Genomic DNA, 57,018 nt, shown 5'->3' with positions numbered 1-57,018 from the left:
GACGACGGCATTAGTGACGCCGGGTACGGCCTTGAGCGCCTTTTCGACGCGTCCCACGCAGGATGCGCAGGTCATGCCCTCGATCGCCACTTCAAGCGAGGCTGCCGTCGGCGCGGAGAAGCTTGCCGCAACCTCATAGCCTACATCCTCCACGGCCTTGACGAGAGTGGCAGGATCGACCGCAGCGTTCGTGGTGATGCTCGCCTTTTCGGTCGCCAGATTGACGACCGCATCGGCGACGCCAGGCACGGCCTTGAGGGCTCTTTCGACACGACCTACGCAGGATGCACAGGTCATCCCCTCAATGGGGAGTGATATCGTTCCAGACAGGTCTGTTGCTCGAACGGGGGCATTCATAGCCGCCTCCTTTTTTGTCCCGAAATTCCAGTTCGGACAGAAGATGGGGTTTCCAACCATGGGAAGGTCAAGAGGACAAACAGAGAAAAATCGCCATTGACCTTCCCATGGTTGGAAGCCCCACATTTGGCAACGTGAGACCAAACAAGGAGAATTCTCATGGAACTCAGAATCGAGAACATGACCTGCGGTGGCTGCGCAAAATCCGTCACCAAGGCGATCCAGTCAGTCGACCCCACCGCCAGGGTGGAGACGAATCCGGAGGCGCGGGCGGTCAAGGTTGAGACGACTGCTAGTGCGGGGGCTATTCAGCAGGTTCTCGAAGAAGCCGGCTATCCTGCAACTGTAAACTGACCAGGAGCTGTGTCATGAACAAGCTCACCCCGATCTTCATTGCCGGCGCGTTCGTCATTGCTGGCGGACTCGCCTACGCACAGTCTCAGATGGACGAGCAAGGCCAAGGAGCGACCATGAATCACGGCGAACATGCCGGACACGGCGCCACCGCGCCTTCGGATAACCCTGTCATTCGCGCCTACCAGCAAGTCAACGACAAGATGCATGCCGATATGGCGATCGAGTTTACGGGCGATGCGGATGAGGATTTCATGCGCGGCATGATCCCCCATCACCAGGGCGCCATCGACATGGCTCGTGTCGTTCTCGAACACGGATCAGACCCCGAGGTGCGAGCACTTGCTGAGGAGGTCATCTCCGCCCAGGAGGCGGAAATCGCGCAGATGCAGGAATGGCTGGCCAAGCGCAGCCAATGAGACGGTGAAGGGCGGATCAATTCCGCCCTTTTCCTTTGCCGGTCATCAGCACGAGGACGGTTGCCACCGCGAAGGCGACAAGCGCCCCATCGGTGCGCCTTCGGTCAAGGCAAACGGCTCGCGTGGACGCTGAACCACGTCTGGAACCCTGTTTCGAAAATGGTGATGCGTCCGCGGGCCTCGACCAGGGATAACAGCGTATCGGCCAGATCCCTGACCGCAAGCAACCCGACCCGAAGCTCTCCAACTGCGGCGATCAGATTCTCGGCTCTGATCTTCATGTCCATCTCCTTCGTTTGGCCCTCCAAGATGAGGGTTCCAACCATTGGAAGGTCAACCCCACTGATGATCGCGACAATGGTGCAAAGCAGACAGAAAGCGCCGGCGAGATTTTTTGATCGGAGGGAACCAAGATGGCTCTCGAACCTTAAATATACCCATACGGGGTATTTTACGGCCATGTGCCAGAAGGACAACAAAGCCCTCCGCGCGAGGCTCAAGCGAATCGAAGGACAGGTGCGAGGGGTCAGCCAGATGGTGGCCGATGACCGTTACTGCATCGATATCCTGCATCAGATCCACGCCATCAAGGCGGCGCTGGCCAAGGTCGAGACCGAAATCCTCAAGACCCACGCCGCTTGCTGTGTCGAGGAAGCGATAGCGGCAGGTGATGCGGACGCGCAACGCCGCAAATTCAGCGAGTTGGTCGAGGTGTTCGCAAAAGCAAAACTCTGAAATCGAAGGACTGACGACATGGCCACTTCCACCGCAAAACGCGCCGACCTGCACAGGATGGTGACCCACGAACATACCTGTCCCTACGGTCTCAAATCGCTCGACCTCCTGAAACGGCAGGGCTACGAGGTCAACGATCATGAGCTGACGTCGCGCGCCGAGATCGATGCTTTCAAGAAAACGCACGGCGTCGACACCACACCGCAGACCTTTATCGGCGGCAATCGCATCGGCGGCTACGACGATCTTCTCGCCTTCTTCGGCAAGGAGGTAAAGGACAAGGACGCCACCACCTATACGCCGGTGATCGCGTTGTTCGCGATGGCTGCGTTGATGGCGCTAGCGACGAGTTGGGCCGCGTTCGGTACCCTTGCGACCGTTGCGGCGGCAGAATGGTTCATTGCCATCGCCATGTGTCTGCTCGCCCTGCAGAAGCTCAAGGACGTGGAAAGCTTCGCTACCATGTTCCTCAACTACGATCTGTTCGCCCAGCGCTGGGTGCGCTACTCCTACGTCTATCCGTTCGCCGAAGCGCTGGCGGGCATCCTGATGATGGCCGGCGCGCTGATGTGGCTGTCGATCCCCGTTGCCCTCTTCATCGGCACTGTCGGAGCCGTATCGGTCTTCAAGGCGGTCTATATCGACAAGCGCGAACTCAAATGCGCCTGCGTTGGCGGTGACAGCAACGTTCCGCTCGGCTTCGTCTCGCTGACGGAGAACCTGATGATGGTCGGAATGGCGATCTGGATGCTACTCAAGCCCATGGGCATCGGTCTCGGACATTAAGCGAAAACCAAGGAGCCACGAGATGACCCAATCGTCCCATAATGGCAAGCACGAACACGCCGATCACGGCGAAGGACGTCCCTACCTGATGTTCTGGATCAACATGGCGCTCGGCCTGATCGTCATGTACGTCGTCATGTTCTCGATGATCGACGGATTTCAAGATTTCCGAAACAATCTCAACATGTTCTACATGGCCGTGACCATGTGGGCGCCGATGGGCATCTTCATGCTGGCAACGATGCCCGGCATGTTTCCGCGAAAAGGGCTCAATATCACCCTCTACGCCGTCTTCCTCGTCTTGACGATCGCCTCATTCGCAGCCACACGAAGCCAAACCCTGATCGGTGACGGGCAGTTCATCGATTCGATGATCCCGCACCACTCGGGCGCGATCCTCATGTGCCGGGAAGCAGACCTGCGCGATGCTGAATTGCTGACGCTTTGCGAAGAAATCATCGCAGCCCAGCGCAGCGAGATCGAGCAGATGGAGACAATTAAGGCTCGTCTCGATCAAAGGCCCTAAGACCTGTTGCCTTGCCCAATAGCGTCCGAGAATGGCAGGCTCAATGAGGATTGCATGACAAAACATCATGAGGATGGTCGCAGCTTCGTCACGGTCGTCAGCAAAAGCCAGCCGTGCCGGACCTGCGGCGGCTATTCGAGACCTTGAATGCCGCTCACGAGGGCTTCTCTTGAGATCTCGCCCATGTGTACCGATTGCAGCGTCCCGTCGCTCTTGAGGAACAACGTAGCCGGCAGGCCCGGTACCTCGTAATGACGACCGAACTCACCGAGTCCGTCGAGCACCACATGCTCAAGCTCAAGATTCTCGGCTGTGAGGTAGCGCTGAATGATCTCCTGGCCTTCACCTTGGTTGACGAAGACAAGTTCGGCAGCGTCCGTATTTGCGGCAACGTCCGCCATCATCGGCATTTCACGGCGGCAGGGCGGGCACCACGTCGCCCACAGGTTGATGACCACAGGTTGACCTTCGAGTTCACTTGGATTGAACCGTTCTCCGGCCAGCGTGCGGTAGATGTCTCCGGTCGGCAGCGGTGTCGCCGGCACGCCGGCGCTGAGCTGCAGTACGAAGAACGCGACATAGGCCGCAGCGGCGCTCGGCAGGGCCGTCCACAATGTGAGCCGCAATTCGCGCCGGAAGCGAAAGAACGTGTAGGCGAACGCCAGCGCAATGCCGGCTTCGATCATGAAGCCGCCCTGCCACATGTAGAATACGCGCAGCGGCTCGGCGAGGAAACTGCTCGCGTGCTGGATGACGTGCCCGACGCGCGCGCCGACCACGAAAGCGACGGTCGCGCCCCAGGCCCAGGACGAAAAGCGCTGATCGACCTTGCGGGCGAGGATCTCGCTCAGCAGGAGAAAGGCGGCGATGGCGAGGATCGCGGCGAAGCGGTCGGGTGCGAAGACGAAAGGCCCGATGGCGACTGCGTTCATCTCACTGCCTCGCCTGAGAGACCGATGTCAGCAACGTATCGGTTGTCACATCGCCGATGAGGCGGGAGCCGTTTGCCTCCGAGGCATTTCGGTTGAAGAAGATCATGGTCGGTGGGCCGACCACAGCAAGATCGCGCATCAGACCCTGACTGGCCTCATCCAGTCCGGTCAGATCCACCTTGACACGCTGGAAGTCGTTCAGTGCGGCAACGATTTCCGTGCTCGAAAAGACGTCGCGTTCGATCGTCTTGCAGATGACGCACCAGTCGGCCGTGAAATAGACCAATGTCGGACGTCCGTTGGCAGAGGCAATCGCTTGCTCGACCTGCGGCGTCGAGTTTGCCTCGATGAATGTCATCTCGGACTGGGCGATCTGCTGGCCCGAACCGGTCATGACGAAGTGGGCGAGCGGACGTAGCGGGTCGGTCCCGCCCGACGCCGCCCCGATCGCCAGGATGACGCCGCCGAGGGAAACCCCAAGTCCGGCGGCTTTGCGGAAACGTGGCCAGGCACCCGCATCGGCCAGGAGCCGATCAGCGACGCCGATGAAGACCGCAACAATCAAGAGGAGGCCCGCCCAAAGCGCCAGCGTCACTTGCGGCGGCAGGATTCGGGAGACCATCCAGATCGCCGCGCCGAGAAAGACGAAGCCGAACGCGTATTTGACCTGCACCATCCACGCCCCCGCACGCGGCAGAGCGCGGCTCCCCATCGTGCCAAAGGCGATCAGCGGAATGCCTTGGCCGAGCCCGAGGGCAAACAGCGCACTCGCGCCGATCCAGGCATCGCCCGTATGTGCGATATAGAGAAGTGCCGCGGCGAGCGGCGCGGTGACGCAGGGACCGACGATCAGCGCGGAAAGGAAGCCCATTCCGGCGGCTCCGCCCACCGAGCCGCGCGTGCCGGCCTGTACCCCTGCCATCCGGCTGACCCAGGTGGTCGGCAGTTGCAGTTCGAACAGGCCGAACATCGCCGTCGCCAGCACGACGAACAGCGCTGCGACGGCGCCAATGGCGTAGGGCGATTGCAGCACCATCTGGAGGTTTTGGCCGGACCACGCGGCAACCACGCCAAGCAGGCCAAACGCTGCGGCCATTGCCAGCACATAGGCCAAAGACAGGATGAAGCCGCGCCGGGCCGTCAATGCCTCGCCCTCGCGCGCCAGGGTCGCGCTCAGGATCGGATACATGGGCAGCACGCAGGGCGTGAAGGCGAGCAACAGCCCGAAGGCGAGGAAACTCACGATCACCCAGATCGCACCGCCGCTGGCGAGAAGCGAGCCGACCATGCCGCCGTCCTGCGTGTCCTCAGCCAGGCTGAAGCCGCCGTTTCCCGTCCCTCCGGCAGGGGCGGCCGGAGTTGGACCTATGCCAAAGCCGACAACGGGTTCGGAAACCTGAAGGTTTGCCGTGTTGACCGTCAGGGTCAGCGGCGGATAGCAGATCGAATCCTTCTTGCAGCCCTGATAGGTGACTGCGACCTGCCCGGGCGCTTCAGTGCCGAGACGTGCCACCGCTTCAAGATAATAGACCTCCGAAGGACCGAAGTTGGCATCCTCTGTCTCCACGACGCCCGGTCCAGTCGACAGCGGGATCGGCTCGCCGGTCGCGGCATCCTTCGCTTCCAGATGATCGCGATAGAGGTAATAGCCTTCCTCGATTTCCCACCGGAGTTGGATCTGCTGATCCGCATTCCGCTCAACCGAGAAACGGAAGGCTTCCTCGGCTTGCAGGAGATCCTCCTGTTGCGCCGCGGCGGGCAGCGACAGGAAGACGAAGAACAGGCCAGCAAGGAGGCGGAGTATGGGCATTGAGGACATGAAATTACTCGGATGATCGCGATCGGGATGCATCAAGACGCTTCGCGAGCGTCTGCGACAACCTGGCGGAAGCCGTCCTCGTCGAGGGCGGAGGCGACGAGAAACCGACCGATCAGAAACACGGGCGTGCCACGCAGACCGAGCCCCTCGGCCTGCGCGTTATTGCGCTGAAGCAAGGCGGTGATCTCGGCGTCGCGGCGGTTGGCTTCGGTCTCGAGACCCGCCGTGTCGAAGCCGGCACCTTCCAATGCCTGTCGCATCTGCTCTTCTGGCACCCGCGACCCTTCGATACCCATCAACGCCAGATAGGCTTCCTCGTAGCGGTTCTGATACCCGGCCGCCAACGCCAGCTTTGCGCCATAGACCGAAGACTGCGCGAGGATCGGCCAGTCCTTGTAGACGTGACGCACATTGCCGTCCGATTCCAGCACCGTATTCAGCGGCTCGACGGTGCGCTTGCAGAAAGGACAGTTATAGTCAAAGAACGAGACGATCGTCAGGTCGCCGTTCGGGTTGCCGCCGACCGGCGCCTCCGGGTCGTTCAGGATCATCTCGGCTGACATGTCGTCGGCACGCACGGGCATGGCAAAGCCGGCGGCAGCGAGCGCCGCCAGGCCCGAGAGCAAGGTCCGCCGACTCAATGCACCGCGGAACGGCGGCCTACCCATAGCGAAAGGATGAGGTCTACGTGTGCAGAGGCGCCGATCGTGCATGGTCTCAAAGCTCCAGATCATGGATATTGAAGCGAGCGCACTCTCCCGAGCTTAAGACAGTCTTAAGGACCGCATTGAGCCGAAGATGCGACGGCAGTTTATCCTGACTCCGGACTATCGGGTGAACGGCCGCAACCGCCGCATGAGATCGCGCCTGCTGAACGGTCCGACCGAACGGGTGCCGTTGTATTCCTGTCCGGTGGCTGCATCCACGACGAAGAATGTCGGCGGGCCGCTCGCTCGAAGGTGGGAGAGGAGCTGGCGGTTTCCCTCGTCCATCGCCGTGACGTCCACCTTGACGAGAGGGACAGCCTCAAGGTGTTGCAGCACAGCAGGGTGGGCGAGGATTTCCCGCTCAATGCGGTGGCACACCGCGCACCAATCCGCACGGATGTCGATGAGCGCGAAGCTATGTGTTCGTGCGATCTGCTCCAGTCTCTCCCGGTAGGAAGCGACGTCCGTGACCATTGCAGCCGGATTGGCGGCGGCCATCCCGCTGGGAGTCGCCAACAATCCTACCGGCACCACCAGGCCCCCGAGCAGAAGCTCGCGGCGGGTCCATTGGTCATTCTTGCGTCGAGCATCAGCATCGATGCCGCATCCAACACCTTCCGCGGACGCTACGGCGTTGTTTCTTAAAAGTCGCGTCCGCATCCTCGTCTCCTTCACAGGACCGGCGGCAAAGCGGGCGTTCCTTAAGGCCCGCTTAAGGGCGGAAAAGTGCTCCTCGCCTGCGACGCAAGCCCGCGTTTCCAACAAAGTGCCCCCACCCAATCGAAAACCTGTTCGGCCGGATCACTTGAGCCGCAGGCCGGCGCCTGAAGTCCCCGCCGCTTCGCTATCTTCGGCCGCGCTTACCTTAAGCTGCTCTTAAGATGGGCATCGTGCTGTGCGGCCTGATTGATCGCAAAGCAGAGAGCGTACGAAACGTGAGCAAGCTACCGACACCCGCAATCGCGCGACGCGCTTTCCTCATTGGCGCCAGCGCAATGACTCTCGCCGGATGCGTTTCCACGAGGCAAACACCGCAAGTCGCGCAGCCGGTCTCGATGCCTCCTCCGCCGCCGACGCCCCCGATGTACTACGCACTGCCGAACGAGCGCTTCCCGATCCCGGAAGTCGACGTTTCCAAGGTCGATCCGAAATGGTGGCGGACGGAAGTCGACTATCCAACCGATGAACGAGCCGGAATCGTCATCGTCGATACGCCAAACCGTTACCTCTACCACGTTCAGCCTCACGGCCGCGCAACCCGATACGGTGTGGGTGTCGGCAGGGACGGTTTTTCGTGGGCTGGTCGAGGGCGTCATATCGCATACAAGCGGGAATGGCCGCGCTGGACACCTCCCGATGAAATGGTTGCGCGCCAACCCGAGTTAGAGCCCTACTCAATCGCCAATGGCGGCATGGACCCGGGGCTGAAAAATCCACTTGGAGCACGCGCCCTCTACATTCATGAAGGAAACCGGGACACGATCTATCGCATCCACGGAAACCCGGAATTCTGGACCATCGGCCAGGCCGTTTCATCAGGATGCATCCGGATGATCAATCAGGATGTCATCCACCTCGCCGACAACGTTCGCGACGGGAGCCCGCTGGTTGTGATAGCAGATCCGGCTATGGGGCATCTTTTGGTGGGATAGCTTCGTCGCGCGGCGAGAAGATCACTCCCTGCGTTGGCGCATCCTGCTGGCACTCCATCTTCTTGAAGATGAGTTGGCTGCGCCCCGCACCATGTATGTGCAACGGGTCACGCGGCGTTCGCCATCACCGCTTGCAGCCCTCCGCAATCGCGATTCTGAAGTCGTAGGTGCCAACCACTCCGCCCGAGCGCCAGTTCGACGATCGCGAGACCGAGACCGCTGCCGACCGGTACTTTGTTGCGGCCGCGAAAGAAGCGTTCGGTGACGCGGGCCAACTCCTCCTCGGGGATACCGGGACCATCATCCTCGATGATCATCTGGCCCTCTTCGGCGGGGCCGGCCACACGACACCTGACGACGCCTCCGGGCGGCGAATGGTTCACAGCGTTCTCCATCAGATTCCGGGCAGCAAGAGCGAACAGATCCGGCTCGATGTCCAGCTCGATGCGGTCAAGATCAGGGGAAACCTCGACCGCAACGCCCCTGGTCGGATCTGCTAATTCGTCCGCGAGCGCTCTCAGTATACTCCCGGGCCATACCTTCCCACTACGCTCGCCCTGGTCGAGCGCCTCAACCGCCGACATATCCAGCAATTGCCGAACGAGCCGGCCGGTGCGGTCTACGCCAACCATGATCTGACGCAATGCCTGCTCGCGGATCGTGCCATCGCCGCTTGCAAGCGCGACCTGCGCCTGCGTCTTGAGGCCGGCCAACGGCGTGCGCAGTTCGTGGGCGGCAAAGGCGGTGAAGTTGCGCTCGCGTTCCCGAAGCCCGGCCACGCGTGCAAACAATCCGTTGAGCGACTGCAAGACCGGCGCAATCTCCTTCGCGGTCTGCACGTCCTCGATCGGGCTGAGGTCGGAGGCGGGTCGTGCTTCCAGGTCGCCTGCGATCTTCCTTAGCGGCTCAAGGCCGCGCCTGACGCTGAGCCAGATCAGGACAGCAAGAACCGGCAACATCAGCAGGACCGGCAGGAGAAGACCGCGGATGACGTCGTTCACCAACCCGTTACGGATACTCAGATTGTCGCCGACCAGAACGCGAACACCGCGCTCGGTATTGGTGATTGCATAAACCCGCCACCGCTCACCATTTATCACGGTTTCGGAGATCCCGTCGGTGTGCTCCGACATTGCTTGATCGGGCGCCGCATCCGATCGCCCGATCAATGTCCCCTGCAGCGACCAGATCTGGCACGAAAGCTGGCGGTCATAGGCGCTGTGGCCGCGCACCGGCAGATCGGACGTGATCGTTTGCGTCGGATCGATGGCGATCTCCTGGCTGACGATCAATGAGGAAACCATCCGGCCGGCTTCCATCAGCCGCGCGTCGAGAACCCGTTCCACCTCCGCGCGCGTGGAAAGGAAAATCCAGACGACCGCCGACAGCCAGACGAGACCGGTGGTCAGGGCGAGGATCAGGAACAGCCGTTTGGAGATCGACGGCATCACGGTTCGTCTCCGAGGCGATAGCCGATCCCACGGACGGTCTGGATCATGCCCGGTCCCAGCTTGCCGCGAAGATGATGGATGTGGACCTCGACAGCATTGCTCTCGACCTCCTCCTGCCAGCCGTAAAGCTTCTCCTCGATCTGGCTCCGCGACAGGATCCGGCCGGGATGGATCATGAGGGCATGCAAAATCGAGTATTCGCGCCGCGACAGGCGGATGGGTTCGCCTTGGTGTTCGACATTCTGGTTTGCAGGATCGAGCCGCAGGCCGCGCCATTCGATAAGCGCCTGCGGCCGGCCAGCGGCACGGCGGACGAGCGCGCGCAGCCGCGCCGCGACCTCGTCGAGGTCGAACGGCTTGCCGAGATAGTCGTCGGCCCCCGCATCCAGTCCGTGAATCCGGTCGGCGACCTGATCACGCGCAGTCAGGAGGAGGACGGGCGTGGCGTCCTGCCGTTCCCGCAGGGATTTCAGCACGTCGAGGCCGGAACCGTCGGGAAGCATCAGGTCAAGCACCAGCGCATCGAACTCATGGTTCGTGAGAGCTGCGCCGGCTTCTTCGCAGGTTTTGACCGCATCGGCGGTGAAGCCGCCAATCGAAAGGCCCACCGTCAATCCGTCTCTGAGGACGGCATCATCTTCGACTATCAGCACGCGCATGGTTATCACCCGAGGTTCCAGGTCGCATTTCTATACGAGGCTTAAGGCAGCCTTAAGGATCGAACTTGAGCGCGCTCGATATCGTTCGGGGATTGGGCGCCTGTGATGTACCTCATCTTACCTGAGCCAAGAGTCGGACGTCTTCGAGACTTGGAATCGCGCCGGCAAAAACGCCGTTCTCGCCCTGATCCTTATGGGCATCTCCAGCCCAGCGCCGAAACAAAACGCTGGCATGGCGGCAGTGTACCCGTCATTCCGGCCCTCCTGTCCATCGGGCTGTTGCTGGTCGCGGTGAAGGAACTCGCCCGGCCTGAAACGATACGCGGGTCCACTTGTCTGCCCGAGCCAGTTGGGCAATGCGCATTGGAGACGGACTCGAATCAGTTCGGCTCGCCGAGGCATCGTCCGGCTGGTGTTCAGGCGATCATCCCGTCCTGCCTGCTCAGGCGTCATTCGTGTTGACCAGGTGTTGGCCAAGCCCAAAAAGGGAAGGGCCACCCGAAGATGGCCCTTACTCAATCCTTTGATTTCCTTTAGAAATCTGAAGAGAGCGAAGGGATTCGAACCCTTGACTCCAACCTTGGCAAGGTTGCTATGCGGCGGCCCGAAACAGCAAGTTATGATGGGTGCGCCCTCCCGCAACCATCTTTACCGGCGTCGATCGCAAGTTATGATCGACGCCGGTCCCCGCAACCATCTTTACTTGCTCGGGGCGCAAGTGAAGATTAGATCCTGCCCCCGCAACCAAATTCCCACGAAAATACATAAATCTCTCGATCATATCCGATGTTCGTATCTTTGCGAGCTGGCTCCTTCTTCTCGCAGAAGACCGTTCGACCTAAAATCGATGCGCGGAAGCGAGTTCTATACGCACGCACCGCAGCGCGCTCATAACCCCAAGGGTGGGCAGCAAAAGGTACTGATCCAGCGAAACAATCCCCCGACAACGCAACCAGGCACCAGCCAAAAACCAAATCAAAACCCGCCGCAACGCGGGCTTTGGTGTTCCTGGCCGCGTGGTGTCTTGAACAGCTCAGATTTTCTGCTGCTTCTCGAACTCGACGAGTGACATGACAGAACCGGCGTAATTCTCAATCCACCGGAGTAACATGGTGTACCCCGGTGGATGTGTTGGCGCGGGTTAGGCTGATGAGTGTGGCTTCAAGATATTCCGGATACCGAGCGGTTCAAATCAAGGTTGCCTGACGTCCAGCGGAAAGCGGTATCGGGAAATTCCAGATCGAAATGTGCCCGTTTTAGAAGCGCATTCGTGATGACAGCGCTTCTCCAGGCCATCAGGCTCAATTGTGGTTCTGCGATGCCATGGCAAAGCCTGCCTGCGTTGAGTACAAAGATCCGGCGGTCGACTGGCCCATTCCAGTCGAGAGCAAAATCTGCACCGACACGCAAAGACCTGCCTTCGACAATTGACAGCCGATCCTGGATTGCAGAGAGGCATTCAGGTAGTGAAAATTTGTAGCCTGTGGCAAAGATCAGATGATCGGCGCTGAGCATCTCGATCGTGCCATCGAAACCGTTGCGCATCACGATCGACAGGCTCGCGCCATCCTGCTTAAGGTCAAGAACTTCGCGGTATGGAAGCAATGTGGCCTGCAGGGTATCGTGGTCCAGATGGCGCTGTTCATAAAGGCGTCGATATATGGCTCTGATCGTCGAAGCGGAAATGCCATCGCTTGCGAGCTTTTGATGCTCAACGATCGCGTGCCGTCGCGGTTCGGCAAGCTGATGGAACTCGGCCACGTATTGCGGGGTGAAATGCTCGTCGGTGAATGGTGAGTCGTCGAGTGGCTGGAAGTTCGGCCGTCTGCTGATCCAGCTGATCTCGTTATCGGAATCTCTGCGTTCCAGCAGATGCTGGAATATCTCCGCACCGCTTTGCCCTCCGCCGATAACCACAATCCTCTTGCCTTTCAGCGTGTCCAGTTTCTGTACGGCTTCGCTTGAATGGAATGCACGATCGCCAATCACCGATCTGGCCCATTCAGGTACATAAGGTTTCAACCCCACACCGAGGGACAAATTGCGGGCCGTTCGGACCTCATTATCGAAGGCCAGCTGGAAATGATTGCCGCTAAAAGTGATCTCGCGGATATTCTGACCAAAGTTCAGGCTCGGAATATTCCCCGCAGCCCAAGACAGATACCGCGCAAATTCCTTGCGGGGGATGGCGTCGTAGTCAGCGTTGAGAAACTCATAGAACCGTTTATGGGCGACCAGATAGGCTGCAAATGTCCACGGGCTCGTCGGATTAGTGGCTGTAACCAGATCCTTCATGAAGGAGGTCTGGAGTTCGGCACCGGGCAGCATCATGCCCGGGTGCCAGTCGAATTTGGGTTTGCTATCAAAAAATTGGATATTTACGCCGTTGATTGAATCCAGCTGCGCCGCCAGGCTGAGATTGAATGGACCAACGCCAATTCCGCACAGATCAAGAATGGAATGTGTCATACTGAAACTCCTTCATTGATATTGGTTTGCGTCTTCCGGGAGGAGAGGGACGCCATTTCCGCGAGGTAAAGAGGATTGTTCAGTTCGGTGCCAAGAGCGGGAACAGGTCGTTCATTGGCGTCGCCATAGCCGATCGCCAGACGAACACGATTAATGGCTATGCGCGGTATTTTCGGAAGAAATAGATCAAAAATTGTATATCGTTCGGTCAGTCCCGGGTGGCGTTGCTGATAAAGCCTCAACCGAGCCGAGAGGTGCATGTAGAACGATAATTCGGGATAGCTATCATGAGCGACCAGTGCTTCGGAAAGAAACCGCAGCACGCTCGCAAAATGTCCGGTCTGGAGATGTTGCTGCAGATGGGCCGCCGGTCGGCGCTTCAACGTCGACTTTACATCTGCGGGGAGTGTTGCCAGCTCCGGAAATTCTTGGTCAATCAGATCGGTGTCACCTTGGAAATCCTTGATCGCCACACCGGCAGGAATGTCGCCGTCCAGAAGAAGCGTGATATTCTGGCCATGCGCAATGAACCCAACCCCATAACAACACAAGAAATGGTAGAGCGGGACTGCGACTGCATCGAAGAGACGTTCGAGCCATTGATCATGGGACAGGCCGGATCGTTCGATCAGGGCGCTTATAATGGGACGCCCCGCATTATCAGACTGCGCCAATGCTCCCATCATCATGGGGCGCCAACCGTGCGGCAAGTGCTTTTCCGGACTCTCCCGCCAGATGGCCCCCAGCATCTCGCAAAACTGATAGGGTGCGCCTTTCAGTGCTGCGAAGTGCGGATGAGGGTAAAACGCACCGGCGACTTCCTGCAGAATCCGGACATTTTTCAGCGCCGGATCCCTCTTGGCTGTTTCCGCGAGCCAGTGAGACAGCTTTGGTCCGATCCGCATATATTTTCCGGGGACGCCGCGCCAGGCAGACGTATTCAGGATGGTAAGCGGCAGTTTGACATGAAGGGCTCGTCCGCGAACCTGATTGGCGAGTGTCCGTAGGGACTGTTGCGCAATATAGGCATCGCCGAAATAACCAAGCGGTACCAGTCGTCCGGCAGCGATCTCACTGGCATATAGGCTGACAATCATCGATTGCCATTGCCAGGGATGGACGGGCAGCAGCATATGCGTGTCGAGGCTGACACCCGCGTCACTCATCGCAGCAAGCAGATTGTCTCGTTCTCCTGTGCCGAGGCATTCGGCTAGCAACTCAGACTCTGCAAGGTCTTGTGCAAGTGCGAACTGGCAATGACTGCGTGCGGCGGCGAGCCAGAAAAGCTGGATCGGCGCGTCGAATTCCGGCGCATAGGCTTCGGTATCCTGCAATCCCCAGCCCAGCCGTCCCTTGTTTGCCGGTGCCTTGGGATGGCCGTCAAGAAGCGTCTGCAACTCCATATCGGACAGGCTTGCCAGCTTTTCAGAATTAAAGGTGGAACGGCGTGCCACGATACGGGCGTCCGCCATAAGCGTGTTGTAGAGCTCCTTTGCATATGTGCAGAACGTGGCAGGCGAAATCTCCAGAACATCACGCGCATCGGCCAGAAAGCCGACTACGTCATTTGCCGGGGCTTCTTCTGCCGATGTCGCCCGCACGAGGCTTTTCGGATTGATATGCAGCTGTCCCCAGATGCGACGGCGTGCTTCAAAACGATAGGAAACAGCATCGCCAAGCGTCAGCGTCCACATCGTTTCAGCCTTGTTCAAGGCGACAGGCGCAAAGCCTTCCTCATACGACAGTTCCGAGATGGCTTTGGCAATGGCTGTTCGGTTCACTATTCCCCATATCTCGTCATCAACCGCTTTGCGGCCCGGAAGCGGGCCAAGAAGAGCCCCGGAGACTGGTTGACGATTCATAACGGCACCTCCTTGAAAAAGCGGTCCCGTTCACAACACACCAGGGCGGCGCGCTTGTGAGGAAAATCAAATTCCTTCACCTTGTCATAGGCCACGTCTGCGCAATAGCTGAGCATCTTCTGGTGGGATGCCCGTGGCTCACCAACGATGCGTTGGGTTCGAGGCTCGTCAAGGAACAGATAGTGGGTAACCGAGCGGAAAAGTGCGAGCGTCTTGGGGCGGCCAAGGTGCCGGGGATTGCCGATCAGGCCATGCCAGCCGCGATCGAAATCCTCGCTCTCATAATGCGGACCGAGACGATCCTCACGCGCCCAGTAGAATTCGAAATAGCCAGTCGGCTCGTTATCAAAATTCGCGATAACACCAAAGATATGCGGGTCACGCTCCTGGTCCAGAAGATAGGTCTCGAGCGCCTCCGGGCTTTGTGCAAGCTCCCAGAAAAAGGAGACGCGTCCTTGGTTCATCCAGCCATAGAACAGGTCCATATCCGTACGGCGATCGATGGGACGGAAGGAAACGGTCTTGTTCAATTCCGGTATCCAGCGTTCGTAAAACACACCGGATGGACGAGGAGGACGAAGTAATGGCAGCCGGTCAGCGGGACCGAGTGCCGATCGGATGCTGGGATAAGGCATATGGGCAGCCTGTTTGCGCCACAGCAACGGCAACTGGCGTAACACACAGCGATCCACTACGGTCAAACCTTCGACTTCCCGCAGAGCCAAGGCGCTGACTGGAGCAAGTTCGCTGGCTGGTGGTAGTGTCAAAGCCGCAATGTCGGGAAAGCGCAGAAACACCGCATCCAACAGGGCAGCAAGTAGCACGGTCGCATCGCTATGCAAAGGGTCGAGTCTGACATCTCGCAGCATGATTGTCTGCCGGTCGAAGATGAGGCTTGCTTCGGCGCGAAACGCTCCGGCTTCTCCGAACAGGAATATACGTCCACTCTTGTCCAGCCTTGCCGCAAGCCGCTCGGAATTCGTCGCGCAATAATGCCAGGATAATTCACCACCTATTTCCGCGTGTGGCGGAAGGCGTTGATAGTCACTACTCTTCGTTTGAACGTTCATGGCTTCACCGTGTCGAAAGGGGGTTGGGAAACTGGATGTAAGAGGCGAGGGGATCGGTCACGTCGGTGTTTTCATTGACGTTTCCAGCCGAGATCATGAAATTTCCCTTGGCTACCAGCGTGGGGCTGTGAAGGAGATAATCCAGCGCGGTCTTGTCCCGCACAGGCTGCTTGTGTAGCTGTTCCAGAAAGCGTTGCAGGGCCGCAAAAAGTTCATTTTCATCAATGAAACGCGCCGAGCCCAGCGCGGCGATAAGTGCGAAAACGCCGTTGATAAACAGATAATATCCAATCAGTTGAGCAGCTTCGTCACTGCCGAAGACATGGTCGGTAGCAGCACCTGCTTCAGGCAGATGTTCGCGCAGAAACGGCAAGAACGAGCGGACGTAACCTGTACCCTGGCAATCACGGAAATAGAGCGCATTCGGCCAACCGTACTGGAGGCCAAGAACGAGATTCTGCTGATGAGCGCCAAAAAGCAGGCCGTAATCGCCTTGGGCAATCATGAAAGGCGCAATGGCAACATCCAGAAAGCGTTCGAACCAGCGCTTCGCTACATCGGTCTCTGGAGTTCCGTCCGACGCGGCGATCCGGTGTATGAGGTCTGCGACATGGCTGCCATTTCCATCCGGGTGACGTTCGCAAAGCGCTGCAAGAACGGCCGCGTGCGGTTGCTGCTCACCGCGAAACGGGTTTTCCCGGAAAACTGTAATCGTTTCATTGTTGATGGAGCCGTCCTGCAAACGCAGGGATATCCAGCCGGGTTCACCCATAATGTGAAAATCCGGAAAACGTTCTTTCAGGGCCTTGCCGATTGTTCCCGTTACGAGCCGATGGACGTTAATGCCCCGCAGGCATTCGCTTGGTTCTACGATGCGGCGCGAATTGGTAAGCCGGAGGCTGAGCGAAAATTTGAGCATCCAGTCGCTCTCGCGAGAATATATCGCGCGCAACGAGCTTGTCGCGCGCCAGTCAGGGCCGCTGCTGCCAAGATCGATTAACTTGCCCTGACGTTCCAGTTGCTGGATATCCGGGCGTAGCGACAGGCGAGATGCCTGCCATGGGTGCAACGGAATGAGCGGTCGCCCGGCCGCTTTTTCAATCAGTCGAGAATCCGACGCAATGGATACGATAGCTTCGGCAACGTCGAAGCCATCAGCCGCTCCCTGTGCCAGCAGTTCCGGTTCGACAGCCCACCACCGCAAAGCAAAGGCATTGCCATATTCCGGGCCGAACCGGCGGTTGTCTTCATCGGTGAATTCATCCCGGCTGCGTGGAAACGGATGTACCGCATGACCGAACCGCAACGCTTTTTCGGCCGTGATGAAATCAGGGTCTGCTTCAACAAAAGGTCGTTCATCGGCGGTTTCCCGGAGGAGGTCGGTAATTGAGCGCGTGCTGTCCAGCACTCTTTGCTGGAAGAGTAGTTTCGCATTGGGTGAAACGCTGCCGCCGATCTCATTTTCTTTGAGAAGCAGGAGCGCGAGTTCTGGCAAACTTATAGGTTCCAACCGGTCGCCATTGGATTTCCACATAGGCGCGCCGAAGCAATGATATCCGGCGAGCGACCAGAAAGTCACAGGCACCCTGACCTCAATATCTGATGCCGCAAGCTTCAGAAGTAAGTATTTTTTTGTTGTTCCTCCTGCAGGTGATGGGGGTCCATCCACTATTTCCCAATTTTTCCATTCTCGTTTCAGGGAATTTATGAATATATTTTCCGATACAGCGAAGTAATTTATATTAATTACTCTGTTCATTTCGCTTCTCCGAAATAGTTATGATTTTTTATTTACATACTATGCAGACATTGCTACCGATATCGAAAATTAAACATGCGGTGATTTCCATGGGTTTCGATGATACGGCGCTTAAAATGTCTTCTCGTCTTTCGGTTGCCGTTTCGACTATCGGTTTTAATCAGACAGCATTCATTGCGCTTGTCCCTCTCATCGCGACTGCGACGGGTCTGCAAACAGGTGAGATCGGTCTTACAGCGGGGCTTGGTGCCGTGGCCTTCGTTGCCAGCGCTCCCTTGTGTGGAATGCTCGGCGCTCGAATTGGAGCGCGTCGCGCTCTGTATTGGCTGGGGGTCGTACTTCTGCTGGCGCAACTCATCTTTCTGGCGCTGATGGTGGCGGGTCCACTGCCCTATGTGCCGGCTCTCGGTTTGCTCGTAGTATCGCGCCTCGTCTATGGGGCGGCATCCGCTGGAATTATGCCGATTGCTCAAGCCTGGATTTCCGGATTGTTGCCGCAAAAGGAGCGCACCGTTGCCTTGGCACGGCTCAGCGCCGGGCTCAGCATTGGCCGCATTCTGGGTTCGGCTGCGGCGGTGACCGCCAGTGTCATGCCGCTTCTGCCACTTATGCTGCTCGTTGCAAGTCCGCTCAGTCTCCTGCTGGTGCCTGCTGCAAACGACACTGTCGGCAAAGCTGGTCCGCGTTCCGATAGTCGGGCATATCTTTCTCCATTCGACGGACGCCTGCTGCCGTTTCTCGGACTTGGATTTCTGGTCACGATGTCTTTCGGACACGTTCAGATGATCCTCGGGCCGTTGCTGCAACTGCGTCTTGCCGTCGGTCCGGCCGAGGCGACCGCTGCTGCGGGGATCACGCTGATCGTCGTGGCGCTTGCGATGATCGCAACGCAGATACTGGTCATTCCCCGGTTGCGGCTCGACAATAGAACCTGCGTTATCCTCGGTACAGTTCTGCTGGCTGCTGGTGTCCTGCTCGTGGCGATACCCCTCGCATATGTGAATCTCTGCGGACTGGTGATGGCCGGAGTAGGAATGGCGATTGCCACGCCCAACTATCTTGGATGGCTCACCGGACGGATGGAACAGGGAGCACAGGGGGCTGCGGCTGGTTGGCTTGCAAGTGCTCACGTACTTGGCCAGGGAGCGGGCGCGATCTCCGGCGGCTATCTTTTCACAGTCTCTGCGCAGGCACCGCTTTTTGTCAGCGCGATCCTTGCTGGCATGGCAGCGCTTCTCGCCTTCTCGATGAAGGTCCGAAATACATGAAGAACAAGAGCGATGCTGGATCATGACGACCGCCTGCCAATGGCATCAACGTCTGCCCTCGGTAGTGTCTTGAGCATCCTAATCGTGGCGAGAACGGCCAGCCCCGAAAGCGCTGCTGCCAGAGCGAAGAGAGGGCCGTAGCCCAGACGATCTGCAAGGATGCCTGAAACCATAGAACCAGCCAGATAGACAACAATCTGTGCGCAGGCGAGGATCGTAAAATCAGTTCCAGGCTGATCAGGTGAGGTGACGCTCATGAAAAGGCTGTAGAGCGCAACGATCTCCATGTACCGGATGATCGTCTGAAATGCCGATGCCCCGTAAAGCGGCCAGATTCCACCCAGTACGCCGAACGCATGCAGGGTGAACAGTAGGAAGCAGATTGTTCTCAAGCTCCCCAGAAGCCCAAGCACTGCGGCGACACCATTGCGACGAAGAAGAACGGCGGCGATTGCAGAACCGGCAATGCCTGCGGTTGCGGCGGCGGCACCTGACAGATAGCCGATCACGTCGAGCGGAACGCCCGCATCCACCAGATAGGGTCCCTCCATGGCTTTCATCAGCCCTTCGCTTGCCCGATAGATCAGTGCAATCCACAGAATCTGCCGCGCTTCGGCGCGGCGTAGGAAATGCATGATCGAGGGACGTGAAAGAGCCCGCCCGTCGAGCAAAGGTGCGGGGTCGTTTTCCCGCATCGATAAGGCGGCGATCAAAGGAATGAGCGAAAGAAATGCAATCGTGCCAAGCATGATCGCCCAGCCTGCGTGGTGATAAAGAACCAGTCCCAGCGTTCCGCCGATCAGAACGCCGAATGCGACTGCACCACCCTGGATGGCGTTGCCGAGAGGTCTGTCTGCCTCGTCGAGATATTTTGCAGCATAGCCATCGGTCGCTATGTCCTGAGTGGCAAGCAAAAGCGATGCAATGAAGCCGACAACGAAAATCCCGGTGACGTTATCTGGTCCCAGCGGGATGAGGCACAATATGGCCGCGATGATCCCGCTTTGCGTAAGCACGACCCAGCCAGCCCGGTGAGAACGTGCCCATGGCCTGAAGCGGTCGACTAAAGGCGCCCATGCAAACTTCAGGACCATGGGCAGAAGCAGAATGGAAAACATGCCGATAGCGGTGCGTGACACATCCTGTTCCCGCAAGATGGGAGGCAGGGCGGCAGCAAACAGATAGGTCGGAATGCCCTGAGCCAGATAGAGCCCTGCAAGGACACAGAACAACCGTGTCCGTGATGAGGGGCGGGCGATGGAAGAGGGGGCAATCGTCATCATCGATTGCCCTTGTGAGAGTGTTGGCCTGCCAGGCAGGCCGTGGTGCTGAAAAGCATCTTCATCGCCCGGCTCTGCCTTAGAACGTCACTTTATAGGAAAGGAAAACGCTGCGCCCCAGCCCTGCGACAGGTGCGTTACGCGTGGCTGTTGCCGTGGGGTTGATATAATAGGTGTCGAAGACGTTGCGGACGGCGAGGCTTGCTTCGCTGCCGTTCTCGAAGGTTTTCGAGAACGCCATATTCACCAATGTAGCGTCGTCTATCTGCTGACCCTTGATACGGTCGCGACCCGAGAAATATTCAACTTCCCCCCGGACCTTGTACCCGCCTTCGAACGACACTGTGGTATAGGCAAGCCCCTTCCATGTGGTTGGAATACGGTTATTGGGAAGATATTCGTCCGAACCGATGCTGCCATCCCGGTTGGCGTCATATTTGCCTTCCTGATAGGCAACCAGACCGCCGATGGTGAACATCGAATTGATGTCGTAGTCGGCTCGTGCCTCCACGCCCCAGATACGTTCCTTCTGCTGGCTTACGCGGTTTGCCGCGATATCATAGTTCACACCATCCTTGGAGGTGGAAATATAGCTGCTCACAGTGCTGCGAAGATCGCCCCAATCGCCGCGCAGACCCACTTCATAAGTGTTGACCAGCTGAGGCTTTGGCGCGATGTCGGCATAGCTGATCGTGTAGTCAGGCGTGCCGCGGCAGCCATAGATGGCCGCTATCGAGCCGTAGGCATCACAGATTTCGGCAAGTGAATTGACACCCGCGCGGCGTGTAAATGCGCCAATATCCGTTAGGCTGTAGCCTTGCGAGAAATTACCGAAGGCCTGCACCTCTTCCGTGACGTCGTACACGGCTCCAGCGTTGAAGGTCCATGCGTTGTAGTCGAACGAGCCACCGAGCACACTGATCGCCGGATAGATATTCGCCAGTGACCGCGCGGGCCACGCAACCGCTGTTGGGCGTGTGAAATCATTCACATCGAGGTAGAACTGGTCGAAACGTGCGCCGCCCTGCAGCCGGAACCGCTCTGTAACAGGAACTTCGGCCTGCGCAAAAGCCGCGATGGAATTCTGCGTCATCGGGGCAATTGCATCTTCGTCGTTCAGGAGGGTCTGCGCCACCTTGTCGTAAGCGTAGTCGACGCCCCAGGTCAGCTTGCTGCCATTGGTGATGAAATCCATCGGTGTCGTGATGGTCATGTTCACGCCTGTCCGGTCGAAGTCATACTTCGACTGGTTGAACCATGCGGTCGGCTGTCGGGGATTTCCCGAATAATAGACCTGAGTGTTCACAGCCGAAAGTTCGGTGAACGGGGACTGTTTGAAGATCTTGTTATAGAAAGCCTTCACTTCGAGATTGCCGAGCGCAAAATCCTGATCGGTATATTTTGCAGTCAGATACTTGGAATCCTCGCGAAGCGGTTCGCCGGTGTAGGCTGAACCGAATCGCGGTGAAACCGGGTTCGTCGTGTAGTTGGTGAACCATTCCGGCTTCTGCTTGGCGTAGGTCCAGTCAAAGCTGACTTCAAACCGGCGCGGACCGCTTTCATAGCCTACGACACCGAAGAAATTGCTGTTGACCGTCCTGTCGCCGCCACCTTGTCCAAGCATAGCGTCGGATGGCATTTCATTGCCATGTCCGTCATAGGTGCGGCGGGTCCAATCGCCGGTTCCGGAGAAGTAATAGTCGAGCTTGTCTTTTCGACCCTCAATGGAGATGCTCGTTTCCGGCGCGGTCGATTTGCCAAGGTTTTCCGTATAGCCGGAAAGGCCAGTACGTACCGTGACGGTCGGCTTGTCGCTGGTGCCCCGCTTGGTGATGAAATTGATCGTTCCGCCTGTCCCACCGGCACCGTAGAGGCTTGAAGCTCCGTTCACGACCTCAATGCGTTCAACAGAATTGAGATCGATCATCGACAGGATGCGTGACAGGTCGCGCAGTGGCGTGTTGCGGGGCACGCCGTCCACCATGATCAGAACGCTGCGACCACGAAATGTTTCCGACGCGCCGGATATGGTCTGGTTGCTTGGTGCGAAACCGGGAACCAGGCGCGAAATCAAGTCGCTGGCATTAGGCGAGATTCGCATCGCTTCTTCGACTTGTTCCCGATCAATCACCTGAACGGATTGAGCAACAGCGGCAATTGAGCTCTCGTTGCGTCCGGCGGTGATGATAATCTGGTCCAGCCGCGTAACCCCTGCGTCGTTGCCTGCAGTTTCCTGTGCAAACGCTGCCGTCGTAAATCCGCAGCCTGAGAGCAGCAGAACTATGAATTGCCTGTTCATGTTTTTCCCCGAGTGAGAATAGTCAATGGAATCCGATGGATGGCCAATGGAATCCGATGGATGGCCAATCCGTGGCGTCGGTTTTCCATCAATCTGTTACAGTCGCCCCTGGACGCAAAGGACATGGTGCCCGGTCATGAGGGTGATCCATGAAGGTCTCCTTTTGTCGTCCCGCCTTCATTCGACGGAGACAGGACTGGCCGTCTCCGCGAAAGTCGTTTAAACTAGATTATTATTGTCAACTTTATAGGGTGGCCTGTGCGTTCGGCTTGGTTCCTGGCGAAAATTGATAGGACCAGGACGAACTGACCGTTGGTCATTTACCCGTGTTGCAAGGATGCATCATGATTCCGTCTAAGCAGATCGAAACGATAGTTCCGCAGCACTTTCATATTGCCGATATCGGGAATGAAACCGACTGCAAACTCTGTGCTTCGGCACTCACTGAGATTGTGGGAGATGTCTCGCTGGTCATGGGCGCAACTGCACAGGGTGCTGTCCGGGGTATTTACTGCTCGGTAGATCCGCTCCGGATCATGACCTGCTATTTTCCGAGTTGCGAGATATTGATCCGGGGTAAAGGCGGATGCTCGGCCGATCAATTGCTTATGGTGCGAAGCATGGAAGGACCGCTTCGCATCCGACAATCCGGTGAGACATTGAACCTGTTGTCGGGTGACGTAGTTTTTCTGTCGCCGGACAAGGCGTATGAATGGTGGCTCCCTGAAGGCGGACGTGTCGATTGTGGACGTTTGCCTGTGAGCTATTTTCCGGTCTCAAAACAGGCCGTGAAAAACTTTTTGATGCGCCCAATACCGAAGGCCTATCCACCATTAAAGCTCCTTATTACGCATGGTGCCTATCTGCTTATGCGAGGCACGCACGCGCCCGGCGAAGCCGAGATGATCGCGGCGCACTTCCGACAGGTGTTGCCAATGGTTCTGGAGTTTCTCCGGGACGATCACCGTAAACATCGCTCAGGTCTGAACCTTTCGCAGATCAAAGCTTTCATCGAGACTGGTCTGTCGGATGCAACCTTCGATCTTGGTACGGTTACCGCAAGGTTTGGCGTTACTGCCCGTCAGGTCCAAAAGCTTTTTCAGGCTGAGAATACGACGTTCTCCCGTTACGTGCTTGAGCGTCGACTGGATATGGCCCGACTGCGTGTTTCACGACAGAACAATCGCTCTATCAGTTCAATTGCCTATGAGGTCGGCTTTGGCGATCTTTCCTATTTCAATCGGGTGTTTCGCCAGCACTTCGGCATGACACCATCGGCGATGCGAGACCAATCGCATGCCATGGTGAGTCAGATTCAAGCTCTTGGTTCGTCCAGACTAAAGGTCACAGGAGCCACCCGTTGATAGCTGCTGTTTGACGGTCCGAACGCCTGCGCCGTTACACCTGTTCGAGCCTCGCCTATCAACAGAACGCTGGCCGACCGGATGGGTCTTTATCGATACATATCCATATTTTCCGGGGCCTGTGCGCCAAAATTACGGGCGTAATAATGGCCGCTATAGACCGCAGCTGCGATGATAGATGGTGCGTAACAGTCGCCAATCGCCGTGACGGATATCACGCCCGCATCTTGCCAGTCATTTTTGCGGGCTTCCAAAGCAGCTTGCAGCGTGTTGTTGGGATGGCGGCTGGTCACTGGTACCAGTGTGCTGCATGGAACCTCGGTTTCCCTGCCGGAATAGACACATGCGACCGACAGACTGTCCGATGTTTGTCTTGCGAGCTTATGCAGCGGGATTATCCTGACACCCAGTTCTATCAATCTTGTTTGAACTTTTGATTGTTCAAGCGTGTGTTCCGTCCAGGGAGCCACGATCGGCGCTGGCGTAACCAATGTCGTATCAATACCGCGGCTCACGGCCAGCTCGGCCAGAACTGATCCGAGGTAGTAGCGATCATCATCAAATATCACCAGAGGTCCGCGGCACGCATCGAGTGATGTTTTGTCTTTCAGGATAGCGTCGACGCTCAGCGTGCGTCCTTCCAGTGTTTCCAGAGGTTGCCGATGCGAGCGACCGACTGCATCCGCGCGCCAGTGCGCTCCGGTGGCCAGCACCACATGCGGGATTCCGTAAGTCAGAATCTCGTCTGCATCGAGTTGGCTGTCGAGATACATCTCCACATTGGTCGCGCGCTGCAATTGCACCATGCGCCAATCGCGAACACGCGCCCAGCTTGCCAGTCCGGGGAGGGCAGCTTCCTCCGTGACGCGCCCACCCCAATGGGTATGCTTTTCGGCTACGATGACTTCTGCACCGCGCTCGGCCATGGCGCGAGCGGCTTCCAGACCGGCTGGTCCTCCGCCGACCACCAAAACTTTCTCGGTGGTCTGCAGCCTGCTGATTTTCTCCGGATGCCAGCCCTTGCGCGCTTCTTCGCCAATCGTCGGGTTTTGCGTGCATCGCAATGGTGCGACGGTGTTGTCGCTGGCCGTGCATATATTGCAGCCAATGCATTCGCGAATGTCGTCGATGCGATCGCTCCGGATTTTCTCGGGCAGAAATGGATCGGCGATTGACGGACGGGCCGCGCCGATAAGATCAAGAACACCGGAGCGGATTGCCTGCACCATGGTATCCGGCGAGGTATAGCGACCAACGCCCACAACTGGTTTGCTGGTGAGTGATTTCACAAATGAGATGTAAGGCTCCTGAAAGCCCTCCTGCGAAAAGCGCGACGTCTGGCTGTCGTTGGACCAGCCGGACAGGTTTACATCCCAAAGATCGGGTTCATCGGCGAGAGCGGCAATGACGTCCCGACCTTCACCATTGTGCTGGATGCCCTGGTCGCCCAGAAACTCCTCGACCGCAAAGCGGACTGCAATCGCGCATTTGTCGCCGACAGCATCGCGCGTATCGGCCAGAACCTCGCGGAACAATCGCAAGCGGTTTTCGAACGACCCGCCATATTCATCCGTGCGGGTATTGTAGCGTTGCAGCAGAAAATGCTGCAGTAAGGTCATGTCGTGACCCGCATAGACATAGATAATATCGAAACCGGCCCGTTTGGCGCGAAGTGCGGCATCGCGATGCCATTTGCGAAACCGGGCGATGTCAGCCTTGTCCATGGCTCTTGCCTGAACTGGGTCCTCCACATCGACAATCATGTCCATGGGACCGAGCGGCGCCAGTCTGGTCAAACGGTTGGAGACGTGGATACCATTATGCACAAGCTGGATTGCAGCGAGACTACCATGCTGGTGGACGGCCTCAGTCAGCTTCTGGAGACGGTCGGCGTCTTTCTCGTCCCATATGCGGCCCTGATTGGATGGCGTGATATCTGACGTCGGATGGATTTCGGTTTCCTGTGTGGAAACGACACCCCAGCCGCCCTCCGCTTTCATTTCACGCAGCCGCAGATCGTGCTCGGGATAACGATGACCCATGCCGCTACAATGCGGAACCTGATAAAAGCGGTTCTTCGTCGTAACGGGGCCAATCTTGATCGGCTCGAACAGAATTTCGTGACGCTTGTCCATGGTCGCTCTGCTTGTCATTGTTCAGAATGTCATCCCTTGCGGGCGACTGAATGAGAAGTGGATTCCCATCGCGCTTAACGCGCGATGGAACGCTTGAAGCGAGCTTCGAGTTTGGCCTGACCGTATTCCAGAACGATGGACAGGGCCCAATAGATCATCGATGCGGTGATGAGCATTTCGATGTGCCGGAACTCGGTCTGGCCCTGCGTCCGGGCAAGATACATGAGTTCCCAAACGCCGATGACGGAGACCAGCGATGAGTCCTTGAGCATCGCGATGAACTGGTTGCCGGTTGGCGGAATGATGATGCGCATTGCTTGGGGAAGGGTGACCAGCCACATGGTCTGCGAAGGCCCAAGGCCCAACGCATATGCGCCCTCCTGCTGCCCGCGGGGAATGCTCTCGATGCCTGCGCGGAAGATTTCCGTCATATAGGCGCCGTAGCATAGGGACAGCGCCAGAATACCGGCGGGAATAGGTCCGATGACATAGCCCACCTGCGGCAGTCCAAGGTAGATAATGTAGATCTGCATCAACAATGGCAGGCCACGAAAAAGCGAAGTGTAGAACGTCGCCAGACCGTAGATGAGGCCATTCTTAGAAAGCTTGGCCACCGCACCGATCAGAGCCAGAATGGTTGCGAAGAATATCGAGGCTGCGGAAATATAAAGCGTCGTGACGACACCCTGGCTGATCAGAAATCCGATCTTTCTTGCGATAAAATCAAATGAGAGATCGAATGAATAGAAGAAGATCATCAGCAGCAGGAATAGTTCCAGCCATATTGCCGTGATCTGCGCCCAACGCGGAAAAAGTCTCAGGAAACTCCAATTCGCGAAGATGACGATACTAAGCAGTATCGAGGAGATTAGCGTCGCCTTGGTGAAGCCGGCTTTTGCGACTTTCGGGTCGATGCCAAGCCAGTTTGTTATGCCGGAGAACCGGATATTCATGAAACAGAAGAGTGCTGTCAGGATAACAAAGAACGCTATCTGGACAGTACGTTTAGCGGCCTCGGGCCGCGTCAGAAAAAACCTCCCGAGCATGTTCTCTCCCCTGTCAGCTTGCCTTTCGCTCCGCAAGCCAATCCTGCATCTGCAGTTTCCAATAGGTTAGCTGGGCGGCTGCAAGACCTGCAGCGCCTCCGGCCCAGACCAGCCCGAATTTTTCGAAGAGTTTGTAGCGGTCACTCTGTCCGCAAATGGCTTCGGCCACGATCTTTCCGCCGATCGCGGTTGTGTTCAGCCCGTGTCCCCCGAAGGCTGTGCAGTACCATGTAGCGCGGTCCAATTGACCGATCTGGGGCATCAAGTGTCTGGCGTAGGACATCAGGCCCGACCATGCCAACTCCGTCTTCAGTGAAGCAAGCTGAGGATAGGTTCCAACCATTTCGTTGCGCAATTCACGGACTACACCGGGCGTATCGGCTGCTCTCGTCGTGATGCGTCCGCCCCATAAAAGCCTGCGACCACCATCGATTACACGGTAGTAGTCACCGGCACGACGGTTATCACCAATCGCGGCCGTGGTGCGGATCGCCGACGTGATCAATTCGGGCGCTTCTTCGCTCACCATCACATAGGTGGCAATGGGCAGATAGGCCCGTCTGATCTGGCTGACGAGCCCGTCGGTGTAGCCACCAGTGGTGATCAGTACTTTGCCCGCTTTGACCTGTCCCTGGGCTGTTTTTATAAGCTTGCCATCATTGTGGTCGAGCAATTGGAGTACGCGGCTGTGCTCGAATATCCGCCCCTCAAGCCGCTCTATCTCGCGACCGAGCGCCCGTAAATAGTTCAGCGGATGGATATGAAATGCATTAGGGTCGTAGACCGATTGAAAATAGCGTTTGGAATTCAGAATATTGCGCGTTTCAGCCGTTGGGTGAAAATCTATTCTGTAGCCATAATCGCGTTGAAGCAAATCGGCATAATGTTTCAGGCTTTCACCGTCGTCATACCGGCGCACGCTCATAATGCCGGGAATGAGTTGGGCTTCTTCGATCTTCAGCGTGTCAATGTTCTGCCGAACAAAATCGACACCTTCGATCGATAATTCATGAAGTGTTTTGGCAACCGTCTTGCCAGCGCGGGCAGCAATGTCATCGCCACCGGACGCGAAGCCGGGGCTGACAAATCCACCATTGCGTCCGGATGCGCCAAAGCCGATGCTTTCAGCCTCCAGGACAACGACTTTCTTGCCGGCTCGTGACATCTGCAACGCGGCCGACAAGCCTGCAAGTCCGCCGCCAATCACTGCGACATCTGCTGTTGTTTCGCGTTCAAGCGTTGGACGCGCGAAATCGTCCGCCTTTGTTTGGCTGTAATAAGTGGCCGGATAAGTCATCGCAACACCAGGAAAAGCATATCGGATGAGCCATCGTCACGATGGCTCATTTCAATATTGATGTAAGGGTAATATCAGTCGGCGCTGTAGTCTTTGCCGTACCACTTTGCAGTGAGTGTCGCCAAAGTACCGTCAGACTTCATCTGCTTGATGATTTCGCCAATCTTGGCTGTCCAGTCTGGATCGTTTTTTTCGGCAATAACCACCAACGGCTCACGGAAAGCGTATTCACCTTCGATAATCTTTACGGGATAGCCATTCTTGATGGCGTTCTGTGCCGTTTGCTCTGGAGCGATGATTGCATCGATACGGACGCCATCACCCAGTCTCAGATCGTCGAATGGCAGCATGGAATCTGCGAAAGTGCGAATTTCGCCTGGTTCGAGCTTGTATTCAATCGGGGGAAGGCCGGGGGCGTCGATTTCCAACTGCCGACGAGCGTAATCTTCGGAAGTCGTTGCAGTCTCGACACCGATGATTTTGCCTTTCAGGTCGGCGACAGATTTTGCCGCGCTGTCCTTGTGAACGACATAGACATAGGGGCTGTAGTAGTAGATGCCAGCAAAATCGATGACGTTAGCGCGGGCTTTGGTTGGCGTGACCGATCCGACGCCAACGTCATAACGACCCTGCCAACGGCCACCTGTCAATGTTGCCCAGTCTGGCGTTTCGAAGGAAACGGTGACGCCTAGACGCTTGCCGATCTCGTTGGCCACGTCCACGTCGAAGCCTACCAACTTGTTGGAATCATCCAGAAAGCTCTGGGGCGGCCAGCCAGCATTGGTCGCGACAACCATGGCCTTTTTTTCCATGACGCGATCCAGCGTCTCTCCCGCATAGGCAGAGAATCCGGTAGCCAGAATAGCGCCTGCGATACTCATTATTGTTATGATTTTTTTCATTTTATCGAACCCCTCCTCTGGTTTGATGCATGAGCATTGCATAAACCCGGAAGCAACGGCTAGGCAGCCCAAAGAAGTAGGTTATGAAATTAGCGTATGATGATATGCAATTCTTGCAGAATGTGCGCTGAAGCCTGCTTGAGCTCGGGGTCGCTCGTGCGCGACGCCCGGATATGCTGAACGAAACCGTCTGATCGTCCGCTCCGTAACTTATTGATTGCGCACGGCCATTGCCGTGACTTCGACCCGCATTTCAGGCGTGGCGAGCCCGGCGACGCCGACCGCGCAACGAACCGGAAAAGGCTTTTTGAAAAAGCGCAGATAAACTTCGTTGAAGACGGGGCGTTCATTGATGTCAGTCAGATAGATCGTCAGGTGAATGACATTCGCTAGACTGCTGCCTGCCTTTTCGAGCGATGCTTTGAGGCTGTTCAGCGTGCATTCGCTTTGGACGGTTATGTCGCCGGTTTCCATGGAGCCGTCTGCCCGGATGGGGATATGGGTGGTTACCAGAAGATTGCCGATGCCTGCGACATCGGAAGAGATTTCGCTTTCGTCCGTATCCTCCAGAAAATAGGGCGTTGTGCTGTTTGTCATGGTCATTCTCCAAGAGGTTAGGCGTTTCTGCAAAGTGTGAAGCGGTTTTCCGACAAGTTGTGCGCTAAAACAAGCAGGTAGAACATTTCCGTCGATTGAGCGAACCCGATCCAAGTGAGGTAGCAACAATGTGTACTGGTCGGGACGGGCAGCCTATTGCGGTGGTGATCGGGCAGGTCTAAGAGACAGGTCGGAGGCGAGGAGGCTTCCATCAACGACGACCGGTTCTGGTCTGAAGGCAATCCATGACAGAAAAACATTCTCATCGCGGGCTTGTAGTTGCCGCGATTATGGCAAGCATGGCCATGATCGCCGTCGAGGCAACGATTGTGTCGACCGCAATGCCGCAGATCGCGGCGCAGTTGGGTCAGCTCAATCTCTACTCCTGGGTTTTCTCGTCATTTCTTTTGACACAGACAGCAACGACGGTCGTGTTTGGCAAACTGGCCGACATTTACGGGCGCAAGCCGGTGCTTGTTTTTGGTATTGCGCTGTTCCTGACGGCTTCGGTGCTGGCCGGTTTTGCGTGGTCGATGCCTTCAATGATTGTTTTCCGGCTGTTGCAGGGCATCGGGGCGGGGGCAATCCAGCCCGCGGCCATGACCGTTGTGGCCGATCTTTTCCCCGGAGCGCAGCGCAGCAAGGTTCAGGGGTATCTTGCAAGTGTCTGGGCGTTGTCAGCCGTCGTCGGTCCGTTGCTTGGCAGTCTCATCATTCACAATTTGAGCTGGGCCTGGGTATTCTGGATTAATGTGCCGGTCGGTATTCTGGCGGCATCGGGCTTTCTTCTCTTCCTGCATGAAGAGAAGCGGACAAAGCCGGTATCGATCGATGTGCTCGGCGCAGCACTTTTCGCCGTCTCCATTTCCTCCCTGATGATTGCGCTCACCCTGATGGAGAGTGCGGTTTCGCTCGAGGGAATTCTGGCGTTCATTCTCTTTGCTCTTTCGCTGATTGCCTTCATCTGGCAGGAACGTCGCGCGAAAGAGCCCATGGTCGCACCAGACCTGTGGCTGAAACGTCCTATCGCTTTCTCCAATCTGGCGGTTTTTCTGGCCAGTATGTCGATCATGGGGCTGACGACATTCCTGCCGATGTATGTACAGACAGTTCTCGACCGTTCTCCTGTGGTCGCGGGTTTTGCCTTGACCATGTTGTTACTGGGCTGGCCGTGCGGTGCCACAATTGCGTCACGGCAGTTTACGCGGTTCGGATTACGCCCGATCATGATCGCCGGAAGCATCTGCATTCCGATTGGCACCTTCCTGCTTGTCATGCTGACTCCATCAAGTTCAGCCACACTGGCTGGAACCGGTTCTCTGATCATGGGTTTCGGCATGGGGCTGCTCAACATTGGGGCGCTCATCCTGACACAGGATAGTGTGAGTTGGTCGGAGCGCGGCAGCGCCACGGCATCAAACGTCTTCTCGCGCAATTTGGGCAGTACGCTCGGAGCAGCCATTCTCGGTGCGGTGCTGACCTATGGTCTTGCCAACGCCAATCATGGCGAAGCGATTACGTCAGACCAACTTCGGGATCTGTTGAATGGCGCGGAGATGTTGATAGATCAGCAGGAGCTTCGGCTAGCGCTTCAACATGCCCTGCACGCAACTTTTGTAGCGATGATGCTTATCGCCGTTCTGATCGTGCCAGCCTGCCTTTGTGTGCCGGGGGTGAAAAAGACTTACGAAGAAAACGTGGTGACCTGACACGCTGCACTTTTAGCAAGTTAAGGGTTCAGCCGGCGATTGGTTCCAAGTCGGCTGAACTCGTGATCCTGCGGTAATCCGCACTGGCAAACCGTGGAACTTAGCTGATGCAAAATACGCCTTAAAAGCAAAAATCCCGGGCAAAGCCGGGATTTTGTTGCCTATCTGATCGGAAAACTGGAGCGGGCGAAGGGATTCGAACCCTCGACCCCAACCTTGGCAAGGTTGTGCTCTACCCCTGAGCTACACCCGCTCGCGCCAGTCGTTTCCGTCAGGCAGGCGCTATATGAACTAACGCCCCGGAGATTGCAACAGGGAAATTACAGGAAAATGTCGTTTCAACGAAATTAGCTGCCGGTTAATTGATAAATATCTGTAAATATTATGCTTTCCAGAATGCATGTCGTGTTCTCTGCTGCTTTTTCTCGTCAAAGCAAGAAAAATGAGTTTCCACGGATAATGGAATCGGCTGTCAGAGGCGTGAGCGAGGCTGGTGCGTTTTGTGCGAACAATCCAATTTGCTTTGCATGGTTTCTAAGCCCGTATCCATGGTCTATAAGCGCTGTTGCAAGTCGTCGAAGCGTGAGGAGCGTGATGACATGCTCAACATATTCAATGCCGAACAGAATGGGGTGGAATCATGCCTTTGTCGCCGAGCGAACTTCACGATTATCTTCAGAAACTCGGTATCGAAGTGAAAACTGTCGAACATCCTCCCTTGTTCACGGTCGCGGATTCCCAAAGCCTGCGTGGTGAAATCCCGGGCGGCCATACGAAAAATCTCTTCCTGAAAGACAAGAAAGACAATTTCTTTCTCGTGACAGTCGAAGAGGACGCGGTGGTCGATCTGAAGTCGATCCATCAGCTGATTGGTGCGGCGAGCCGTGTTTCGTTCGGCAAACCGGAAAAGCTGATGGAATATCTCGGTGTGATTCCGGGTGCAGTTACGGTGTTTGGTGCGGTCAACGATACTGCACATAATGTGCAGGTCATTCTTGATGCCGATCTGATGAAATATGACGTCATCAACGGCCATCCGCTGACCAACGAAGCCACGACTTCCATCAAGCGCGAAGACCTCGTCGCTTTCCTCACTTCCACCGGACATGAACCGCGCATTCTCGCCGTTTCCGAAGGTGCGAAAGCGGACACTTCGGTATAAACTGATTTTCAAAACGGGCGGCTTTCTTGCACACGGCAATTGGCAATTGAAGTGAGAGGCAGGAGCGCTAAGTTACAGCGCAACTTGCTGAAACGACCGTCTTGAAATTGGCTTTTGAAGATACGAACTGAAAGAACGACACCGGCTTGTATGCGGACCGTCGCATCGGTCGGAAAATACGAAGGAATTTCTTATGACCAGCCAGAATAATCCTTATGCCGGTGCAGGTGGCCAGATGACGGCAAATGTTTCTTTCGGTTCGGCACCAGCCGCTGCCGGAGGAACTGATCTCGTCAAGGACACGACGACGGCAGGTTTCCAGGCGGATGTAATTACCGAATCCCGCAATCAGCCCGTGCTGGTGGATTTCTGGGCGCCATGGTGCGGACCTTGCAAGCAGCTGACACCGATCATTGAAAAGGCCGTGCGGGACGCTGGTGGCGCCGTCAAACTGGTCAAGATGAATATCGACGATCATCCGGCCATTGCTGGTCAGCTTGGTATTCAGTCCATTCCGGCGGTCATTGCTTTCGTCAATGGCCAGCCGGTCGATGGTTTCATGGGGGCTGTCCCTGAATCGAAGGTGAAGGAATTCATCGCCAAAATCGGTGGGCCGAGCGACGCGGAAGCGGCGCTTGCCGAAGCCATCACAGCCGCGAATGAGCTGATCGAAGCCGGTGATTTCGTTCAGGCGTCGGAGATTTTCTCGTCCATCCTTCATGCCGTTCCAGATAATGTCGATGCGATTGTCGGTCTTGCGACCTGCCTTCTGGAATCCGGCGATGCGGAAAAGGCGCGGGAAATTCTGGCCCAGCTTCCGGCTGACAAACAGAATGCGCCTGCCGTTCGAGCGCTGGAAGCGCGCCTTGCACTGGCTGATCAGGTCAAGCTCATCGGTGATCCGATTGCGCTTGAGAAGCGAATTCAGGCTGATCCGAAGGATTATCACGCCCGGTTTGATCTTGCGCAGGTGCGTAATGCACAGGGGCGGCGTGAAGATGCGGCCAATGAGCTGCTTTTCATCATGAAGTCCGACCGCGAATGGAATGAAGACGGCGCACGCAAGCAGCTGCTCCAGTTTTTCGAGGCATGGGGCAATGCCGATCCGGCGACGCTCGGCGCGCGGCGCAAGCTGTCGTCGCTTCTGTTCTCCTGATCGCGAGCGGTCGGGAGCATGACGGGCAAATTTTGCTTTGCGCGCCATGCGGGTTCCAACTGTTAGGGCGCATGTTTCGTGAGCCCTAATGCATGTCTCCCAAAAGTGGGAACCGGTTTTGGGATAAAGACGTGCATGAAAACAAAAGCTTAAAGCGTGTCGTAAGAGTACGATAAAAAGCGATATGCTTTTGAGGAGGTTGCAATGCAGGTGGGCAATGCCCGTTACAGAACGGGCGCCGATATACCCGAGACCGTGCCGGTTTTCCCGTTGAAAGGGGCGCTGCTTCTGCCCGGTGGCCAGCTTCCGCTTAATATTTTCGAACCGCGCTATCTGGCGATGATCGAAAATGCCCTAGCGGGCAAGCGTATCATCGGCATGATCCAGCCGAAAATCGATGGCGACGATGACGAAACGATCGATGAGCTGGATGAAAGCCTCCGTCCGCAATTGAGTAATGTCGGCTGTCTTGGCCGTATCACGACCTTTGCCGAAACGGGCGACGGTCGCCTGCTGATTACCTTGCAGGGTATCTGCCGATTTCGCGTGCGTGAAGAAATGCATTGCCGTCAGCCTTACCGGCAATGCCGGATCATGCCGTTTCTGGCCGATCTGGAGGAGGCGCGGGATTCGTCGGAAATCGACCGGGATGCTTTGCTGGGTGCTTTCCGCGATTATCTCGAAGCGCACAATCTGGAAGCCGACTGGGACAGTATTGCACGGGCAAACAATGAAACCCTCGTCAACGCGCTCTCCATCATGTCGCCTTTTGGCCCTGCAGAAAAACAGGCCCTTCTGGAAGCGCCCGATTTGAAGACGCGTGCAGCAACTTTGATTGCCATTACCGAAATGGTATTGGCCAGAGTAAAGGACGACGATTTCGGATCGCGGCTGCAATAAACTTCGGGAATAAGATAATGGACGACAAGACGCAAACCGGCAATATCGACGTACGTCTGCTGGAACTTCTCGTATGCCCGCTTACCAAAGGGCCGTTGGAATATGACGCGGAACATGGCGAGTTGATCTCGCGCAAGGCAAAGCTTGCCTATCCGGTCCGGGGTGGAATCCCGATCATGCTGCCATCCGAAGCGCGCAGTTTGACGGAGTGACCGCAGGCCGATTTGCAGATTGTGGGAACTCTGAAACGTCGAACTGTGTCTGCTTTATCGGCTGTTATATAATTTCTGCATAAGCCTCTATCTTTTTCATAAGTTTCAGCCATGCGCATTATTGCTTGTCGGACAACAGGGCTCTATAACCCTCGCGGAACTAGATAAAGATGGTTTCGGACGGCGTCATGCCATTCGTTACTGTCGTGAATTTGAACGCAATATTCTCGGCGAAACGGCTCCCTATTCTCCCGAATATGCGAAACAAAACAGAGGCTTGGCATTATGGCATCCAGAAAACTCCTTCTCCTGCCCGGCGACGGCATCGGTCCAGAGGCGATGGCGGAAGTCCGCAAGATCATCGCTTTCCTCAACTCAGGCCTCAATCTCGGCTTTGAAACTGAAGAAGGTCTGGTTGGCGGCTGCGCTTACGACGCGCACGGTCAGGCGATTTCCGATGCTGATATGGAGAAGGCGCTGGCCGCTGATGCCACGCTGTTCGGCGCTGTCGGCGGTCCGAAGTGGGATAGCGTACCTTACGAAGTGCGCCCGGAAGCTGGTCTTCTGCGTCTGCGCAAGGACATGCAGCTTTATGCAAATCTGCGTCCGGCCATCTGCTACCCGGCGCTGGCTCATTCTTCGTCGCTGAAGCCGGAAGTGATCGAAGGTCTCGACATCCTTATCCTGCGTGAGCTGACCGGCGGCGTTTACTTCGGGGAGCCGAAGGAAATCATCGACCTCGGCAATGGCCAGAAGCGCGGTATCGATACGCAGGTCTATGACACCTACGAGATTGAGCGCATCGCCGATGTCGCCTTTGAGCTGGCGCGCACGCGCCGCAACAAGGTTACGTCGATGGAAAAGCGCAATGTGATGAAGTCGGGCGTCCTGTGGAATCAGGTCGTCACCGCGCGTCACAAGGAAAAGCACGCCGACGTTGAACTTGAGCATATGCTGGCTGACGCTGGCGGCATGCAGCTTGTGCGTTGGCCGAAGCAGTTCGACGTTATTGTGACGGACAATCTTTTCGGCGACATGCTGTCTGACGTTGCCGCAATGCTGACCGGTTCGCTCGGAATGCTGCCGTCGGCTTCGCTCGGTGCGGTCGATTCCAAAACCGGCAAGCGCAAGGCGCTTTATGAGCCGGTACACGGTTCCGCGCCGGACATCGCTGGCAAGGGCGTTGCCAATCCGATTGCAATGATTGCTTCGCTTGCCATGTGCCTGCGTTATTCGTTCAACCTCGTTGAAGAAGCGGATCGCCTGGAAGCGGCAATCGCACAGGTTCTGGATGATGGTCTGCGCACTGCCGACATCTGGTCGGAAGGTAAGACCAAGATTGGCACCGTCGAAATGGGCGATGCCATCCTCGACAAGTTTTCGAAGCTTTCCGCTCAATAAGCGTGACAAGACCGCTTGCTGAAAGCCCGCCATGCACTTCGCATGGCGGGCTTTTCTTTTTTGAATAAGTGCCCGATTTGAGGCTGTAAATTCATGCTGTGCTGCATAAGAATAGCGGCATGTTGTTCACGCTCCCAGATCAAAACAAACTCTACGACGCACTTGTCGCCCGTGATGCCGCTTATGAGGGCAGGGCCTATGTCGGTGTTGTCTCAACCGGAATTTTCTGCCGCCTGACTTGTCCGGCGCGGAAACCGAAACAGGAAAACTGCCGCTTCTTCGCATCGGTCGCCGAATGCATGGCCGACGGTTTCCGGCCCTGCAAAAGATGCCATCCGCTACAGCCCGCTGCGGAGGCGGAGCCTTCCGTCAAGAAGCTTCTCGACGCGCTTGAGGCCGATCCGGAACGGCGCTGGAGCGAAGAGGACGTTGCCCGGATGGGGCTTGATGTCTCGACCGTCCGTCGCAGTTTCCGCCGTCATTTCGGAATGACATTTCTGGAAATGGCGCGGCAGGAACGCCTGCGACATGGGTTTCAGGCGCTTGCCGATGGTGGGCGCGTGATTGATGCCCAGATTGATGCGGGTTTTGAATCTCCCGAAGCTTTTCGTAGTGCCTTTGCACGTATTCTGGGGCTTCCACCCGGCAAATTGCGGGGTGATGGCTTGTTGCGTGCCGACTGGATAAAGACACCACTTGGCACGATGATTGCGATCTGCGATGCACGAAGCCTGCATCTTCTCGAATTCGCTGATCGCAAGGCGCTATCTGCGGAACTGAAGAAGCTTTATGCTACCTGTCGCGGTGATCTGGTGATCGGTCGTTTCATTACCCATGATCTTGTCGAGCAGCAGTTGAATGCCTTCTTCGACGGCAATTCTCCGACGTTCGATTTGCCGCTGGTGCTGCATGGCAGTGCATTTACGCAAGGGGTCTGGCGTGAACTTCAGAACATCCGGGCAGGGGAGACCCGTAGCTATAGTGAACTCGCGCAGGCCATGGAAAAACCGCTTGCCGTGCGTGCAGTCGCGCGGGCCAACGGAGCGAACCAGGTTGCCATCATCATTCCGTGCCATCGTGTGATCGGTGCGGACGGATCGCTGACCGGTTATGGCGGCGGTCTTTGGCGGAAGCAGAAGCTGATCGAAATCGAAGCGCAATATCGAAACAAGTAACGCTTTCTCCAGGAGTACGTGTTGGAAATGAAAACGCCGCCCTTTCGGGCGGCGTTTTGTTTCGATTAACAGGCGATTACTCAACCTTGTGCAGATCGACATCCTTGGTGTCGCGAACAAAGATCAGACCGATAATCAGCGTCATGAGCGCGATGATGATCGGATACCAAAGACCATAGTAAATATCTCCCTTCGCCGCGCTCATTGCAAAGACGGTTGCCGGTAGCAGGCCACCGAACCAGCCATTGCCGATGTGATAAGGCAGCGACATGCCCGTGTAACGGATACGGGTCGGGAACATTTCCACCAGAATAGCAGCAATTGGACCGTAAACCATCGTCACATAGATCACGAGGATCGTCAGAATGAGGATGGTGAAAGGCCAGTTGATTTCATCCGGATGGGCAATCATCTTGAACGCACCCGCATCAGGAATGGTGAAAACCTGCTGGTCGCCAATGGTGGCGGCCTCTGCTGCGGGAATGATCTTTGCGGCAACCATTTCATCTGCTGTCATGGATGTCGCGGCACCGGCACGAACTGCAGCTGCATCCAGAGCCAGTTCCGGGTTGGCGGCGATGAATGCATCAAGTTTCGCGTCCGGAACTTTTGCCGGGCTGCGAACCAGCGGGAAACCAGCCTTTTGTAAGGCGAGATTTACATCGTGAGCAAAGGCTGGTGTGCGTACCGCAGCATCCGCCGCGGTTGCGTCATACGATGTGATGACGGAATCACCCAGCGTAATGGTTGCAGTTGAACCAGCAGGGCCTTCAACGACCGTATAAGGCACGGACGAACGCGACAGGAACGACGTTGCCACATCGCAAGACGTGGTGAACTTCGCAGTGCCGACAGGGTTGAACTGGAACGTGCAGTCACCCGGTGCAGCGGTCACGGTTGCGTTGACGGTTGCTTCGGCGCGGGCAAGCGCTGGATTGGCACTATGCGTGAGCGCTTTGAACAACGGGAAGTATGTCACGATGGCAAGGGCAAGACCCGCCATGATGATTGGCTTGCGGCCGACTTTGTCGGAGAGCCAGCCCCAGAACAGGAAGAACGGGGTGGCGATCAGAAGTGCTATCGCAATCATAATGTTCGCGGAGATGCTTTCGACCTTCAGAACGTTTTGAAGGAAGAAGAGGGTGTAGAACTGACCGGAATACCAGACAACAGCCTGACCCGCAGTAAGACCGAACAGTGCGATCAATGCGATCTTCGCATTTTTCCATTGGCCGAAAGCTTCCTTGAGTGGCGCCTTGGACTGTTTGCCTTCTTCCTTCATCCGCTTGAATGCAGGCGATTCACTCATCTGCATACGGATCCAGACGGAAATACCGAGCAGGAACACGGAAATAAGGAAAGGAATACGCCAACCCCAGCGCGCAAAATCCTCAGCCGTCATCGAATTCTGGATCAGGAGAATTACGATCAGGGACAGAAACAGACCGAAGGTAGCGGTAGTCTGAATCCACGACGTATAGAAACCACGACGACCGTTGGGCGCATGTTCCGCCACATAAGTAGCCGCGCCGCCATATTCGCCACCAAGAGCCAGACCCTGGAGCATGCGCAGGCCAACCAGAATGATCGGGGCCGCGATGCCGATGGAGGCCGAGCCGGGAAGAACACCAACGAGGAACGTCGAAAGGCCCATCACCACGATTGTGACGAGGAACGTATATTTACGACCGACAAGGTCACCGATACGCCCGAAGAAGAGTGCTCCGAACGGGCGCACAAGGAAACCGGCAGCAAAGGCCAAAAGGGCGAAGATGTTGCGGGTCGTTTCCGGATATTCGCTGAAGAAAACAGCGCCGATATAGATAGCCAGTGAACCGTAGAGATAGAAATCGTACCATTCAAAGACGGTACCCAGCGAAGATGCAAAGATAACCTTGCGCTCTTCACTCGTCATTTTAGGCGCGCGCACATCGGCGCTCGACGAAACTGCCATGAATCTGTCCTCCCAAACAGAGCTATATAGGGACGGTCATCTTTCACCGGGAAAGTGAAAACCATCCGTTGCACCTCGACAGGTTCCTCTCAACCTTCAAGGCGCTCTCCTCACACTTGTATGATGAACTGAAAAAGGGGATTCGTGCAGTAGTCTTTAGTATGAGAGAGAATTGTCAGCTTGAAATACTATCAAAGACGGCAAGAGCCTTAAAAAATGCGCTTCTTGAAGAGGTAGAGAATTGACTCCATCTATAAACCGCGTAAAAGCAGTGGCGAACGAAGGAGAACCCGCGTGGATCGCGTCAACGTAGCGTCAGTTTCGCTTGGAACTGCCGGCATTTTTGCCGGGGCAGCGCGCATGCCTTCGATTTCCAAAACACTCACGGCCATTACTAAAACGACCACGAAAACGGTCTGATTCCCTTGGCCTGCTCGCCCTCTCCCCGGGTCTGGCCCGGGGGCGGAAGTCCCGCGTGGCCTGCGGGGTTCCGAATCTGGAAGCGGAGAGGGACAGGAGACGAAAAATGGGTTTCAAGGTTGCAGTTGTCGGCGCCACCGGAAATGTCGGGCGCGAAATGCTCAATATCCTCGAAGAACGCGGCTTTCCGGCTGACGAAGTTGTAGCGCTTGCATCGCGCCGCAGCCAGGGCACGGAAGTGTCCTATGGCGACCGGACGCTGAAGGTCAAGGCGCTCGACACGTATGATTTCTCCGATACGGACATCTGCCTGATGTCTGCTGGCGGCGAGATTTCCAAGGAATGGTCGCCGAAGATCGGCAAGCAGGGCTGCGTCGTCATCGATAATTCCTCGGCCTGGCGTTATGACTCGGAAGTGCCGCTGATCGTGCCGGAAGTGAACCCGGATGCAGTCGAAGGCTTCCGCAAGAAGAACATTATTGCCAATCCGAACTGCTCGACGGCTCAGCTCGTCGTGGCTCTGAAGCCTTTGCACGATGTTGCCAAGATCAAGCGCGTCGTCGTCTCGACCTATCAGTCGGTTTCGGGTGCAGGCAAGGAAGGTATGGATGAGCTGTTCGAACAGTCGCGCGCTGTTTTTGTCGCCGACCCTGTCTCTGCGAAGAAGTTCACCAAGCGCATCGCGTTCAACGTGATCCCGCATATCGATGTCTTCATGGAAGACGGCTACACCAAGGAAGAATGGAAGATGGTGGCCGAAACCAAGAAGATGCTCGATCCGAAGATCAAGCTGACGGCAACGGCCGTTCGCGTTCCGGTCTTCATCGGTCACTCAGAAGCAGTCAATATCGAGTTTGAAAACCCGATTACGCCGGAAGAAGCACGCGAGATTCTGCGCGAAGCTCCAGGCTGCCAGGTTGTCGACAAGCATGAGAACGGCGGCTACATCACGCCTTACGAATCCGCTGGCGAAGATGCGACTTATATCAGCCGTATCCGTGAAGACATCACCGTCGAGAACGGTCTGGCTCTGTGGGTTGTTTCCGACAATCTGCGCAAGGGCGCTGCTCTCAACACGATCCAGATCGCTGAATTGCTGGTCGCGCGCGGCCTTATCAAGCCAAAGGCGCTTGCTGCCTGATCTACTGTACTCAATACTGATATTAAAAAGCGCCGGTCACCCGGCGCTTTTTTGTTAGCGGGAAATGCTATCTGAAAGATTGCCGCGTATATTGAGCAATCGCGTGCGTAAATCCTGCAACTCATCGATTGGCTGACCAAGTGCGCAGAACACCTGTTCGGGGATGCTCTCGGCTTCCATGCGCAGTGCCTTGCCTTCGTCAGTCAGTGTGATGCGGACTTGTCGCTCGTCCTGCGGGTCACGCCGCCGCGTAATGCGTCCGGCGGCTTCAAGGCGCTTCAGCAGTGGGGTCAGGGTTCCTGAATCGAGATTGAGCTTTGCGCCGATCTCCGAGACCGTCCGGTCGTCTTGTTCCCAGAGCACGATCATCACCAGAAACTGCGGATAGGTCAGATCAAGTTTGCTCAGAATTGGCTGGTAGGCGCGCGTCAGTGCATTCGCGGTCGAGTAGATCGCAAAGCAGACCATGTTGGAAAGACCGAGATTGGAATCCTGATCGTCGCGCTTCATCATGATAACTCCTTGGCGAATATATACATCATGCGCAATTGGATTGCGCGTCACATAATTGTGAGATTAAATTTTGCAAAATTATATTGCGCACAATTTAATTATCTGCAAGTTTGGCTACGGAGATAAACCAAAGGAGAAGCCCAAATGCCAATTCTGTACACAACTCAATCCACAGCAACCGGCGGCCGCACCGGCAGCGCCAAGACTGCCGACGGACGGCTCAGTGTCGTTCTCGATACGCCGAAGGAACTCGGCGGTTCGGGCGGCGAAGGCACCAATCCTGAGCAGCTTTTCGCTTCTGGCTATGCGGCCTGCTTCCTGGGCGCGTTGAAATTCGTTGCTGCCAAGGAGAAAGTTGCCATTTCGGCAGATAGCACCGTGACTGCGACGGTTGGCATCGGTCCGCGTGAAGATGGCACTGGCTTCGGGCTTGATGTGGCACTGCAAGTGGCACTTCCGGGCGTGGACAAGGCGAAGGCCGAAGAACTGGTTCAGGCTGCGCATATTGTCTGCCCGTACTCGCATGCGACACGCGGCAACATTGATGTTCGCCTGAGCGTCGCTTAACAAAGAAATGCAAAAGGCGCCCGATGAGGGCGCCTTTGTTTTATGGTATCTTCCGAATTTTAGTAGGAAGTCATACGATGACTATAAAGCCTGATACTCGTGAGCTTCGCTCCACTTGCGAGCAAATGGAGGAGCGCTACCTTATAAATCCGACTATAGACGCCTCGTATCGTCGACTTGCTGATCGTTTTGCTGCGGACCTTACAGTCGAACGAGACATCTTGCTCAGTCGTTGTGCCGCGCTTATGGCGATCAAATTCTTGAGCGAGGATGGGGCGCTTTAAGTCAGTTCTCTATTTCCCTCAGGTGCTCAAGTGCAGCCTCAACCTGCCCGTATGCTTCGGTTCCTAACGGCAGGATCGGACGTGGTGGCTCGATTTTCGCGAGACCGAGAAGGTCGGCAATGGCATACATGACGCGGAAACTGCTGTGGGTTTTGAACAGGTCCCAAAGCGGTGTGAAAGCTGCATTTATGCGTTCCACCTCAGTATTGTTTCCGCTTTGCGCAGCGCGCGTCAACGCCAGAGCGGGGTCGGGAAGAAGTCCCGCAACCACGCTGTACCAGGCATCGGCACCAGCCAGCAGTGCATCCGCAGCACCCCAGTCACCACTATAGCCGATCGCGAAGCTTGGCGGAGTTTCGGCACGCAGCTTTGACATTGCGCCTTCGTAATCGCCATTTGCGGGCAGAGGCATCTTGATCGCGCTGATATTCTTCACACTGGCAAGCCGTGCAATCAGTTCGTCGTTGAAGATGAACTTTGTCGTGCCGGGATTATTGTAGATGCAAAGGGGAAGATCGGTCGTCTCGGCAACGGTCTTGAAGTGCTGGAAAACCTCGTCTTGCGTCAGCGGCGTATAGGAAACAGGCGCCAGCAACAGCCCGTCTGCACCGGCATCTGCGGCATCCCGCGCCAGTGCCTGCGCATCATCCGTCCGCAACGCGCCGACGCCGACGATGATCGGTATTCTGCCGCCGATAGATCTGACGGCGGTATTGATCGTATGCAACCGCTGTTCCCGCGTGAGAAAGGCATAGCCGCCAGTGCTTCCCAGAAGACCGATAGAATCCGCTCCCGCCTCGTGAATGCGCTCAAGAAAAATGCAGAGCGTATCCTCAATGAGTTTGCCATCGGTGTAGATTGGTGTCAGCGGAAAGGCTGAAAGACCTTTGAAGAGTTCCATTGTGCTCTTTCTCAATCAGGTTAGCGCGACAGAAGCAGGCGGATACCGGCAAGGCCGAAGACAGCCGCGAGGACGCCTTCGATCCAGCGACGCGCACGACGATAGAGGCGCACCATTGGCATAGTGGAAAATATGATGGCATAGCCGCAGAAAATGGTGATGCTGAGCACGATGCAGCCACCCAGAAACGCCGCCAGATGTGGCCATGAAGAGTTGGCGCCAAGTCCCAGCGTAACCAATGCGATCCAGGACAGGATGGATTTCGGGTTTGACAGATGCATCAGAAGACCACGGCGATAAAGCTCGCCATGGGACAGAATTGCTTTGCTGCTGGAAGCTCGCGTGGCCAATGCTTTGTCTGATGTCATGGCCGCGCGTCCGGCCTTGAAGGCAAGATAAAGCAGATAAAGTCCACCGAAGATTTTCAGGATGAACAGAGCTTCGGCAAATCGTGTGAGGATGGCCGAAACGCCGGTCGCGGCCATCACGCCCCAAAAGATGGAGCCCGTAACGACACCGGCAGCAAAGGCAAGCCCTGATTTGCGACCTTGGTCCATGGCTACGCCCATGATCCGCATCGTACTCGGACCGGGGCTGCCAGCTGCAATGATGTAAGTCACATATACGAGGAGGAGCTGGTAGATGGCGGGGGAAATGCTCATATCGCTACTCTAGTGGATTGAATTTGACGTTTGATACCCGTCCGATATAGATATCGTTTCAAACGTCAAATTCGAAAAATCCACTAGATTCATAGGGTTACTAGTGGTCTTCTTGATTTCGACATTTGCTCGGCGCTCATATCCCAAGGATGCAATGTCGGAATCAGACCGCTAGTTGCATCAAGAGAAACCATAGCATTCTCTCCATGCAATATCTGTAAGCGATTGTGCCAGAATCCGAGGAAGAACTGCCAGAACTGCCGATGGTTTTGTCGAAAACGACAAATTCGGACAGTCATCTCGGCTGTGCGGCTTTACTCTGCCTGCGCCTCGATATTTTCCATATCGTCATCGGACAAGCCGAAATGATGACCGATCTCGTGGATCAGAACATGGGTGATGATATCGCCCAGCGTTTCTTCATGTTCGGACCAATAGTCAAGGATCGCACGGCGGTAGAGCGTGATGCGGTTGGGACCTTCGCCGGTCTGCAGGCTGAAACGTTCGCCGATGCCACGACCTTCGAAAAGGCCGAGCAGATCAAAAGGCGTTTCCAGCCCCATATCCTCGATGATCTGATCGTCAGGAAAGTCGGCGATCTGGATGATGATGTCGCCGCACAACGCACGAAACTCCTGCGGCAGATGCGCAAGAGCTTCAATCGCGATGGATTCGATTTCGTCCAGCGAGGGCGAGAGACGTCCCGCCCAGTCGCCGCTTTGATCTTCTCGGGCCATTCCAGCCAATCGTGTCCTATTCACTTGTGAAGGCCACCAAACCTGCGACCGGGCATTCTGGTCGAGTATATATAGTGCATACCGACATTATGCCCAGGGACGCAATTCGGCGCGCTTGGCCTCGAATGTGTCGATGCTGCCAGCCTTTTCCATGGTCAGGCCGATATCGTCGAGACCGTTGAGCAGGCAGTGGCGCTTGAAATCATCGACATCAAAGGAAATCGAACCGCCATCCGGGCCGTGAATTTCCTTGGCTTCGAGATCGACGGTGAGAGTCGCATTGGCGCCGCGCGAGGCGTCGTCCATCAGCTTGTCCAGATCTTCTTGGGCGACCTTGATCGGCAGAATGCCGTTCTTGAAGCAGTTATTGTAGAAGATATCGGCAAACGAGGTCGAGATCACACAACGGATGCCGAAATCGAGCAGGGCCCATGGCGCATGTTCGCGCGAGGAGCCACAGCCGAAATTGTCGCCTGCAACGAGGATCTGCGCGTTGCGATAGCCCGGCTTGTTCAGGACGAAATCCGGGTTCTCCGTGCCGTCTTCGTTGAAGCGCATTTCGGCGAAAAGACCCTTGCTCAGACCCGTGCGCTTGATCGTCTTCAGGTAATCCTTCGGAATGATCATGTCCGTATCGATATTGACGATCGGCAGGGGGGCGGCGACGCCCGTGAGCTTGGTGAACTTATCCATGTCCTGAACCTGTCGGTTGGGAATTTGCAATTTGCAAACTGGTTTACATCAGCTTGACCGAGAGTCAACGTTTGAGGCCGAAACTGCCCAATAGGTCGCAACTCCCGACCCGTTTCGCGAAATATCCGGCGCGCTTGTCCGCACGCCGGATAGTCCGACTGTCAGGTTATGCGCATAATCCTGTCTGGAAACCGCGTCAAGTTTTCCGGATCATGCGTCGTTGACACAGTTTGCGCAATTATCAGACATTGAGGGCGACGCCACCGGTCTCGCTGCCGGTCAGGCGGCGGGATTTGCCATCTGTACCAACGACGATCGTATAACGCCTGCGCCGCATTGAGAGGTTCGGCGAAACCGCCACATCGATGGCCGGATCGAACTGAAGCGTGATGCGCCACAGTTCAGGCTTGATCGTTTCCTCAACGGCGATGATACGGGCATCGAACGGCGTCGTGTGAAACATGCCGGTGATACGCTGCCCGACACGGTAAGGCGCGGTATCGTCCTCGACGGGGGCGGTCTCCACCTTGCTGTCATTGGCGGCCAGCGTATTCCAGTCGCGTGTGCCGGACTGGCGCGCCACAAGGTCGAGTGCCTTGCCGTGGCTGATGTTGATGCCTTCCTCGCTCAAAGCCTGCCGCAGACGGCGGGCCTGATGCTTGAAGTCAGCGTTATTGGTCCCAGCGATAGTAGCTGTGGTCATTGTTTTCGCTCCTGATTGTGAGCGGCGTTTTCATGAACGGGTGCCCGCATTGCCGTTTCTGCCGTCACCGGAACAAAAACGTGAAACAGGAATGCTTTACCATGGCCAAAGGCTGCGGACGGCAGGTGCATTCCAACCGAAGGCTGGAAAATAGGCGCGTCGATACAGGATTTCAAGAGCCTGCCTGCTCGCGCTCTCGGCGCTTGCGCAGCAGGATGGTTCCGTGCACAAATCGGGACATGAAAACTATTGTTCGTCCCCGCCGTTCTGTCCTCTTTGTTCCTGCCGCCAATGCTCGCGCTCTCGAGAAGTCGCTAACCCTTTCAGCGGATTGCGTGATCTATGATCTGGAGGATTCCGTCGCGCCGGAGGCGAAGGTCGCGGCGCGCGATGCGCTGGCGGTGCATTTCGCAAGCCATCCGAAGGTCAATTTCGAGCGGATTGTACGGGTCAATACGGCGGAAACGCCGTGGGGCAGGGATGATGTCGCGGCGGCTGCGAAGATGGGGGCGGATGCGATCCTTCTCCCCAAGACTGAACGACCGCAGGATATAATCGACGCGGCCAACCGGCTTGATCGTCAGGATGCCGATCCGGCAGTTGGTGTCTGGGCGATGATCGAAACCGCGCGTGGCATTCTCAATGCCGACGAGATTGCGGTTCTCGGACATCGTTCGGCGGTGCGGCTTGCCTGTTTCGTCGTCGGGCCGAACGATATTGCGCGGGAAACCGGCGTGCGTCCGCAACCGGGGCGGCCCTATCTCGTCCCATGGCTGATGCAGATCATTCTTGCAGCGCGCGCTGGCGGGATCACCGTTCTCGACGGTGTTTACAATGATTTTCGGGATAGCGTTGGCTTCGAGGCGGAATGCGCGCAAGGTGCCGCCATGGGGTTCGATGGCAAGACGCTGATTCATCCCGGCCAGATTGAAGCGGCTAACCGTGCATTCTCACCAACCGAGGACGAGGTGGCCCATGCCCGCGCTGTTGTTGAAGTCTTCGCCCGGCCTGAAAATGCCGAGAAAGGCGTTGTCTCGCTCGACGGGCAGATGGTCGAACGTCTTCATCTTGAAATGGCCGAGCGCGTGCTCGCGAAGGCGGACGTAAAGTTATAACAGAGGAAGTAACAGCATGAAGTTATATCGTTTCATCACAGGTCCGGATGATTCCGCATTCTGTCATCGCATCACGGCGGCGCTCAACAAGGGCTGGCAGCTCTATGGTTCGCCGACCTATGCTTTCAACGCCGCAACCGGCGTCATGCATTGCGGCCAGCCGGTGGTGAAGGAAGTGGACGGCGTCGATTACACGCCGGACATCAAGCTCGGCGAATACTGATGGCCGTCCGCCGCATCGTTGCCAATATTACAGCCGCCGATCCTGCGGCGGCAAAGCGCTTCTACGGCGACTTGCTGGGCCTTGATGTGGCGATGGATTTCGGCTGGATCGTCACCTATGCCACGGATGCGCAGGCACGGGTACAGGTGAGCATCATGAGTGAGGGCGGAGCGGGCACACCGGTGCCCGATCTTTCCATTGAGGTCGATGATGTCGATGCCGTGCTGGAGCGCGCAATCGCGCTGGGATTTCCCGTCAAATACGGTCCGGTCGATGAGGAATGGGGTGTGCGTCGCTTCTACACGCGTGACCCTTACGGTCGGCTCGTGAATATTCTAACCCACAAGAACTGACAAAGGCCGGTTTCCCGGCCTTTTGTTTTGGTTCTAGTTCAAACCGCGCTTTTCAATCATCGCGTCCGGCGTCGGCATCTTGCCGCGGAAGGCCTTGTAAAGCTCTTCCGGGTCACGGCTGCCGCCAGCGGCATAGATATGCTGCTTCAGCTTTGCCGCCAGTTCGGGATTGAAGGCATCGCCGGTTTCCTCAAATGCCGAGAAGGCATCCGCGTCCAGCACTTCCGACCACATGTAGGAATAGTAGCCTGCGGAATAACCGTCGCCGGAGAAGACATGGGTGAAATGCGGTGTGCGATGGCGCATGATGATTGCATCCGGCATGGAAAGCTTTTCCAGCGTCTTTACCTCGAAAGCGAGCGGATCAGCGATCTTTTCCTTACCGGTATGGAACGCCATGTCCACCAGTGCGGATGAGGTGAACTCGACCGTGTTGAAGCCTGCATTGAAAGTGCGGGCCGCAAGCACCTTGTCGAGGAGCGCCTTCGGCATGGCTTCTCCGGTGCGATAGTGCACGGCGTATTTTTCGAGAACGGCCGGAACTGTAAGCCAGTGTTCGTAAAGCTGCGACGGCAGTTCCACAAAATCGCGGGAAACGGCAGTGCCGGAAACGGCGGGCCATGTCACATCCGAGAGAAGCCCATGCAGTGCATGACCGAATTCGTGGAACAGCGTGCGCGCATCGTCAAGCGAGAGCAGGGCAGGTTCACCTGCCTTTGGCTTCGCAAAATTCATGACGTTGTAGATGATTGGCTTCTGTCCGCCATTGAGCTTGTGGCTTGATTGCAGGGAACTCATCCACGCGCCCGAACGCTTCGAGGTGCGGGCGAAATAGTCGCCGAGGAAAAGGCCGCGTTCGCTGCCATCCGCATTGAAGACCTGAAACACCCGCACATCCGGATGCCACGCAGCGATGCCCTTCTTTTCCTCGAAGCGGATGCCGAACAGGCGGTCTGCCACGTCAAAAGCGGCTTCGATGATCTTTTCGAGCTGAAGATAAGGCTTCAGTTCCGCTTCATCGAAGGCGAAGCGTTCGGCGCGCAGCTTTTCGGCATAGAAGCGCCAGTCCCATGGCGCAACCTTGTGATTGCCGCCATCGGCTGCGATCAGGCGCTCCAGTTCGACTTCTTCTTCATGGGCCTTGGCGCGCGCCTTGTCCCAGACGGGTTCCAGCAGGTCCATGACCGCCTTTGGCGTCTTGGCCATGGTGTCGTCGAGCTTGTAGGCGGCAAAGTTGGCGTAGCCGAGCAGATGTGCCTTGCGCTCGCGCAATTCCACCATTTCGCGCACGATGTCACGATTGTCGCTTTCGCCACCGTTCTCGCCGCGCTTTGCCCAGGCATTGAACGCCTGTTCGCGCAGTTCACGATTTTCGGAGAAGGAAAGGAATGGCTCGACAATTGAGCGTGATAGCGTAACCGCCCAGGCATCCGGTTTGCCGCGTTCAGCGGCGGCACTTTGCATGGCGTTCTTCAGGAAATCCGGCAGACCGGCGAGGTCGGCTTCATCGGTGATGAACAGGGCCCAGCTTGATTCATCCTTCAGCACATTCTGACCAAAGCGCGCGCCAAGTCCGGCAAGCTTTTCATTGATACCTGCAAGCTCCGTCTTGCCCGCCTCATCGAGCTTCGCACCGGAGCGGACAAAACCTTTCCATGTCTTTTCAAGAACGCGTTTGGTCTCGGTATCGAGGTCCAGCATATCGCGATTTTCATAGAGCGCGTCGATGCGGGCGAAAAGCGCCGGGTCCATCATGATGCGCGAATAATGACGCGACATTTTCGGCGCGATCTCGCGTTCGAGCGCCTGGATCGTGTCGTTGCTATGCGCACCAGCGCGCATCCAGAAAATCGATGAAACGCGGTCGAGCGCCTTGCCGGTCAGCTGGAGAGCTTTCAGCGTATTATCGATGGTCGCTTCATCGGTCGCCTTCGCGATGACTTCCACTTCTGCGAGGTCCTCAGCCAACGCGGCATCGAATGCAGACGCGAAATCGTCATCCTTGAAAGCGGTGAAATCCGGCAGGCCCAGCGGTCCGCTCCATTCAGTCAGCGCGCGATTGTAAGCGGTCTTGTCGGACATGATGAGACTCCGGTTCAGATGAATTCGATATGGATCAGACTTAGGAGTTAAGCAGCAGAGGGGCAAGGGCTGGAAGGCCGCTTTCACGGTTTCCACATCGCGGGCGTCTTGCTGCCGAGGCAGGAGCTTGGAAAAAGCGTTCGACATCGTCTCGCAGGGCTTGACTTTATTGGCGACCAAGCGCACATCACGCCCGCAGCCGAATTTCTGCGGCAGCATTTTCAACCGGAGTTTTATTCTCTTATGCCCAGCGACAGTCACAGTCGATTGTTTCAGCCGTCAAGGCAGTTCGTGATCTGATCGCTTGCGGTCGGCTTGCACGGTCTGCCTTTGACGGCGGATCGACAGAAAGGCAAGCCCATGACCGACAACAACTTCTTCCCGGAAGTACTCAATGTTGCCGACCTCCCTGCTGCTGCCATCGCAAGCCGCATTGCGGACATGCGTACCGGCGACGCAGTGGAACTCGTTAACGAACTCGATGCCGATGATGCAGTCGCCGTCATCGCACAGCTTTCGCACGAAGATGCCATCCGTCTGCTCGACCAGCCGGAACTGCACCGTGCTACCGAAATCATCGCTACCCTGCCGCCCGGCCTCGCGAGTCTCCTGCTCGATGGAATGTCGGCGGACCGTGCAACCGACGTTTTTCAGGAACTGGAAGACGACGACCGTGCACGCCTGTTTCCCATTCTCGCGCCTGAAACCAAGGTCGCGCTGAAGAAACTGATGGGCTATCCGCCGAATACGGCGGGATCGCTCATGACCATCGAATTCATCGCCGTGCCTTCGAACTGGAATGTTGGCCAGACGCTGGAATATATCCGCAAGGTCGAACGCACGCGCGAGACGGTTTATGCAATCTACGTGGTTGATCCGGCCAGCCGTGTTTTGTTGGGTGTGGTCAGCTTGCGCCGCCTCATCATCCGCCAGCCGGACGAGCCGATTCTGTCCATCGCCCGCGACGAAGAGCCGATCACCATTTCGCCTCTCGCAAGTCGTGAGGAAGTGGCACGCCTGTTCCGCAAGCACGACCTTCTGGCCGTACCTGTGGTGGACGAAAGCCGTCACATCATCGGCATTGTGACCGTTGATGACGTGCTCGACGCCATGACGGAAGAGGCAAGCGAGGACGCTTACCGTTTCGGCGGTATGGAGGCGCTCGACAAGCCCTATATGCGCATCGGCTTCGGCGAGATGCTGAAGAAGCGTGCGGGCTGGCTCGGTATCCTTTTCCTCGGCGAAATGCTGACCGCGAGCGCGATGCAGCATTTCGAGCTGGAGCTTGAAAAGGCTCTCGTGCTGACGCTGTTCATCCCGCTCATCATGTCATCGGGCGGTAATTCCGGCTCACAGGCGACGTCGCTGATTATCCGCGCGCTGGCCTTGCAGGAAATCAAGCTCAAGGACTGGTGGCGTGTCGCCCTGCGCGAATTGCCAACGGGCTTAGCCCTTGGCAGCTTCCTCGGTGTCATTGGCATCATTCGCATCGCCATCTGGCAGACGCTTGGCATCTACGATTATGGCGAACACTGGATTCTGGTGGCCGCGACCGTCGGTATGGCGCTGGTCTGCATCGTGACCTTCGGCTCGCTGACGGGCTCCATGCTGCCTTTCATCCTGCAAAGGCTCGGATTCGATCCGGCCAGCGCATCGGCGCCTTTCGTCGCCACACTGGTCGATGTGACCGGTCTTGTGATCTATTTCAGTGTCGCGCTGGTCATTTTGTCAGGCACGCTCTTGTAAGGCTCGAGCATGTCGCGAAAAAGTCGAAATCGGTTTTTCGATAACGACATGCCCAAAAAGAATTCAAAAAACTGTCAGAATGACAGTGTAAAAACGCAATGAAATTCGGGTTTTTCGGGTTAATTGGGGGGCAGTTTCGCGCTGCCCCTTTCTAAAATGCAAAAAAACCTGTAAGAGCGCCGCATTGTTTTTCCGCGCGGGTTTGTTGGCGCGGCTCCCAACTCATATAGAAGTGATCTCCATATGGAATTGCGTAATATCGCTATTATCGCACACGTCGATCATGGCAAAACCACTCTGGTCGATGAACTCCTGAAGCAGTCTGGCTCGTTCCGCGACAACCAGCGCGTTGCAGAACGCATGATGGATTCCAACGACATCGAAAAGGAACGCGGGATCACCATTCTCGCGAAGGCCACTTCGGTTGTCTGGAAAAACACGCGTATCAACATCGTCGACACGCCGGGCCACGCCGACTTCGGCGGTGAAGTTGAGCGTATCCTCTCGATGGTGGACGGCGCTATCGTTCTCGTCGATGCTGCTGAAGGTCCAATGCCACAGACGAAGTTCGTTGTTGGCAAGGCGCTGAAAGTCGGCCTGCGTCCGATCGTTGCGATCAACAAGATCGACCGTCCGGATGGCCGTCATGAAGAAGTCATCAACGAAGTGTTCGACCTCTTCGCCAATCTCGACGCGACCGACGAGCAGCTCGACTTCCCGATCCTGTACGGTTCAGGCCGTAACGGCTGGATGGCGCTGAACCCGGAAGGTCCACAGGACGAAGGTCTGGCTCCGCTGTTCGACCTCGTGTTGAAGCACGTTCCGGCACCGAAGGTTGCTGAAGGTCCGTTCCGCATGATCGGTACGATCCTCGAAGCCGATCCGTTCCTGGGCCGCATCATCACCGGTCGTATCCATTCCGGCTCGATCAAGCCGAACCAGGCCGTCAAGGTTCTCGGTCAGGATGGTTCGCTGCTCGAAAATGGCCGTATCTCGAAGATCCTCGCTTTCCGCGGCATCGAGCGTCAGGCCATTGACGAAGCCCATGCAGGCGACATCGTCGCTATCGCCGGTCTTTCCAAGGGCACTGTTGCCGACACCTTCTGCGATCCTTCGGTAAGCGAGCCTCTGGCTGCGCAGCCAATCGATCCGCCGACCGTGACCATGTCCTTCATCGTCAATGACAGCCCTTATGCGGGCACGGAAGGCGACAAGGTGACGAGCCGCGTTATCCGTGACCGTCTGCTCAAGGAAGCTGAAGGCAACGTTGCACTGAAGATCGAGGAATCGACCGAAAAAGATTCGTTCTTCGTTTCCGGTCGTGGCGAATTGCAGCTTGCAGTTCTGATCGAAAACATGCGCCGTGAGGGCTTCGAGCTTGGCGTTTCGCGTCCGCGCGTCGTCATGAAGGACGGCGAGAACGGCGAGAAGCTGGAGCCGGTGGAAGAAGTCGTCATCGACGTCGATGAAGAATATTCCGGCACGGTTGTGCAGAAGATGTCCGAACGCAAGGCCGAAATGGTCGAACTGCGTCCTTCCGGCGGCAACCGCGTTCGTATGGTGTTCTACGCACCGACCCGTGGTCTGATCGGCTATCAATCGGAACTTCTGACCGATACGCGCGGCACGGCGATCATGAACCGTCTGTTCCACGACTATCAGCCGTACAAGGGTGAAATCGCTGGTCGCAACAATGGCGTTCTGATCTCCAACGATCAGGGTGAAGCTGTTGCTTACGCATTGTTCAACCTTGAAGATCGCGGCCCGATGATCATCGACGCTGGTGTCAAGGTCTATCAAGGCATGCTTATCGGCATTCACAGCCGTGACAACGATCTGGAAGTCAACGTGCTCAAGGGCAAGAAGCTCACCAACATCCGCGCCGCAGGCAAGGATGAAGCCGTGAAGCTCACCCCGCCGATCAAGATGACGCTGGAACGCGCTCTGTCGTGGATTCAGGACGACGAGCTGGTTGAAGTGACGCCGAAGTCGATCCGTCTTCGCAAGCTGTACCTCGACCCGAATGAGCGCAAGCGCTTCGAAAAGAGCGGCAAGTCCAGCGCTGCATAAGTTCGACAACATAAAAGAAAACGGCGCCTTCGGGCGCCGTTTTTGTTTGCACGTTTAACGTGAACTTCAGCTCTTTGGTCGATTATGAGATCAATTGGGGGCGCTGATGATATTCTCGCGTTATGAGCGATTTGTTCTGACTGTCGTTGGTGCGTTGGGCGCAATCGACATTCTTTTGATTACAGTGAAAGGCATTCGCGTAGACTGGACAGGCTACGGAATGATCGGGGCGATCGGTCTTGGAACGATCATGCTCGGCCTGTTTTATCGCTTCGTAAGGAATGATGCCCGGATTGCGGAGACACTCATTCTGACTGCGGGCTTCATATTGTTCACACTGGTCGGGTCGGTCTTTAACTATATGTTGCTGCCGATCCATTTCCCGCGAATTGACGAATTCCTGGTCGGGGTCGATCGACTGATGGGATATGATTGGCCAAGTCTGGTCACATACATTGCGCAGTGGCCCAGTGTTTCAGCACTGTTGAAGATAGTTTACTTCACTTCCCTGCCGCAGTTGGTGATGGTTGTTCTGTTGCTCGGCTTTTCGGGGCAATCAGAAAAACTTGCTCATTTCCTGATGACTGGAATTGTAGGCGTTCTTCTCAGCATCGTGGTGTGGGCCTTTTTTCCAACATTCGGTACATCGGCTGTATGGAACCTGCCTGATGATGTTGTGAGAAGTGCAGGATTGGCTGTCGGTCCGTCCTATGGCTTGGAATTGATCCGCTTGTCGAAGGAAGGGGTAGATTATCTGACGCCAGCCAATGTGCTCGGCCTGATCGGATTCCCGTCGTTCCACACCGTCATGGCTGCCATGTCCGTGGTCTTTACATGGCGCATCGCATGGGTGCGTTTATCGGTACTCGCTCTGAATATATTCATGGTACCCGCGATCCTGCTGCACGGCGGACACCATCTGAGCGATGTCTTTGGTGGACTGGCAGTTTTCACCATTGCCTATTTTATCGCGCACTATGCGATCAACGTTCTCCGCGACGATAGGGCTGCATCAGCGCCTGCGGGACACGTGCCCGCCGCGCCATGACAATGAGCGCTACAATCGACATGATGTAGGGGATCATCAGGAAAAGCTGATAGGGCACGACCTTGCCGTAAACCGTCTGCAGACGAAGCTGGAAGGCATCGAAGAGCGCAAAGAGCAGCGCGCCCAGCAGCGCGCGGGCGGGCTTCCACGAGGCAAATACGACGAGCGCGATACAGACCCAGCCGCGTCCCTGCATCATGGTCGGGAAGAACGAGTTGAAGGCTGAGAGCGTCAGGAACGCACCGCCGACCGCCATCAGGGCACTGCCGAACATGATCGTGAAAATGCGGACGCGGATAGGGTTGATGCCTTGCGCTTCGGCGGCATGCGGATTTTCTCCGGTCATGCGGATGGCGAGCCCCAGCGGTGTACGGAAAAGCACATAACCAAGCAGCAGTGCCAGAGGTATGGCGATCCAGGTGAGGGCCGTCTGCGTGCCAAGCACCTGTCCGATAAACGGAATATCCACGAGCCAGGACGGATTCACCGGCTGGAATGGCGTGATCGTCGGCGGAGTTGAAGAGAGCGGCACCAGAAGGCGAAACAGGAAATAGCTGAGGCTGGAAGCAAAGAGCGTGATGCCAAGACCGACCACATGCTGTGACAGGCCGAGCGGCACGGTGAGCGCCGCGTGAAGCAGGCCGAACAGAGCGCCGGAAGCGGCGGCGGCAAGCACACCGACCCACAGGTCGGCACCATTATAGACTGTCAGCCAGCCGATCATCGCACCGAAGGTCATGATGCCTTCGATGCCGAGATTAAGCACACCCGCCCGTTCGCAATAAAGTGCGCCGAGCGTGCCGAAGATCAGCGGCGTTGCAATGCGCAGGACCGAGACCCAGAGGCCTGCGGAGAGCAGGATATCCATCAACTCGTTCATCGGGCGATCCTGTATTGTGTGAAGAACAGAGCAACCAGCATAGTCAGAAGCGACAGCGCCACGGTGACATCGGCGATGAAGCTCGGAATGCCAATGGCACGGCTCATGCCGTCGGCACCGACAAACATTGCGGCAGCAAAAAGTGCGGAGAAGATCGCGCCGATAGGATTCAAAATGGCCAACATGGCGACAATGATGCCGGAATAGCCGAAGCCCGGCGACAGATCGGTCGTGACGTAACCCTTAACGCCCATGACCTGTATTGCGCCTGCAAGTCCTGCAAGACCACCGGAAATGCAGGCGACTTTCACCAGTGTCTTGCCAAGCGGAACGCCTGCAAAACGCGCGGCTTGCGGGTTGAGACCGGCAGCCTTGGTTTCCAGCCCGAACACGGTGCGCTTCTGCACATAGGCGATGATGAGCGCCAGAGCGATAGCGATGACTATGCCAATGTGAAGCCGCATGCCTGCCATGATTTTTGGCAGCACCGCCGCATCCGGCACAGGCTCGGATTGCGGCCAGCCAAAGGCGAGGGGGTCTTTCATCGGCCCTTCGATCATCATCGAGACGATGAGCACCGCAACGAAATTCAAAAGCAGGGTCGTCACCACTTCATCGACACCGAAGCGCAGACGAAGCCCGAGCGGAATAAGCAGGAAAATCATGCCTGCAATCGCGCCGACGATAAGCAACAGCGGAATGAGAATAGGGGCAGGAAGCTGCAATTGCGTCCCACAGGCGACCACCGCCAGCGCACCCATATAGAACTGGCCTTCGGCGCCGATATTCCAGAGTTTGGAGCGGAAGGCGACGGCAGCGGCAAGGCCGGTCAGCATCAAGGGTGTTGCGCGGGTGAGTGTTTCGGTGATCGAAAGCTTGTTACCGAAAGCGCCGATGGCTATCTGGCGGAAGGATTCCAAAACCGGCGCACCGGCAGCGGCAATGAGCAGTCCGGCAAGCACAAAGGCGGTCAAAACGGCGATAATTGGTGCGGTTGCTACCAGTGCCATGGGCCGTGTTTCGCGTCTTTCAATACGCATCAGTTCAGCCCCTTCGTGAGATTAGTCTGCCATTCCCCAGCCATCATCAGGCCCAGCCGTTGCGCATTGGCTTCTCCGGCGTCAATCGGCGGCGAGAGGCGGCCCTTGACGATGGCCTGTACGCGGTCGGCAAGGCCGATAATTTCATCCAGATCTTCCGAGATTAGCAGAACCGCTGCTCCCTTTGCCCGCGCTTCCAGAATACGGGCATGAATGGCTGCGACGGCACCTTCATCAAGGCCACGCGTCGGTTGCGCCGCGATCAGAATGCGGGGAGCCGTTTCAAGATTGCGACCCAGAATAAGCTTCTGCATGTTGCCGCCGGAAAGCAGGCGAATACGGCTATCAGGCGTGCCGCCGCGCACATCGAAATCCTTGATGATGCGGTCGGTAAATTCACGCGCAGCCGCGCGATTGACCAGAAGA

52 protein-coding genes, 2 tRNA genes and 2 pseudogenes (2 of these 56 running past the window's edge) are annotated in these 57,018 nt (G+C 56.6%); 23 read left to right on the top strand and 33 right to left on the bottom strand.

Annotated elements, in window-relative coordinates; genetic code table 11:
- Nucleotides 1–357, bottom strand: partial view of a heavy metal translocating P-type ATPase gene (locus OHI65_RS01520; RefSeq protein ID WP_012092683.1) — the 5' end (the start) only. It extends 2,202 nt beyond the left edge of the window; the window shows 357 of its 2,559 coding nt (coding positions 1–357); the start codon lies at nt 355–357; its stop codon lies off the left edge, out of view.
- 159 nt (nt 358–516) lie between these two features.
- Here OHI65_RS01520 and OHI65_RS01515 point away from each other — a divergent pair, with 159 nt between their 5' ends.
- Together OHI65_RS01515 and OHI65_RS01510 are read left to right on the top strand one after the other, a co-directional pair.
- Nucleotides 517–711 (top strand): heavy-metal-associated domain-containing protein, encoded by a 195-nt coding sequence (locus OHI65_RS01515; RefSeq protein ID WP_012092684.1) that lies wholly within the window; start codon nt 517–519, stop codon nt 709–711.
- A 14-nt stretch (nt 712–725) separates the two neighbouring features.
- Nucleotides 726–1,130, top strand: a complete 405-nt coding sequence (locus OHI65_RS01510) for a DUF305 domain-containing protein (protein WP_012092685.1) — start codon at nt 726–728, stop codon at nt 1,128–1,130.
- Between the two features lie 104 nt (nt 1,131–1,234).
- Here OHI65_RS01510 and OHI65_RS01505 read toward each other — a convergent pair whose 3' ends face one another.
- On the bottom strand, nt 1,235–1,411 hold the full coding sequence (locus OHI65_RS01505) for a hypothetical protein (protein WP_156122387.1): 177 nt from the start codon (nt 1,409–1,411) through the stop codon (nt 1,235–1,237).
- A gap of 178 nt (nt 1,412–1,589) precedes the next feature.
- Here OHI65_RS01505 and OHI65_RS01500 point away from each other — a divergent pair, with 178 nt between their 5' ends.
- From OHI65_RS01500 to OHI65_RS01490, 3 genes are read left to right on the top strand one after another with little or no spacing between them, the layout of a single operon-like run.
- On the top strand, nt 1,590–1,865 hold the full coding sequence (locus OHI65_RS01500; RefSeq protein ID WP_028034411.1) for a metal-sensitive transcriptional regulator: 276 nt from the start codon (nt 1,590–1,592) through the stop codon (nt 1,863–1,865).
- An 18-nt stretch (nt 1,866–1,883) separates the two neighbouring features.
- Nucleotides 1,884–2,651 (top strand): glutaredoxin family protein, encoded by a 768-nt coding sequence (locus OHI65_RS01495; protein ID WP_012092687.1) that lies wholly within the window; start codon nt 1,884–1,886, stop codon nt 2,649–2,651.
- A 22-nt stretch (nt 2,652–2,673) separates the two neighbouring features.
- Nucleotides 2,674–3,177: a DUF305 domain-containing protein gene (locus OHI65_RS01490; RefSeq protein ID WP_012092688.1), complete on the top strand. Its 504-nt coding sequence runs from the start codon at nt 2,674–2,676 to the stop codon at nt 3,175–3,177.
- A 131-nt stretch (nt 3,178–3,308) separates the two neighbouring features.
- Here OHI65_RS01490 and OHI65_RS01485 read toward each other — a convergent pair whose 3' ends face one another.
- The 4 genes from OHI65_RS01485 to OHI65_RS01470 form a co-directional block, all read right to left on the bottom strand.
- Entirely contained in the window at nt 3,309–4,109 is an 801-nt protein-coding gene (locus OHI65_RS01485) for a TlpA disulfide reductase family protein (RefSeq protein ID WP_012092689.1), read from the bottom strand.
- A gap of 1 nt (nt 4,110) precedes the next feature.
- Entirely contained in the window at nt 4,111–5,961 is a 1,851-nt protein-coding gene (gene dsbD, locus OHI65_RS01480; protein WP_012092690.1) for a protein-disulfide reductase DsbD, read from the bottom strand.
- On the bottom strand, nt 5,961–6,569 hold the full coding sequence (locus OHI65_RS01475) for a DsbA family protein (protein ID WP_037092232.1): 609 nt from the start codon (nt 6,567–6,569) through the stop codon (nt 5,961–5,963). Before OHI65_RS01475 ends, dsbD begins: the two co-directional genes overlap by 1 nt.
- A gap of 186 nt (nt 6,570–6,755) precedes the next feature.
- Nucleotides 6,756–7,295, bottom strand: coding sequence for a thioredoxin family protein (locus OHI65_RS01470; RefSeq protein WP_012092692.1), 540 nt, complete (start codon nt 7,293–7,295; stop codon nt 6,756–6,758).
- Between the two features lie 335 nt (nt 7,296–7,630).
- Here OHI65_RS01470 and OHI65_RS01465 point away from each other — a divergent pair, with 335 nt between their 5' ends.
- The gene (locus tag OHI65_RS01465; protein WP_109707754.1) at nt 7,631–8,287 is read left to right on the top strand and encodes a L,D-transpeptidase; all 657 of its coding nucleotides are present in this window, start codon (nt 7,631–7,633) and stop codon (nt 8,285–8,287) included.
- Nucleotides 8,288–8,394: 107 nt separating this feature from the next.
- Here OHI65_RS01465 and OHI65_RS01460 read toward each other — a convergent pair whose 3' ends face one another.
- From OHI65_RS01460 to OHI65_RS01430, 7 genes are all read right to left on the bottom strand, one after another.
- Nucleotides 8,395–9,735, bottom strand: coding sequence for an ATP-binding protein (locus tag OHI65_RS01460; RefSeq protein WP_012092694.1), 1,341 nt, complete (start codon nt 9,733–9,735; stop codon nt 8,395–8,397).
- Nucleotides 9,735–10,397 carry a response regulator transcription factor gene (locus OHI65_RS01455; protein WP_012092695.1) on the bottom strand — a complete coding sequence of 221 codons (663 nt, stop codon included), beginning with the start codon at nt 10,395–10,397 and terminating at the stop codon, nt 9,735–9,737. Before OHI65_RS01455 ends, OHI65_RS01460 begins: the two co-directional genes overlap by 1 nt.
- A 545-nt stretch (nt 10,398–10,942) precedes the next feature.
- Nucleotides 10,943–11,033, bottom strand: a tRNA-OTHER gene (locus OHI65_RS01450).
- 525 nt (nt 11,034–11,558) lie between these two features.
- The gene (locus tag OHI65_RS01445; RefSeq protein ID WP_012092697.1) at nt 11,559–12,866 is read right to left on the bottom strand and encodes a lysine N(6)-hydroxylase/L-ornithine N(5)-oxygenase family protein; all 1,308 of its coding nucleotides are present in this window, start codon (nt 12,864–12,866) and stop codon (nt 11,559–11,561) included.
- Nucleotides 12,863–14,728: an IucA/IucC family protein gene (locus OHI65_RS01440; protein ID WP_012092698.1), complete on the bottom strand. Its 1,866-nt coding sequence runs from the start codon at nt 14,726–14,728 to the stop codon at nt 12,863–12,865. The genes OHI65_RS01445 and OHI65_RS01440 overlap by 4 nt, the downstream gene beginning before the upstream one ends.
- Nucleotides 14,725–15,798: a GNAT family N-acetyltransferase gene (locus OHI65_RS01435; RefSeq protein ID WP_125301567.1), complete on the bottom strand. Its 1,074-nt coding sequence runs from the start codon at nt 15,796–15,798 to the stop codon at nt 14,725–14,727. The genes OHI65_RS01440 and OHI65_RS01435 overlap by 4 nt, the downstream gene beginning before the upstream one ends.
- A gap of 4 nt (nt 15,799–15,802) precedes the next feature.
- Entirely contained in the window at nt 15,803–17,293 is a 1,491-nt protein-coding gene (locus tag OHI65_RS01430; protein ID WP_235824446.1) for an IucA/IucC family protein, read from the bottom strand.
- 380 nt (nt 17,294–17,673) lie between these two features.
- On the opposite strand from OHI65_RS01430, the gene OHI65_RS01425 reads away from it, so the two are divergent.
- Entirely contained in the window at nt 17,674–18,825 is a 1,152-nt protein-coding gene (locus OHI65_RS01425; protein ID WP_235824445.1) for an MFS transporter, read from the top strand.
- A gap of 20 nt (nt 18,826–18,845) precedes the next feature.
- Here OHI65_RS01425 and OHI65_RS01420 read toward each other — a convergent pair whose 3' ends face one another.
- Together OHI65_RS01420 and OHI65_RS01415 are read right to left on the bottom strand one after the other, a co-directional pair.
- The gene (locus OHI65_RS01420; RefSeq protein ID WP_125301561.1) at nt 18,846–20,108 is read right to left on the bottom strand and encodes an MFS transporter; all 1,263 of its coding nucleotides are present in this window, start codon (nt 20,106–20,108) and stop codon (nt 18,846–18,848) included.
- A 76-nt stretch (nt 20,109–20,184) separates the two neighbouring features.
- Nucleotides 20,185–22,404, bottom strand: a complete 2,220-nt coding sequence (locus OHI65_RS01415) for a TonB-dependent receptor (RefSeq protein WP_125301559.1) — start codon at nt 22,402–22,404, stop codon at nt 20,185–20,187.
- A 326-nt stretch (nt 22,405–22,730) separates the two neighbouring features.
- Here OHI65_RS01415 and OHI65_RS01410 point away from each other — a divergent pair, with 326 nt between their 5' ends.
- On the top strand, nt 22,731–23,768 hold the full coding sequence (locus OHI65_RS01410) for a helix-turn-helix transcriptional regulator (protein WP_264358719.1): 1,038 nt from the start codon (nt 22,731–22,733) through the stop codon (nt 23,766–23,768).
- Between the two features lie 89 nt (nt 23,769–23,857).
- On the opposite strand, the gene OHI65_RS01405 is transcribed toward OHI65_RS01410, so the two are convergent.
- The 5 genes from OHI65_RS01405 to OHI65_RS01385 form a co-directional block, all read right to left on the bottom strand.
- Nucleotides 23,858–25,921, bottom strand: coding sequence for an FAD-dependent oxidoreductase (locus OHI65_RS01405; RefSeq protein ID WP_264358718.1), 2,064 nt, complete (start codon nt 25,919–25,921; stop codon nt 23,858–23,860).
- Nucleotides 25,922–25,977: 56 nt separating this feature from the next.
- Entirely contained in the window at nt 25,978–26,949 is a 972-nt protein-coding gene (locus tag OHI65_RS01400) for an amino acid ABC transporter permease (protein WP_010658475.1), read from the bottom strand.
- 13 nt (nt 26,950–26,962) lie between these two features.
- Nucleotides 26,963–28,246: an NAD(P)/FAD-dependent oxidoreductase gene (locus OHI65_RS01395; RefSeq protein ID WP_125301553.1), complete on the bottom strand. Its 1,284-nt coding sequence runs from the start codon at nt 28,244–28,246 to the stop codon at nt 26,963–26,965.
- A 74-nt stretch (nt 28,247–28,320) separates the two neighbouring features.
- On the bottom strand, nt 28,321–29,148 hold the full coding sequence (locus tag OHI65_RS01390; protein ID WP_125301551.1) for a transporter substrate-binding domain-containing protein: 828 nt from the start codon (nt 29,146–29,148) through the stop codon (nt 28,321–28,323).
- 210 nt (nt 29,149–29,358) lie between these two features.
- Nucleotides 29,359–29,745: a RidA family protein gene (locus OHI65_RS01385; RefSeq protein WP_125301549.1), complete on the bottom strand. Its 387-nt coding sequence runs from the start codon at nt 29,743–29,745 to the stop codon at nt 29,359–29,361.
- Nucleotides 29,746–29,990: 245 nt separating this feature from the next.
- Between OHI65_RS01385 and OHI65_RS01380 the strand changes: the two genes are divergently transcribed.
- The gene (locus OHI65_RS01380; protein WP_125301547.1) at nt 29,991–31,454 is read left to right on the top strand and encodes an MDR family MFS transporter; all 1,464 of its coding nucleotides are present in this window, start codon (nt 29,991–29,993) and stop codon (nt 31,452–31,454) included.
- Between the two features lie 178 nt (nt 31,455–31,632).
- Here OHI65_RS01380 and OHI65_RS01375 read toward each other — a convergent pair.
- Nucleotides 31,633–31,707, bottom strand: a tRNA-Gly gene (locus OHI65_RS01375).
- Between the two features lie 387 nt (nt 31,708–32,094).
- Here OHI65_RS01375 and OHI65_RS01370 point away from each other — a divergent pair.
- The 6 genes from OHI65_RS01370 to OHI65_RS01345 all read left to right on the top strand — a co-directional run bounded on the left by OHI65_RS01370 (nt 32,095) and on the right by OHI65_RS01345 (nt 37,460).
- On the top strand, nt 32,095–32,616 hold the full coding sequence (locus tag OHI65_RS01370) for a prolyl-tRNA synthetase associated domain-containing protein (RefSeq protein ID WP_125301360.1): 522 nt from the start codon (nt 32,095–32,097) through the stop codon (nt 32,614–32,616).
- Nucleotides 32,617–32,809: 193 nt separating this feature from the next.
- Entirely contained in the window at nt 32,810–33,772 is a 963-nt protein-coding gene (gene trxA, locus OHI65_RS01365) for a thioredoxin (protein WP_125301358.1), read from the top strand.
- 204 nt (nt 33,773–33,976) lie between these two features.
- Entirely contained in the window at nt 33,977–34,672 is a 696-nt protein-coding gene (locus OHI65_RS01360; RefSeq protein WP_125301356.1) for an LON peptidase substrate-binding domain-containing protein, read from the top strand.
- 17 nt (nt 34,673–34,689) lie between these two features.
- On the top strand, nt 34,690–34,884 hold the full coding sequence (locus OHI65_RS01355) for a Trm112 family protein (RefSeq protein WP_010658483.1): 195 nt from the start codon (nt 34,690–34,692) through the stop codon (nt 34,882–34,884).
- Between the two features lie 285 nt (nt 34,885–35,169).
- The gene (leuB, locus tag OHI65_RS01350; RefSeq protein ID WP_012092727.1) at nt 35,170–36,285 is read left to right on the top strand and encodes a 3-isopropylmalate dehydrogenase; all 1,116 of its coding nucleotides are present in this window, start codon (nt 35,170–35,172) and stop codon (nt 36,283–36,285) included.
- A gap of 119 nt (nt 36,286–36,404) precedes the next feature.
- On the top strand, nt 36,405–37,460 hold the full coding sequence (locus OHI65_RS01345; protein WP_125301354.1) for a bifunctional transcriptional activator/DNA repair enzyme AdaA: 1,056 nt from the start codon (nt 36,405–36,407) through the stop codon (nt 37,458–37,460).
- Between the two features lie 76 nt (nt 37,461–37,536).
- On the opposite strand, the pseudogene OHI65_RS22990 reads toward OHI65_RS01345, so the two are convergent.
- Nucleotides 37,537–37,905: pseudogene (locus OHI65_RS22990) on the bottom strand (MFS transporter); the annotation flags it as partial.
- 74 nt (nt 37,906–37,979) lie between these two features.
- Nucleotides 37,980–39,414, bottom strand: a pseudogene (locus tag OHI65_RS01340) (MFS transporter); the annotation flags it as partial.
- 526 nt (nt 39,415–39,940) lie between these two features.
- Here OHI65_RS01340 and OHI65_RS01335 point away from each other — a divergent pair.
- On the top strand, nt 39,941–40,975 hold the full coding sequence (locus OHI65_RS01335) for an aspartate-semialdehyde dehydrogenase (RefSeq protein ID WP_010658488.1): 1,035 nt from the start codon (nt 39,941–39,943) through the stop codon (nt 40,973–40,975).
- A 54-nt stretch (nt 40,976–41,029) separates the two neighbouring features.
- On the opposite strand, the gene OHI65_RS01330 is transcribed toward OHI65_RS01335, so the two are convergent.
- Complete coding sequence (locus OHI65_RS01330; RefSeq protein WP_040128728.1) at nt 41,030–41,485, bottom strand: MarR family winged helix-turn-helix transcriptional regulator; 456 nt, start codon at nt 41,483–41,485, stop codon at nt 41,030–41,032.
- 147 nt (nt 41,486–41,632) lie between these two features.
- On the opposite strand from OHI65_RS01330, the gene OHI65_RS01325 reads away from it, so the two are divergent.
- Entirely contained in the window at nt 41,633–42,055 is a 423-nt protein-coding gene (locus tag OHI65_RS01325) for an organic hydroperoxide resistance protein (RefSeq protein ID WP_010658490.1), read from the top strand.
- Nucleotides 42,056–42,340: 285 nt separating this feature from the next.
- Here OHI65_RS01325 and OHI65_RS01320 read toward each other — a convergent pair whose 3' ends face one another.
- The 5 genes from OHI65_RS01320 to OHI65_RS01300 all read right to left on the bottom strand — a co-directional run bounded on the left by OHI65_RS01320 (nt 42,341) and on the right by OHI65_RS01300 (nt 46,035).
- Nucleotides 42,341–43,240 carry a dihydrodipicolinate synthase family protein gene (locus OHI65_RS01320; protein WP_125301350.1) on the bottom strand — a complete coding sequence of 300 codons (900 nt, stop codon included), beginning with the start codon at nt 43,238–43,240 and terminating at the stop codon, nt 42,341–42,343.
- A gap of 20 nt (nt 43,241–43,260) precedes the next feature.
- Nucleotides 43,261–43,902 carry a LysE family translocator gene (locus OHI65_RS01315; protein ID WP_012092733.1) on the bottom strand — a complete coding sequence of 214 codons (642 nt, stop codon included), beginning with the start codon at nt 43,900–43,902 and terminating at the stop codon, nt 43,261–43,263.
- A gap of 314 nt (nt 43,903–44,216) precedes the next feature.
- Nucleotides 44,217–44,639 (bottom strand): metallopeptidase family protein, encoded by a 423-nt coding sequence (locus OHI65_RS01310; RefSeq protein ID WP_012092734.1) that lies wholly within the window; start codon nt 44,637–44,639, stop codon nt 44,217–44,219.
- An 87-nt stretch (nt 44,640–44,726) separates the two neighbouring features.
- A complete protein-coding gene (leuD, locus tag OHI65_RS01305) occupies nt 44,727–45,332 on the bottom strand; it encodes a 3-isopropylmalate dehydratase small subunit (protein WP_012092735.1) in 606 nt (201 codons plus the stop codon).
- 241 nt (nt 45,333–45,573) lie between these two features.
- The gene (locus OHI65_RS01300; RefSeq protein ID WP_125301348.1) at nt 45,574–46,035 is read right to left on the bottom strand and encodes a glyoxalase superfamily protein; all 462 of its coding nucleotides are present in this window, start codon (nt 46,033–46,035) and stop codon (nt 45,574–45,576) included.
- Nucleotides 46,036–46,274: 239 nt separating this feature from the next.
- Here OHI65_RS01300 and OHI65_RS01295 point away from each other — a divergent pair, with 239 nt between their 5' ends.
- From OHI65_RS01295 to OHI65_RS01285, 3 genes are read left to right on the top strand one after another with little or no spacing between them, the layout of a single operon-like run.
- On the top strand, nt 46,275–47,150 hold the full coding sequence (locus OHI65_RS01295; RefSeq protein ID WP_125301346.1) for an HpcH/HpaI aldolase/citrate lyase family protein: 876 nt from the start codon (nt 46,275–46,277) through the stop codon (nt 47,148–47,150).
- Between the two features lie 16 nt (nt 47,151–47,166).
- Entirely contained in the window at nt 47,167–47,373 is a 207-nt protein-coding gene (locus tag OHI65_RS01290; protein ID WP_125301344.1) for a DUF1737 domain-containing protein, read from the top strand.
- Entirely contained in the window at nt 47,373–47,726 is a 354-nt protein-coding gene (locus OHI65_RS01285) for a VOC family protein (protein ID WP_125301342.1), read from the top strand. The genes OHI65_RS01290 and OHI65_RS01285 overlap by 1 nt, the downstream gene beginning before the upstream one ends.
- A gap of 33 nt (nt 47,727–47,759) precedes the next feature.
- Here OHI65_RS01285 and OHI65_RS01280 read toward each other — a convergent pair whose 3' ends face one another.
- Nucleotides 47,760–49,808 (bottom strand): M3 family metallopeptidase, encoded by a 2,049-nt coding sequence (locus tag OHI65_RS01280; protein ID WP_125301340.1) that lies wholly within the window; start codon nt 49,806–49,808, stop codon nt 47,760–47,762.
- 360 nt (nt 49,809–50,168) lie between these two features.
- Here OHI65_RS01280 and mgtE point away from each other — a divergent pair, with 360 nt between their 5' ends.
- From mgtE to OHI65_RS01265, 3 genes are all read left to right on the top strand, one after another.
- Complete coding sequence (gene mgtE / locus OHI65_RS01275) at nt 50,169–51,554, top strand: magnesium transporter (protein WP_010658501.1); 1,386 nt, start codon at nt 50,169–50,171, stop codon at nt 51,552–51,554.
- Nucleotides 51,555–51,797: 243 nt separating this feature from the next.
- A complete protein-coding gene (gene typA, locus OHI65_RS01270; protein WP_010658502.1) occupies nt 51,798–53,624 on the top strand; it encodes a translational GTPase TypA in 1,827 nt (608 codons plus the stop codon).
- Nucleotides 53,625–53,730: 106 nt separating this feature from the next.
- Nucleotides 53,731–54,672 (top strand): phosphatase PAP2 family protein, encoded by a 942-nt coding sequence (locus OHI65_RS01265; RefSeq protein WP_125301338.1) that lies wholly within the window; start codon nt 53,731–53,733, stop codon nt 54,670–54,672.
- Here the strand turns inward: OHI65_RS01265 and OHI65_RS01260 are convergent.
- The 3 genes in view from OHI65_RS01260 to OHI65_RS01250 are tightly spaced (each overlapping or abutting the next) and all read right to left on the bottom strand, a layout consistent with a single transcriptional unit that may run on beyond the window.
- The gene (locus OHI65_RS01260; RefSeq protein ID WP_125301336.1) at nt 54,608–55,552 is read right to left on the bottom strand and encodes an ABC transporter permease; all 945 of its coding nucleotides are present in this window, start codon (nt 55,550–55,552) and stop codon (nt 54,608–54,610) included. The genes OHI65_RS01265 and OHI65_RS01260 overlap by 65 nt on opposite strands.
- Nucleotides 55,549–56,592 carry an ABC transporter permease gene (locus OHI65_RS01255; protein WP_264358717.1) on the bottom strand — a complete coding sequence of 348 codons (1,044 nt, stop codon included), beginning with the start codon at nt 56,590–56,592 and terminating at the stop codon, nt 55,549–55,551. Before OHI65_RS01255 ends, OHI65_RS01260 begins: the two co-directional genes overlap by 4 nt.
- Nucleotides 56,592–57,018: the 3' portion of an ABC transporter ATP-binding protein gene (locus tag OHI65_RS01250; protein ID WP_125301334.1), read on the bottom strand. The gene runs 1,103 nt beyond the window's last position; only the last 427 of its 1,530 coding nucleotides appear in the window; the start codon falls outside the window, past its right edge; it ends in the stop codon at nt 56,592–56,594. The genes OHI65_RS01255 and OHI65_RS01250 overlap by 1 nt, the downstream gene beginning before the upstream one ends.

This window comes from Brucella sp. MAB-22 (assembly GCF_025908475.1).
In the GTDB taxonomy this organism is placed as follows: Bacteria; Pseudomonadota; Alphaproteobacteria; order Rhizobiales; family Rhizobiaceae; genus Brucella; species Brucella anthropi.
This window is presented reverse-complemented; position numbering and strand designations above follow the sequence as displayed.

Bases quoted from the DNA above. Each gene is read 5' to 3' on its own strand.
- OHI65_RS01415 (WP_125301559.1), bottom strand. From the start codon at position 22,404: ATGAACAGGCAATTCATAGTTCTGCTGCTCTCAGGCTGCGGATTTACG.
- OHI65_RS01385 (WP_125301549.1), bottom strand. From the start codon at position 29,745: ATGACAAACAGCACAACGCCCTATTTTCTGGAGGATACGGACGAAAGC.
- typA (WP_010658502.1), top strand. From the start codon at position 51,798: ATGGAATTGCGTAATATCGCTATTATCGCACACGTCGATCATGGCAAA.
- OHI65_RS01320 (WP_125301350.1), bottom strand. From the start codon at position 43,240: ATGGAACTCTTCAAAGGTCTTTCAGCCTTTCCGCTGACACCAATCTAC.
- OHI65_RS01360 (WP_125301356.1), top strand. From the start codon at position 33,977: ATGCAGGTGGGCAATGCCCGTTACAGAACGGGCGCCGATATACCCGAG.
- OHI65_RS01300 (WP_125301348.1), bottom strand. From the start codon at position 46,035: ATGACCACAGCTACTATCGCTGGGACCAATAACGCTGACTTCAAGCAT.
- OHI65_RS01420 (WP_125301561.1), bottom strand. From the start codon at position 20,108: ATGATGACGATTGCCCCCTCTTCCATCGCCCGCCCCTCATCACGGACA.
- OHI65_RS01455 (WP_012092695.1), bottom strand. From the start codon at position 10,397: ATGCGCGTGCTGATAGTCGAAGATGATGCCGTCCTCAGAGACGGATTG.
- OHI65_RS01515 (WP_012092684.1), top strand. From the start codon at position 517: ATGGAACTCAGAATCGAGAACATGACCTGCGGTGGCTGCGCAAAATCC.
- OHI65_RS01370 (WP_125301360.1), top strand. From the start codon at position 32,095: ATGCCTTTGTCGCCGAGCGAACTTCACGATTATCTTCAGAAACTCGGT.
- OHI65_RS01440 (WP_012092698.1), bottom strand. From the start codon at position 14,728: ATGAATCGTCAACCAGTCTCCGGGGCTCTTCTTGGCCCGCTTCCGGGC.
- OHI65_RS01495 (WP_012092687.1), top strand. From the start codon at position 1,884: ATGGCCACTTCCACCGCAAAACGCGCCGACCTGCACAGGATGGTGACC.
- OHI65_RS01510 (WP_012092685.1), top strand. From the start codon at position 726: ATGAACAAGCTCACCCCGATCTTCATTGCCGGCGCGTTCGTCATTGCT.
- OHI65_RS01395 (WP_125301553.1), bottom strand. From the start codon at position 28,246: ATGACTTATCCGGCCACTTATTACAGCCAAACAAAGGCGGACGATTTC.
- OHI65_RS01425 (WP_235824445.1), top strand. From the start codon at position 17,674: ATGTCTTCTCGTCTTTCGGTTGCCGTTTCGACTATCGGTTTTAATCAG.
- OHI65_RS01260 (WP_125301336.1), bottom strand. From the start codon at position 55,552: ATGAACGAGTTGATGGATATCCTGCTCTCCGCAGGCCTCTGGGTCTCG.
- dsbD (WP_012092690.1), bottom strand. From the start codon at position 5,961: ATGCATCCCGATCGCGATCATCCGAGTAATTTCATGTCCTCAATGCCC.
- OHI65_RS01400 (WP_010658475.1), bottom strand. From the start codon at position 26,949: ATGCTCGGGAGGTTTTTTCTGACGCGGCCCGAGGCCGCTAAACGTACT.
- OHI65_RS01280 (WP_125301340.1), bottom strand. From the start codon at position 49,808: ATGTCCGACAAGACCGCTTACAATCGCGCGCTGACTGAATGGAGCGGA.
- OHI65_RS01485 (WP_012092689.1), bottom strand. From the start codon at position 4,109: ATGAACGCAGTCGCCATCGGGCCTTTCGTCTTCGCACCCGACCGCTTC.
- OHI65_RS01285 (WP_125301342.1), top strand. From the start codon at position 47,373: ATGGCCGTCCGCCGCATCGTTGCCAATATTACAGCCGCCGATCCTGCG.
- OHI65_RS01315 (WP_012092733.1), bottom strand. From the start codon at position 43,902: ATGAGCATTTCCCCCGCCATCTACCAGCTCCTCCTCGTATATGTGACT.
- OHI65_RS01345 (WP_125301354.1), top strand. From the start codon at position 36,405: ATGTTGTTCACGCTCCCAGATCAAAACAAACTCTACGACGCACTTGTC.
- OHI65_RS01500 (WP_028034411.1), top strand. From the start codon at position 1,590: ATGTGCCAGAAGGACAACAAAGCCCTCCGCGCGAGGCTCAAGCGAATC.
- OHI65_RS01335 (WP_010658488.1), top strand. From the start codon at position 39,941: ATGGGTTTCAAGGTTGCAGTTGTCGGCGCCACCGGAAATGTCGGGCGC.
- OHI65_RS01255 (WP_264358717.1), bottom strand. From the start codon at position 56,592: ATGCGTATTGAAAGACGCGAAACACGGCCCATGGCACTGGTAGCAACC.
- OHI65_RS01390 (WP_125301551.1), bottom strand. From the start codon at position 29,148: ATGAAAAAAATCATAACAATAATGAGTATCGCAGGCGCTATTCTGGCT.
- OHI65_RS01290 (WP_125301344.1), top strand. From the start codon at position 47,167: ATGAAGTTATATCGTTTCATCACAGGTCCGGATGATTCCGCATTCTGT.
- OHI65_RS01470 (WP_012092692.1), bottom strand. From the start codon at position 7,295: ATGCGGACGCGACTTTTAAGAAACAACGCCGTAGCGTCCGCGGAAGGT.
- OHI65_RS01465 (WP_109707754.1), top strand. From the start codon at position 7,631: ATGACTCTCGCCGGATGCGTTTCCACGAGGCAAACACCGCAAGTCGCG.
- OHI65_RS01445 (WP_012092697.1), bottom strand. From the start codon at position 12,866: ATGACACATTCCATTCTTGATCTGTGCGGAATTGGCGTTGGTCCATTC.
- OHI65_RS01330 (WP_040128728.1), bottom strand. From the start codon at position 41,485: ATGAAGCGCGACGATCAGGATTCCAATCTCGGTCTTTCCAACATGGTC.
- mgtE (WP_010658501.1), top strand. From the start codon at position 50,169: ATGACCGACAACAACTTCTTCCCGGAAGTACTCAATGTTGCCGACCTC.
- OHI65_RS01460 (WP_012092694.1), bottom strand. From the start codon at position 9,735: ATGCCGTCGATCTCCAAACGGCTGTTCCTGATCCTCGCCCTGACCACC.
- OHI65_RS01325 (WP_010658490.1), top strand. From the start codon at position 41,633: ATGCCAATTCTGTACACAACTCAATCCACAGCAACCGGCGGCCGCACC.
- OHI65_RS01265 (WP_125301338.1), top strand. From the start codon at position 53,731: ATGATATTCTCGCGTTATGAGCGATTTGTTCTGACTGTCGTTGGTGCG.
- leuB (WP_012092727.1), top strand. From the start codon at position 35,170: ATGGCATCCAGAAAACTCCTTCTCCTGCCCGGCGACGGCATCGGTCCA.
- OHI65_RS01435 (WP_125301567.1), bottom strand. From the start codon at position 15,798: ATGAACGTTCAAACGAAGAGTAGTGACTATCAACGCCTTCCGCCACAC.
- OHI65_RS01405 (WP_264358718.1), bottom strand. From the start codon at position 25,921: ATGACAAGCAGAGCGACCATGGACAAGCGTCACGAAATTCTGTTCGAG.
- leuD (WP_012092735.1), bottom strand. From the start codon at position 45,332: ATGGATAAGTTCACCAAGCTCACGGGCGTCGCCGCCCCCCTGCCGATC.
- trxA (WP_125301358.1), top strand. From the start codon at position 32,810: ATGACCAGCCAGAATAATCCTTATGCCGGTGCAGGTGGCCAGATGACG.
- OHI65_RS01380 (WP_125301547.1), top strand. From the start codon at position 29,991: ATGACAGAAAAACATTCTCATCGCGGGCTTGTAGTTGCCGCGATTATG.
- OHI65_RS01310 (WP_012092734.1), bottom strand. From the start codon at position 44,639: ATGGCCCGAGAAGATCAAAGCGGCGACTGGGCGGGACGTCTCTCGCCC.
- OHI65_RS01295 (WP_125301346.1), top strand. From the start codon at position 46,275: ATGAAAACTATTGTTCGTCCCCGCCGTTCTGTCCTCTTTGTTCCTGCC.
- OHI65_RS01505 (WP_156122387.1), bottom strand. From the start codon at position 1,411: ATGAAGATCAGAGCCGAGAATCTGATCGCCGCAGTTGGAGAGCTTCGG.
- OHI65_RS01355 (WP_010658483.1), top strand. From the start codon at position 34,690: ATGGACGACAAGACGCAAACCGGCAATATCGACGTACGTCTGCTGGAA.
- OHI65_RS01490 (WP_012092688.1), top strand. From the start codon at position 2,674: ATGACCCAATCGTCCCATAATGGCAAGCACGAACACGCCGATCACGGC.